Source organism: Spirosoma flavum, from assembly GCF_042686045.1.
GTDB classification, from domain to species: Bacteria; Bacteroidota; Bacteroidia; order Cytophagales; family Spirosomataceae; genus Spirosoma; species Spirosoma flavum.
Genome location: NZ_JBHUOM010000001.1, coordinates 1038088 through 1095758, shown reverse-complemented (window position 1 = coordinate 1095758; position 57671 = coordinate 1038088). Strand labels below are relative to the sequence as shown.

Annotated in this window: 46 protein-coding genes (2 of these 46 only partly in view); 26 read left to right on the top strand and 20 right to left on the bottom strand. The window is 47.0% G+C overall.

What is annotated here, in order from left to right; translation table 11 throughout:
• Positions 1 to 597: the 3' portion of a serine hydrolase domain-containing protein gene (locus ACFS25_RS04425; RefSeq protein WP_381497196.1), read on the top strand. 513 nt of this gene lie to the left of the window's left edge; the window shows 597 of its 1110 coding nt (coding positions 514–1110); its start codon lies off the left edge, out of view; it ends in the stop codon at positions 595 to 597.
• Positions 598 to 727: 130 nt separating this feature from the next.
• On the opposite strand, the gene ACFS25_RS04420 is transcribed toward ACFS25_RS04425, so the two are convergent.
• Complete coding sequence (locus tag ACFS25_RS04420) at positions 728 to 3733, bottom strand: DPP IV N-terminal domain-containing protein (protein ID WP_381497195.1); 3006 nt, start codon at positions 3731 to 3733, stop codon at positions 728 to 730.
• Positions 3734 to 4437: 704 nt separating this feature from the next.
• Here ACFS25_RS04420 and ACFS25_RS04415 point away from each other — a divergent pair.
• The 4 genes from ACFS25_RS04415 (at position 4438) to ACFS25_RS04400 (ending at position 9257) form a co-directional block, all read left to right on the top strand.
• The gene (locus ACFS25_RS04415) at positions 4438 to 6327 is read left to right on the top strand and encodes a CocE/NonD family hydrolase (protein WP_381497194.1); all 1890 of its coding nucleotides are present in this window, start codon (positions 4438 to 4440) and stop codon (positions 6325 to 6327) included.
• Between the two features lie 19 nt (positions 6328 to 6346).
• Positions 6347 to 7411 carry a purine nucleoside permease gene (locus ACFS25_RS04410; RefSeq protein WP_381497193.1) on the top strand — a complete coding sequence of 355 codons (1065 nt, stop codon included), beginning with the start codon at positions 6347 to 6349 and terminating at the stop codon, positions 7409 to 7411.
• A gap of 57 nt (positions 7412 to 7468) precedes the next feature.
• Entirely contained in the window at positions 7469 to 8218 is a 750-nt protein-coding gene (gene bla, locus ACFS25_RS04405) for a subclass B1 metallo-beta-lactamase (protein WP_381497192.1), read from the top strand.
• A gap of 109 nt (positions 8219 to 8327) precedes the next feature.
• Positions 8328 to 9257 (top strand): nucleoside hydrolase, encoded by a 930-nt coding sequence (locus ACFS25_RS04400; RefSeq protein WP_381497191.1) that lies wholly within the window; start codon positions 8328 to 8330, stop codon positions 9255 to 9257.
• Positions 9258 to 9372: 115 nt separating this feature from the next.
• On the opposite strand, the gene ACFS25_RS04395 is transcribed toward ACFS25_RS04400, so the two are convergent.
• From ACFS25_RS04395 to ACFS25_RS04375, 5 genes are all read right to left on the bottom strand, one after another.
• Positions 9373 to 10452: a hypothetical protein gene (locus tag ACFS25_RS04395; RefSeq protein WP_381497190.1), complete on the bottom strand. Its 1080-nt coding sequence runs from the start codon at positions 10450 to 10452 to the stop codon at positions 9373 to 9375.
• A gap of 136 nt (positions 10453 to 10588) precedes the next feature.
• Positions 10589 to 13471 carry a M14 family zinc carboxypeptidase gene (locus ACFS25_RS04390; RefSeq protein WP_381497189.1) on the bottom strand — a complete coding sequence of 961 codons (2883 nt, stop codon included), beginning with the start codon at positions 13469 to 13471 and terminating at the stop codon, positions 10589 to 10591.
• 125 nt (positions 13472 to 13596) lie between these two features.
• The gene (locus ACFS25_RS04385) at positions 13597 to 15735 is read right to left on the bottom strand and encodes a S9 family peptidase (protein ID WP_381497188.1); all 2139 of its coding nucleotides are present in this window, start codon (positions 15733 to 15735) and stop codon (positions 13597 to 13599) included.
• A 137-nt stretch (positions 15736 to 15872) separates the two neighbouring features.
• The gene (locus tag ACFS25_RS04380) at positions 15873 to 16190 is read right to left on the bottom strand and encodes a 2Fe-2S iron-sulfur cluster-binding protein (RefSeq protein WP_381497187.1); all 318 of its coding nucleotides are present in this window, start codon (positions 16188 to 16190) and stop codon (positions 15873 to 15875) included.
• A gap of 1 nt (position 16191) precedes the next feature.
• Entirely contained in the window at positions 16192 to 17196 is a 1005-nt protein-coding gene (locus ACFS25_RS04375) for an NAD(P)/FAD-dependent oxidoreductase (protein ID WP_381497186.1), read from the bottom strand.
• A 427-nt stretch (positions 17197 to 17623) separates the two neighbouring features.
• Here ACFS25_RS04375 and ACFS25_RS04370 point away from each other — a divergent pair, with 427 nt between their 5' ends.
• Positions 17624 to 18160, top strand: coding sequence for a pyridoxamine 5'-phosphate oxidase family protein (locus ACFS25_RS04370; protein ID WP_381497185.1), 537 nt, complete (start codon positions 17624 to 17626; stop codon positions 18158 to 18160).
• 191 nt (positions 18161 to 18351) lie between these two features.
• Here ACFS25_RS04370 and ACFS25_RS04365 read toward each other — a convergent pair whose 3' ends face one another.
• Both ACFS25_RS04365 and ACFS25_RS04360 read right to left on the bottom strand, forming a co-directional pair.
• Positions 18352 to 19578 (bottom strand): ABC transporter permease, encoded by a 1227-nt coding sequence (locus ACFS25_RS04365; protein ID WP_381497184.1) that lies wholly within the window; start codon positions 19576 to 19578, stop codon positions 18352 to 18354.
• Between the two features lie 161 nt (positions 19579 to 19739).
• Complete coding sequence (locus tag ACFS25_RS04360; RefSeq protein WP_381497183.1) at positions 19740 to 20090, bottom strand: MmcQ/YjbR family DNA-binding protein; 351 nt, start codon at positions 20088 to 20090, stop codon at positions 19740 to 19742.
• Between the two features lie 500 nt (positions 20091 to 20590).
• Between ACFS25_RS04360 and ACFS25_RS04355 the strand changes: the two genes are divergently transcribed.
• From ACFS25_RS04355 to ACFS25_RS04335, 5 genes are all read left to right on the top strand, one after another.
• Positions 20591 to 21208: a YbhB/YbcL family Raf kinase inhibitor-like protein gene (locus ACFS25_RS04355; protein WP_381497182.1), complete on the top strand. Its 618-nt coding sequence runs from the start codon at positions 20591 to 20593 to the stop codon at positions 21206 to 21208.
• 139 nt (positions 21209 to 21347) lie between these two features.
• Positions 21348 to 22145, top strand: a complete 798-nt coding sequence (locus ACFS25_RS04350; protein WP_381497181.1) for a HipA family kinase — start codon at positions 21348 to 21350, stop codon at positions 22143 to 22145.
• On the top strand, positions 22123 to 22506 hold the full coding sequence (locus ACFS25_RS04345; protein ID WP_381497180.1) for a DUF3037 domain-containing protein: 384 nt from the start codon (positions 22123 to 22125) through the stop codon (positions 22504 to 22506). Before ACFS25_RS04350 ends, ACFS25_RS04345 begins: the two co-directional genes overlap by 23 nt.
• 24 nt (positions 22507 to 22530) lie before the next feature.
• Positions 22531 to 23835, top strand: coding sequence for a serine hydrolase (locus ACFS25_RS04340; protein ID WP_381497179.1), 1305 nt, complete (start codon positions 22531 to 22533; stop codon positions 23833 to 23835).
• An 83-nt stretch (positions 23836 to 23918) separates the two neighbouring features.
• Positions 23919 to 25238 (top strand): serine hydrolase domain-containing protein, encoded by a 1320-nt coding sequence (locus ACFS25_RS04335; protein ID WP_381497178.1) that lies wholly within the window; start codon positions 23919 to 23921, stop codon positions 25236 to 25238.
• A gap of 20 nt (positions 25239 to 25258) precedes the next feature.
• On the opposite strand, the gene ACFS25_RS04330 is transcribed toward ACFS25_RS04335, so the two are convergent.
• Positions 25259 to 25699 carry a WapI family immunity protein gene (locus ACFS25_RS04330; protein WP_381497177.1) on the bottom strand — a complete coding sequence of 147 codons (441 nt, stop codon included), beginning with the start codon at positions 25697 to 25699 and terminating at the stop codon, positions 25259 to 25261.
• A 308-nt stretch (positions 25700 to 26007) separates the two neighbouring features.
• Here ACFS25_RS04330 and ACFS25_RS04325 point away from each other — a divergent pair, with 308 nt between their 5' ends.
• The 4 genes from ACFS25_RS04325 (at position 26008) to nspC (ending at position 30411) form a co-directional block, all read left to right on the top strand.
• Entirely contained in the window at positions 26008 to 27225 is a 1218-nt protein-coding gene (locus tag ACFS25_RS04325) for a saccharopine dehydrogenase family protein (RefSeq protein WP_381497176.1), read from the top strand.
• Positions 27226 to 27307: 82 nt separating this feature from the next.
• A complete protein-coding gene (locus ACFS25_RS04320; RefSeq protein ID WP_381497175.1) occupies positions 27308 to 28090 on the top strand; it encodes a hypothetical protein in 783 nt (260 codons plus the stop codon).
• Between the two features lie 200 nt (positions 28091 to 28290).
• On the top strand, positions 28291 to 29121 hold the full coding sequence (locus tag ACFS25_RS04315; RefSeq protein WP_381497174.1) for an energy transducer TonB: 831 nt from the start codon (positions 28291 to 28293) through the stop codon (positions 29119 to 29121).
• Between the two features lie 129 nt (positions 29122 to 29250).
• A complete protein-coding gene (gene nspC, locus ACFS25_RS04310) occupies positions 29251 to 30411 on the top strand; it encodes a carboxynorspermidine decarboxylase (RefSeq protein ID WP_381497173.1) in 1161 nt (386 codons plus the stop codon).
• Between the two features lie 141 nt (positions 30412 to 30552).
• On the opposite strand, the gene ACFS25_RS04305 is transcribed toward nspC, so the two are convergent.
• Together ACFS25_RS04305 and ACFS25_RS04300 are read right to left on the bottom strand one after the other, a co-directional pair.
• A complete protein-coding gene (locus tag ACFS25_RS04305) occupies positions 30553 to 31533 on the bottom strand; it encodes a UDP-glucuronic acid decarboxylase family protein (protein WP_381497172.1) in 981 nt (326 codons plus the stop codon).
• An 88-nt stretch (positions 31534 to 31621) separates the two neighbouring features.
• Positions 31622 to 32953: a UDP-glucose dehydrogenase family protein gene (locus ACFS25_RS04300; protein ID WP_381497171.1), complete on the bottom strand. Its 1332-nt coding sequence runs from the start codon at positions 32951 to 32953 to the stop codon at positions 31622 to 31624.
• A 364-nt stretch (positions 32954 to 33317) separates the two neighbouring features.
• On the opposite strand from ACFS25_RS04300, the gene ACFS25_RS04295 reads away from it, so the two are divergent.
• On the top strand, positions 33318 to 34460 hold the full coding sequence (locus tag ACFS25_RS04295; protein WP_381497170.1) for an acyl-CoA dehydrogenase family protein: 1143 nt from the start codon (positions 33318 to 33320) through the stop codon (positions 34458 to 34460).
• A 78-nt stretch (positions 34461 to 34538) separates the two neighbouring features.
• On the opposite strand, the gene ACFS25_RS04290 is transcribed toward ACFS25_RS04295, so the two are convergent.
• Positions 34539 to 34781, bottom strand: a complete 243-nt coding sequence (locus ACFS25_RS04290) for a GlsB/YeaQ/YmgE family stress response membrane protein (RefSeq protein ID WP_381497169.1) — start codon at positions 34779 to 34781, stop codon at positions 34539 to 34541.
• Positions 34782 to 34851: 70 nt separating this feature from the next.
• The gene (pgeF, locus tag ACFS25_RS04285) at positions 34852 to 35598 is read right to left on the bottom strand and encodes a peptidoglycan editing factor PgeF (RefSeq protein WP_381497168.1); all 747 of its coding nucleotides are present in this window, start codon (positions 35596 to 35598) and stop codon (positions 34852 to 34854) included.
• Positions 35599 to 35834: 236 nt separating this feature from the next.
• Between pgeF and ACFS25_RS04280 the strand changes: the two genes are divergently transcribed.
• From ACFS25_RS04280 to ACFS25_RS04265, 4 genes are all read left to right on the top strand, one after another.
• On the top strand, positions 35835 to 36242 hold the full coding sequence (locus ACFS25_RS04280; protein ID WP_381497167.1) for a hypothetical protein: 408 nt from the start codon (positions 35835 to 35837) through the stop codon (positions 36240 to 36242).
• A gap of 169 nt (positions 36243 to 36411) precedes the next feature.
• On the top strand, positions 36412 to 38085 hold the full coding sequence (locus ACFS25_RS04275; RefSeq protein ID WP_381497166.1) for a putative maltokinase: 1674 nt from the start codon (positions 36412 to 36414) through the stop codon (positions 38083 to 38085).
• A 256-nt stretch (positions 38086 to 38341) separates the two neighbouring features.
• Positions 38342 to 40354: a 1,4-alpha-glucan branching protein GlgB gene (gene glgB / locus ACFS25_RS04270; RefSeq protein WP_381497165.1), complete on the top strand. Its 2013-nt coding sequence runs from the start codon at positions 38342 to 38344 to the stop codon at positions 40352 to 40354.
• Positions 40355 to 40509: 155 nt separating this feature from the next.
• Positions 40510 to 41283: a hypothetical protein gene (locus ACFS25_RS04265; RefSeq protein ID WP_381497164.1), complete on the top strand. Its 774-nt coding sequence runs from the start codon at positions 40510 to 40512 to the stop codon at positions 41281 to 41283.
• A 139-nt stretch (positions 41284 to 41422) separates the two neighbouring features.
• Here ACFS25_RS04265 and ACFS25_RS04260 read toward each other — a convergent pair whose 3' ends face one another.
• Positions 41423 to 42385, bottom strand: a complete 963-nt coding sequence (locus tag ACFS25_RS04260; RefSeq protein ID WP_381497163.1) for an alpha-E domain-containing protein — start codon at positions 42383 to 42385, stop codon at positions 41423 to 41425.
• A 249-nt stretch (positions 42386 to 42634) separates the two neighbouring features.
• Between ACFS25_RS04260 and ACFS25_RS04255 the strand changes: the two genes are divergently transcribed.
• Both ACFS25_RS04255 and ACFS25_RS04250 read left to right on the top strand, forming a co-directional pair.
• Complete coding sequence (locus ACFS25_RS04255) at positions 42635 to 43408, top strand: NIPSNAP family protein (RefSeq protein WP_381497162.1); 774 nt, start codon at positions 42635 to 42637, stop codon at positions 43406 to 43408.
• Positions 43409 to 43462: 54 nt separating this feature from the next.
• On the top strand, positions 43463 to 44857 hold the full coding sequence (locus ACFS25_RS04250) for a Gfo/Idh/MocA family protein (protein WP_381497161.1): 1395 nt from the start codon (positions 43463 to 43465) through the stop codon (positions 44855 to 44857).
• A 45-nt stretch (positions 44858 to 44902) separates the two neighbouring features.
• Here ACFS25_RS04250 and ACFS25_RS04245 read toward each other — a convergent pair whose 3' ends face one another.
• The 3 genes from ACFS25_RS04245 to ACFS25_RS04235 form a co-directional block, all read right to left on the bottom strand.
• Complete coding sequence (locus ACFS25_RS04245; RefSeq protein ID WP_381497160.1) at positions 44903 to 46117, bottom strand: OmpA family protein; 1215 nt, start codon at positions 46115 to 46117, stop codon at positions 44903 to 44905.
• Between the two features lie 73 nt (positions 46118 to 46190).
• Positions 46191 to 46799 carry a hypothetical protein gene (locus ACFS25_RS04240; protein WP_381497159.1) on the bottom strand — a complete coding sequence of 203 codons (609 nt, stop codon included), beginning with the start codon at positions 46797 to 46799 and terminating at the stop codon, positions 46191 to 46193.
• 618 nt (positions 46800 to 47417) lie between these two features.
• Positions 47418 to 49268 (bottom strand): ABC transporter ATP-binding protein, encoded by a 1851-nt coding sequence (locus ACFS25_RS04235; RefSeq protein ID WP_381497158.1) that lies wholly within the window; start codon positions 49266 to 49268, stop codon positions 47418 to 47420.
• Positions 49269 to 49576: 308 nt separating this feature from the next.
• Between ACFS25_RS04235 and ACFS25_RS04230 the strand changes: the two genes are divergently transcribed.
• The 3 genes from ACFS25_RS04230 to ACFS25_RS04220 all read left to right on the top strand — a co-directional run bounded on the left by ACFS25_RS04230 (position 49577) and on the right by ACFS25_RS04220 (position 53486).
• On the top strand, positions 49577 to 50527 hold the full coding sequence (locus ACFS25_RS04230) for a thioredoxin family protein (protein WP_381497157.1): 951 nt from the start codon (positions 49577 to 49579) through the stop codon (positions 50525 to 50527).
• Between the two features lie 215 nt (positions 50528 to 50742).
• Positions 50743 to 51279, top strand: coding sequence for a low affinity iron permease family protein (locus tag ACFS25_RS04225; RefSeq protein ID WP_381497156.1), 537 nt, complete (start codon positions 50743 to 50745; stop codon positions 51277 to 51279).
• A gap of 170 nt (positions 51280 to 51449) precedes the next feature.
• Positions 51450 to 53486, top strand: coding sequence for a PAS domain-containing sensor histidine kinase (locus tag ACFS25_RS04220; RefSeq protein WP_381497155.1), 2037 nt, complete (start codon positions 51450 to 51452; stop codon positions 53484 to 53486).
• On the opposite strand, the gene ACFS25_RS04215 is transcribed toward ACFS25_RS04220, so the two are convergent.
• From ACFS25_RS04215 to ACFS25_RS04205, 3 genes are read right to left on the bottom strand one after another with little or no spacing between them, the layout of a single operon-like run.
• Positions 53464 to 54057: a biliverdin-producing heme oxygenase gene (locus ACFS25_RS04215; RefSeq protein ID WP_381497154.1), complete on the bottom strand. Its 594-nt coding sequence runs from the start codon at positions 54055 to 54057 to the stop codon at positions 53464 to 53466. The two genes, ACFS25_RS04220 and ACFS25_RS04215, sit on opposite strands and share 23 nt — an antisense overlap.
• Positions 54054 to 54485: a response regulator gene (locus ACFS25_RS04210; RefSeq protein ID WP_381497153.1), complete on the bottom strand. Its 432-nt coding sequence runs from the start codon at positions 54483 to 54485 to the stop codon at positions 54054 to 54056. The genes ACFS25_RS04215 and ACFS25_RS04210 overlap by 4 nt, the downstream gene beginning before the upstream one ends.
• Positions 54486 to 54492: 7 nt before the next feature.
• Positions 54493 to 56733 carry an ATP-binding protein gene (locus ACFS25_RS04205; protein WP_381497152.1) on the bottom strand — a complete coding sequence of 747 codons (2241 nt, stop codon included), beginning with the start codon at positions 56731 to 56733 and terminating at the stop codon, positions 54493 to 54495.
• Between the two features lie 246 nt (positions 56734 to 56979).
• Here ACFS25_RS04205 and rbsK point away from each other — a divergent pair, with 246 nt between their 5' ends.
• A protein-coding gene (rbsK, locus tag ACFS25_RS04200) for a ribokinase (RefSeq protein ID WP_381497151.1) crosses the window boundary here: on the top strand, positions 56980 to 57671 show its 5' portion. 235 nt of this gene lie beyond the right edge of the window; the window shows 692 of its 927 coding nt (coding positions 1–692); it begins with the start codon at positions 56980 to 56982; the stop codon falls past the right edge of the window.

Genomic DNA, 57671 nt, shown 5'->3' with positions numbered 1-57671 from the left:
TTTCCGATTGGCACAAAGTGGCAGTATTGCAACGTTGGTTATTTTGCGCTGGCCGACATTATCCGTAAAGTGTCGGGTCAACCCTGGGATGCATTTCTGAAACAACGGGTTTTCACTCCGACAGGGATGACCAACACCCGAACCACTACCCCTAGTGAGATTGTGCCAAACCGGGTAGACGGCTACACCTGGGAGGAAGATCACCTTCAGCGCGCACTGGCTTACCTCGCCTTGCGGCCCAGTGGTGCCTTTTTGTCGACGGTACTGGATTTGGCAAAATGGGATGCCGCGTTGTACACCACCAAAATTTTGACGAAAGATAGTCAGAAACAGATGATGACGCCTTTTGTGCTCAAAGATGGTACTCCCTACCCGTATGGGCTAGGTTGGCGGGTTGATACGCTGCAGAGTTTTCAGTGGGTTCACCACGGCGGCTCGCTACCCGGCTTTCGAACGGAGTATACCCGTTTCCCACAGGCGGGCCTTTCTATAATTGTCCTGACAAATGGCGAGACAGCAAATCCCGAAAGCATAGCGAAGGAAGTAGCTATGCTTTATCTGCGTTCAGCAGCGGAAAAACCGGTTAGCGAAAAATAAACTCAATAGGTTAGTTCGCATTCTCACAGACTACGGAATTAGTTATTACTTCGTTAGTCTAAAACACAAAGCGCCCAAGACCACGTGGTCTTGGGCGCTTTGTGCATCTAATGATTCACCCTAAACTGCGCTATTTAAGTAACTCAGCCAGTGGCCAGACATTCCCGTTTTTGATTGTATAGCGCACGTTCATCGTGTCCCGGATTTTGTTCAGCGGGTCACCGTCAACGGCAATCAAATCGGCGAGTTTACCAACTTCTATACTGCCAACATCTTTACCAACACCAGCCGCTTCTGCCGACCAAAGTGTAGCGGCCCGAAGTGTCTGGAAGGGAGTAACGCCCCCTTCGACCCAGTTCTGTAATTCCACCTGCAAACTCAATCCATAGGGAATCAGTGGAGAGTCAGTACCGGGTGTCATTCGGGCACCTGCGTCTAGGAATTTCTTCACATTTTGAGCCAACGTTTTAAAGTTTTCTACAGCACCGGGCATCATACGACGCATGGTTTGTAGTTGCGCCATCAAATTATTTCGGTAGGTTTCGTTGTAAAAATGAGTGAACGGCTTGTAGCTGAGTAAACTTGTATCACGCTGCGTTTGATAAGAAAATCCACCTTGCAAGCTCGTTGTAGGCGTCATGTTCATACCCGACTTAGCAACCAGAGCCAAGACATCGCCATAAATATGATTGGTCGAGGTGAGTTTCAGGGAGAAACCCCGGCGACTTGTAGCCGACGAATGTTCAACGCCATCAATATCGTATTTCACCGCCGGATACAGCTCATGCGATGTTACCGGAATACCAATCTGGTGAGCCAGTTCGGCGGCTAGTTGCTGTAAACGGTCTGGCAATCGAACATAGCATTTCAACAGATCGTAATCTAGCCGTTTTGCCCGGTCAAGTTCCATACGCAGTTGAGACTCACTTCGGATACTGGTCGCCAGTCCATAATAAAGCCGATACCCTTCATTTAGTGTACCGGTATAAAAAGAACGCGGCCCCACTCGAACACCGGCATCCCAGGCTTCCCGCCGTTCGAGTGCATCATATGGATCGGCCCCCGTTTCACGAATGCTGGTGATGCCATGACTCAGCCAAATACGACCCTGTTTTTCGCCCGACAAAATGCTCTGGTGGGTGTGCATTTCCCAAAGACCGGGCATAACGGTAAGTTTAGACGCATCGACTAGTTTTCCTTTTCGCCCGGCCTGATGCGGTTCGATAGCCCGGATTCGGGTGCCTTCCAGAATAATATCTACGTTCTCACGATACGTATTTGTTTTGCCGTCGAAGAGTTTTCCGGCATGAATAATCGTCGGCTCAGTGGGCAATTTGACCTGATATGTAAAGTCGAGCGGAATACTTGTGATTCGATTTGTGGCAATATCCAGTTGCTTGAGCGAATCAATAGCCAGATAAACCAGCGTTTTTGAATCGGCAGTCCAGCTCATGTTGTCAGCTAGTACTTTTGTGCGCTGAATAGGCGGAGCGGTTTGTTTACCTTCCGGCGTGACAGGCAATGTCCATAAAAAGCCATCGAGTACATACGCCATCCATCGGCCATCGGGCGACCAGCTAGGGCCACTACGTCCCCGAAAACTAAGGGTCTGACCGGCTGAATCCGGTTTCATTTCAAGCCCGGCCCCTCCACCCTGACTCGGAATGATAAGAAACTGATTTAAGCCTTCCCGAAAGCGGCTGGAATACACATCCAGCGCCGAGACCGCAATTTGTTTGCCGTCGGGAGACCAGCTTGGCACACCGGGACCAAAAAGCGGGTCATACACTTTTTTGGGTGTCGAAAAAGGCTGATCTTCTGAGGCTGGCATATCTATCGTATGCAACACGCTACGCCCAAAGGCCGCCCGATCGAGCAGAAAGTAAGCAATGCGTTTGCCATCGGGCGAAAAAATTGGCGTGGTAACCTCCTCCGACCCGTTAGTCATCTGGCGATCCTGACCGGTCTTTAAATCTCTTACCCACAAATTAATACTCCCCGAACGGTCGGACGAAAATACGATGTATCGCCCATCAGGAGAAAAACAGGGGTCAGCTTCTATGAACGCGTCGTCGGTTAACTTTTTAGGTGTCGGTGTGCCAATATCCAACCAATACAAATCGCCCACTGCCGTAAAAACGATTGCTTTTCCATCGGGCGAAACCACCGGTGCGCGAATACCTTTCACGGGTCGGGGATTCGGATTGTCGAGCAGATACGTTTTTCGGGTATATGGCTTACGGTTAAGCGATAACGTAGCCTGCCACGCTACTTTTTTGGTTTGAGAGAAGTCGGCATTTTTCCATTTAATAGCTCCGTCGGCGGTGTACCAGATAGAACCATCGGCTGCCACCGAAGGGCGAAATGGAAAGACATCTTCCTGAGTTGCCGAAATTACGGTAGGCTCAATCCCTGCTTTTATCGCTTTGACAACCAACGAGGTAGCCCCACTAGCAGTCGTTTGCAAAATCAGCGATGCGCCGTCTTTTGTCCAGGCCGGTGCACCCAGCGTTGCCGTTGTTTTCCAGATTAATGTTTCTTTACCGCCTTCCCAAACGTACAGTCCTGAGACATCGGGTCGGGTGGCGATGTATGCAATTCGCTTACCATCGGGCGAATACGATGGTGTGTATTCGTTGCCCGTATTGTCCGTAATTTGCTTCAGTTCCTGTGTTTTCAACGTTAGCTCCCATACGTTATAATTACCGCCCTGATCCGACGAAAAAACAAGCCGGTTACCATCAGGCGAATAATTTGGTTCGCGATAATCGAACTCGCCTGTCGTGTGTTTTTGCAAGTCCGATCCATCAGGTTTAATACTGTAAATATGGAAAGTCCCATCACGAAACGACGAGTAGGCAATCCGTTTCCCATCGGGCGACCATGTTGGTTGGTGGGCACCATCACGAAAATCAGTCAATGCGCGGGCTACTCCGCCTTTAGCCGGTAACAGCCATATAGTGCCTTGTAAATCAATCGCTACCGATTGACCATCGGGCGAGAGGGCTACCCCCATGTTAGTCCCTTCCGAAACAGTGATATGTAGCGAGTCGGACTGGGCCAGTGTTCGAGCAACGCTAACTCCCAGCATACCGAAAAGCAATATGAATCGAATAAGTACAAAATGGAGTTTCATAAAAATTGACTGGTTAAGGATTAAATAATAAAAGAGGCAATTGTAATTTTTACTAACAGAAGCGCTATGTTTAACAGAAGGAATTACGGCTAAAATTTTGAGTTTCTATTTTCAGTTTAATTCAAAAAGTCTTACGTTTTCAACTTAAACTACATGACTTCTCGCTAGTATAATCCAACTATTTAATAAGAAATTCACAAAAATTAAGTGGCAGTTTTTAGTGTGTAATTTTTACACTAAAAATCATGAATTTATGAAGCAAACTTGCTGATTAACAAGACTCAACAGAAGATGTGCGGGGTACCGACAACAATATAATTAATACATTTTATAACCCAATAGCACACTTCTTAAGACTATATTATTAATAGACTTGATGAGAGACTTCAAAAGATAAATTCCTCTTTATATCAAACCAGAAAATTTATACTTTATCTATATTTAGTTATTTTATAAATATTAATAAATCAGTCAACTCGATAAATATATGATCACTTTACAGCAAAAATTTGCAAGTAAAATCTCGTCTGAAAATCCGCAAAAATTTATTTCGATTTATCTAGTCAACCTTATTGTGTTGGTAGTATTTTTTTGTTTCTCTCTATTACTTAGACACACAGCGTCAGTTTTGAGAAACGAACGCCATATGTAAGCGAATTAGACGCTATTTTGCACCGAAAAAGAACTTCATTCCAGCATATCCTTTGAAAACGTTCCTCACCCTTCTGCTGCTGATTCCAGCTCTGGCTGTCGCTCAAACGGTTCCGCCTGCCAATCCGTATCCGTTTACGCCCTCGCAGGATTCAGCCTATGTGCGTGAAAATTATCAAAAATCTGAATTTATGGTGCCCATGCGGGATGGCACGAAGCTATTCACGCAGGTATATGCGCCTAAAGATCAGTCGGTGAAGCATCCAATGCTCATCCAGCGCACGCCATATAGTTGCGCTCCTTATGGAACAGATCGCTTTCGTCGGCGTGTTGGGCCAAATGCGTTTATGTTACGCGATAGCTACATCGTTGTCTATCAAGACGTTCGTGGGCGTTGGGCCTCGGAAGGGACGTTTGTAGAAATGACTCCGCATGTGGATATCAAAAAAGGGACCGCTGATCACGACGAAGCATCTGATACCTACGACACAATTGACTGGCTATTAAAAAACTTACCCGCTAATAATGGCAACGTGGGTCAATGGGGCATCAGCTATCCCGGTTTCTTCACGTCGGCAGGGTCAGTATCGGGGCACCCGGCCTTGAAAGCGTCTTCGCCACAAGCGCCAATGGCCGACCTCTGGCGCGATGATGCGTTTCATAATGGGGCATTTATGATTGCGGCCAACTTTGGATTCTACGCATTTTTTCAGGAGCACAAACAACCGACCAAGCAAAATCCACCGTCGCTGTTTGATATCAATGACCCCGATGGTTATCATTACTACCTGAATATGGGGCCGACAGCAAATTCGGAGAGTCAATATTATAAGGGTCGGAATAAATATTACCACGAGAATTTCGAGCATCCCGATTATGACGAGCACTGGAAAAAACGCAACATTCTGCCCCACCTCAAAGGCATCAAACATGCCGTAATGGTCGTTGGTGGCTGGTATGATGAGCAGGATTTATTCGGAACGTTCAATACGTATAAAGCCATCGAAAAACAGAATCCTGGTATCCAGAACATATTTGTGGTAGGTCCCTGGGTACATGGTGGCTGGGCGGGTCCGTCGGGCCAAACGCTGGCCGACCAGGATTTCGGCTCCAAAACATCACCGTATTATCAGGAAAATATCGAAGCCAAATTTTTCAAGCATTACCTTTTCAATGAAACAACCCCGGTAGCTCTGCCCGAAGCAACGTTATTTGAAACGGGCACGAACCGCTGGCGTAGCTTTGATACGTATCCGCCAAAGGGAATGGTGCAAAAACAGTTGTATTTAGGGGGCAGTGGCAAGCTCAGTTTCACCCCATCGGCAACGGGAGCCGCCTTCTCCGAATTCCTATCTGACCCCGCCCATCCGGTTCCATTTTCCAGCAAGATTAACGACGGTTTCTCGGCTGATTATATGGTCGAAGATCAACGGTTTGCGTCGGTGCGTCCTGATGTGCTGACGTTCCAAACCGATACGCTTACGGATGATCTGACATTGGCCGGACCAATTCTGGCGCAACTTACGGTATCGACCACGGGCACCGATGCCGATTGGATGGTGAAAGTGATTGACGTATATCCGCCCAATGCGCCACAAAACCCGCTGAAGAAAGATGTAGTTTACGGCGATTATCAACAACTGATTCGCAGTGAGATCATTCGCGGACGCTATCGCAACAACATCAGTAAACCCGAACCCTTTAAGCCTAACCAGCCAACCCAGGTTTCGGTAGAGCTACAGGATGTGCTGCATACATTCAAAAAAGGCCACCGGTTGATGGTGCAGGTGCAAAGTTCATGCTTTCCCTGGGCAGACCGAAATCCACAAACGTTTGTGCCAATTTTCAGCGCCAAAGAAGCTGATTTTCAGAAGGCAACCCACCGCGTTTATCATGGCAAGCCGGGTGTCAGTTTTCTAAAAGTTGGTGTACTGGCACCCTAACCCACTTATATTCAAACGAATGAAAAAATCAATAGCAATTATCTTGCTACTGCTCGCCAGCGTCCCCGTATATGCTCAATCGCCCAAACCTATTCCGGTTCGGGTAGTCATTATCACCATGTTTGAGATTGGAGCTGACACGGGCGACCGGCCAGGCGAGTTCCAATATTGGGTCGAACGGTTGCCGTTGGCACAAACAATTCCGTTCCCCCAGGGCTACCGCAATCTCCGTTATAATCCAGAAAAGCAGGTGCTGGGTATTTGCACAGGTATGGGAACGGCTCGTTCGGCGGCCTCCATTATGGCATTGGGTATGGACCCCCGATTTGATTTGTCGCACGCGTATTGGCTCGTGGCGGGTATTGCGGGCATCGATCCACAGGATGGTAGTGCCGGTTCGGCAGCCTGGGCCGAATGGCTGGTCGATGGTGATCTGGCTCACGAAATTGACTCGCGCGAAATCCCCAAGGATTGGTCAACGGGTTATTTACCATTACGCCGAACAAAACCTTATGAAGAACCTGCCCAGGATAATGATTTTACCGTTTCCATTCATTTGAATTCGGGTCTGGTAAACTGGGCGTATGCATTGACGAAAGACATCCGGCTGGATGATACTGAAACGCTTCGAAAGATGCGGGCTGGTTACAGTGATTACCCAAAAGCACAGGAACCTCCTCGTGTGATGATGGGCGACCATTTAGCTGCGATGACCTTCTGGCATGGCAAATACCTCAACGATTGGGCCAACCAATGGGTCAAATACTGGACACAGGGAAAAGGTAATTTTGTGACATCGGCCATGGAGGATACCGGAACCGGTCAGTCGTTGCAATGGCTGAGTGCCGCAGGGAAAGCCAACGTTAACCGGTATTTGGTCTTACGAACCGCCAGCAATTATACCATGCAACCCTCTGGCGTTACAGCCGCAGAAAACCTAACCAATGGTGGAAAAGCCATAGGCGAACGCTATACAGCTTATATTCCGGCGTTAGAAGCGGCTTATAAAACGGGCATAGTAGTTGTGGATCAATTGATTAACAACTGGAAAGTCTATAAGAACAAAACACCGGCCGACAAGTGAACAATAATTTTTATCAGCGCTTGTTTTATCCTGAAATCACCGATTCAACGCTAATCTATGCGTAATCTACTTGCATTTTTACTGTTCCTTCTTCTCCGGAATTTTGCGCAAGCGCAATCTTCACCGACGCCTAAACTTACCGTTACGCCCCTCAACGATCAGGTTTCCGTCCATACGACCTATGGTATGTATGGCAAAATGCCCTTTCCATCTAATGGGTTGATTATTAAAACCAAAGACGGCATTGTCCTGATTGACACAGGTTGGGACAGCGATACTAACACCGATAATACCAGACAATTACTCCAATGGGTTTCCGATAATCTGCACCAGCCTGTTCGGCTTTGCATCGTCACACACGCCCACGAAGATAAAATGGGCGGGATTAGTGAGCTCCGAAAAGCAGGCGTCCGGGTCATTAGTACGCCGTTGACTGCCCGGAAATCGGTTAAGCTCGGCTTCGAATCGCCCGAAGGAATTTTATCAAATGATACGACCTTTTCAATCGGTCAAGAGCCCATTCGCTGCTTCTTTCCCGGCCAGGGGCATACCAGCGACAACATCGTAGTATGGCTACCCAATCAGCAAATATTGTATGGTGGCTGTCTGATAAAAAGTGTAGCCGCCTTCGGAATGGGTAACCTCGCCGATGCCAACCTGGCTGAGTGGGCGGTTACTATTCGGAACGTGATGAGCCAGTTTGGTACTGCCCGAATTGTCGTACCCGGCCATCAGGATTGGGGCGACACAAAATCGCTGGAACACACTTTAACGTTGCTGGAAAAGCACAAAGCAGCCCAAAAGTGAATTGTCTCGCCATGACCTCACAGACTGAGTCTACAGGGCTTATAAAACAAAAAAACATACCTGTTCATAAGTATTATAAAAATCTGCCGGTCCGCCGGTGCGAGTCCATATGGCCAAACTTCTTTTAATGGACCACGATGGGGCGATTGATGATTTGCTGTCTCAGTTGCTCGTCTTGACAATGCCCGATGTAGACTTGATCGGAATCACCGTTACGCCCGCCGATTGTTATATTGAACCTGCCCTCGAATCTACATATAAGCTGCTCCAGTTAGTAGGTAAAGAAACCATCCCACTGGGGCGAGGTGACTACTACGGCGTCAACGCTTTCCCGAACGAATGGCGGGCGCGCCCTGAGATCATTAATGCCTTGCCACTGCTGATAAATCTTCCGCAAGCACCTGACCCATATACGTATCAGAGCGCAGCCGATTTGATCGTTGACAAGCTATCCTCTGCCAGCGATAAAGTAACGATTTTGCTAACCGGACCATGTTCAAATCTTGTTCTGGCTTTAGAGAAAGCACCGGAATTAAAAGATAAAATAGCCGAAGTTGTTTGGATGGCCGGGGCCTTTAGAGTTCACGGAAACGTTCAAACGTTTCAACACGATGGCACTGCCGAATGGAATGTATTCTGGGACCCGATAAGCGCACAGAAGCTGGTTTCGTTTGAGCTGCCGTTAACATTAATTCCGTTGGATGTGACCAATCATGCTCCAGTTACGAAGGTATTCCTGTCAACATTAGCGACGCAAATTGACTATAAACTATCCAATCTTGCAGGCCAGTTGTGGGCGTTGACAATTGACACAATTCCAAGCTACCATTACACGTATTTTATGTGGGACATCCTGGCTACTAGCTATTTAGCCATGCCCGATCAGTTCACAACCGAAATCGTAAAAGCGAACGTCAGCACCCGCCCGCCCAACGCCGGACAAACGTATCTGGATGAAGCAGGCTATACGCTAAAAATAGCAACCAACGTCAATACGGCCTATTTTTATGATTACCTCCTGGCACAGTTTAAGCAATAACTCAAAGTTTACTTTCCCACAGTCTATGTCCCCACGGACTGAACACACGAAAGCAATGAACAGAAAAAACGGCCTGTGAGGACACAGGCCGTGGGAAAAAACATTATCAACTCACTTAAATTAGTTTTTTCAACTTCAGCGTTAGGGCGGTCTGCTTATAGTTTCCCTGCATAGTCAAGGTACTGTCGTTCAGCAGTTGGTAATTCAGGCGAAGCGAATCACTCGGCGCTCCGTTTTCTTTTGGAAAGCCAACACTGACAATTTTGGCCGTTTCATCTATTTTATAGGTACCATGTAAATCCTGTTTCTGAAACTTGTCAGGGTTATACTTGAACAAACAACCGTATCGCCATTCGAAATAAATCTTCGACCAGGCGGAGTCCTGACTAGCTATTGGGGAGACCAATTTATCGTTTCTGGTCATCGCTTCTACTTGCCACACGCCATTGATTTTTGTTTTCGGCTGAAATGATTCCTTCAACGAACTGATCCGCCAAAATGCCACACCAATCACCAAAACCCGAAGGATGTTCAATAAGATGCTCTTCCTGTTAAAGCTAATTTTTTCCTGATAGGACAGAAAAACGGCCTTCAGTTTGTCGTAATCCAAGGCCAACAGGAAAAACAACAGGAACGTATACTGCAACGCATTGTAATAGGCCAACGGAGAAATTTCATAGAAATGGTCAATTAAATCAATATTGACCATCACTGGCAACAAGACGAAAACCCCGATCAGCCGGGTATATCGAAATAAGAGAAGAATGCAACCAACGATTTGTGTCCAGCCCAGAATATAAGCCATCGTTTGCGAGTAGCCGTAATAAGTCCACGTTAGCCAGAACCCGCTAAGATCTTTAATGGGCGTTTCCAAGACATAATTAGGGGGTTGAAATTGGGTTTTCAAAATTTTGGCCGCGCCATAACCCGTAATGGAATAGGCTACATAAAAGGCAACAATGATCTGAAGCGGTTTATGTAACTGATCGCCTTTCCCGCTGCGTTGCCAACCATAGGCCAGCAGGAAACTTACGACCAGCATAGCCGCCAGAAGTGGCAACGATTTAGCCCAATCATTAACCACTTTGAATTGCCACATTGACACGTCTTCCAAGGATTGGGTTAGACCAAAAATGACAACGATCAGGCAAAGAACTTCAAAAAACTTAAGCCAGAAACTACGGGTAGTAAACATAGAGCTACGGATAAGTTTCGGTACCGAAAAGGTCGTCATGGATAGAGTAGTAGCTATTCACAGACGACCTTTTCGATACAGAAATTGTCAAATACAGACTAAACTAATGTAGGTTTCCTAATCAATCAAAGGCGTTTTAGTCTTCACCACCGGTTTTCGTTGCCGGTTGAGTCGTCGTTTCAGCCGTGGCCGGGCTAGCTGGCGTGTCTAAATGATTCCAGTTAATGAGCACGTTCCAGAGTAAGGGCGCATCATGATGATTCAGGTAGCGGTGCAGCGGATCGAAAGTGAATGCAATTAGGCGGCCTGAACCCACCGGAACGTTGAAAATGCCGCCATGCCCAATAATCGTCTGCTCATTGCGAACCATACCCGAAAGCACATACGGGTCTTCCTTTTTCGGTGTTGACGCCTTCTCTTTCGCAGGTTTCTTGTCAGGCATTCCCATAATCGCCCCTTTATATTCTTCTTCGTCTTTAAGCAATTTGGTGCCGTATTGCATCAGCATCATGTCGCGATTAAATTTCTTTGTTTGAAGAAGAGGTGAATTTCCTCGGAAAATTGAAAACGTCTCCGGGAAACCATACATGATTGGGCTCTCGGGTTTCCGGTTTTTCACTTGTACCACCGAACCCGGATGGAACAGCGTTGGCGCACTGACGGCTTCCAGATCGAGGGTAATACCCGTTTCGGCAATCATCTTCGATGAGTTATCCAACGTAACGAGCACGCCACCCGCTTCCACAAATTTTTTCAGGTTTTCAACCCCGGCAAAGCCCGGTCCGCCAGTAATGTCATTAGTAGCATCGGGGAATCCGTGTGATGGAAATTCAGCGGTTTTAGTATACGGTAACGGGCCAAATTTTGAATCTATTTCGTGGATAAATGTAGTTGCCGAACCGTATATCCGGGGAATGAGTATCACGTCGAATCTCTTTCGAAGTTCGCCCGCTTTCAGATGGTCTTTGTTGATGGATGTGTAGGGAATACCACGCTGCTCGAATGTGTAACGTGCCCAACCTTCATCTTGGGTATAGAGCCAGCTATGATAAATAGCCACGCGCGGCAAACTGACTTCGTGCTGGCGCAACGGCACGCCAGCGCCCGTCAAATCACCCTTTGTGGCCTGCAAATCGAGACCAAACTGCGTCGCTAGTTTTTTGGATTGATCGGTGGTTAAACCCTTGAATACCACGGCACCGGCTGCCAACGTGTCTTTACTCCCGGAAATGGTAGTTTTCGTATCCAGTACAATAGCTTTGGCCTGTTTCCCTTGTGTTTTCATCCAGAGAAGTGCGGGCAGTACGTTGTTCTGGCCTTTATAATTCAGTACGTAATCGGTGCCTTCACCATTGATATTGCCAGCATATTTCACATCGTCTCTAATCATTTTCAGATCGCTGGTTACGTAGTTGATGCTGTCTTCGGCTTTCACATCAACGCCATATAGATAACCCAATGTCCAGGCAATATCATCGTATGGTGGAAATTTAGCTTCTTTGGGATAGTTCTGCTTGGTCAGCAGCGATACCGCCAGATTGCGATACGGCTGGTTTAGCAACACCACATAATCGCCCTGATTTTTACCAGATTCAGCTTTATGAACCTCAATAGCCTGCGCCCGAAGCTGATTAACGAGGTAAACCGCCATCGCCGGGTCACGCTGGTTTTTCGGAATAACAAAAGCGCGTGGTGTTTCTTCGGTGCCTTTTCGGATATTATTTAGCCCTTTCTGGTAAAAATTCTTTAGCAGCATCCTACTATTCGTCGCTCCATACGTCAGCGATGCCAGCACGCCAGCCTCCATGTAGTTGATATTGTTCCGGTATGACCAATACACTTTTTCAGTAGCCGGATCAGGCCGGTACCACTCTTTCGCTGTAACGGGATCACCCGCATATTTATCTTCCGACAAATCGCGTAGATACGTATTAGCCCCTGAATTGCCGAATGTCTCATAAAAACGTCCAACCGCATTGTGATTATTAGAGATCCAAAGCGCATAACCAGGATACCAGCCATCGTAAAATGCCCATGTAAACACACCTGGCAACCCCTGCGCAGCCAACGATGCCATATCATGATTGGCCATAGTCTGCCATTCGCCAATGGTTATCGGGTCGATGGTTTCGTTATAAGGACCTGTTCCGGTTGAGATGTATAATAGCGGTACGGACTCGTGCAAATCGAGGCTGGCGGTAGGGTGCCACTCGTAAAATATTTTATACATGGCTTTGGTCAGCGACTGCGATATCTGCAAACCATCCCGGTTGTTGTCATGAAAAACGTATTTTCCCCAATACGGTGGCGAGTCCGGGAAACCATCATCATACACTTTCCGGGCCTTGAAATAACGGTAGTACCAATCGACCTGCTTATCCCAGCCGTCGGGCTCCGACACTGGGTTAATAATGACAATGATGTTGTCGCGAATGGTTTTTATCTCTGGTGTCTGACTGGTAACCAGCCGATAGGCCAGTTCCATCAGCATCTCCGGCGAACCCATTTCCGGCGAATGCAGACCGCCGTTCAAGTAATACACCAATTTGGTATCGCCCAGAATTTTCTCAATATCCTGCGTACCAACTTTACGCGGATCGGCCAGCAGGGCGAGTTGTTTTTTGTAGTGATCGAGCCGTTTCATAGATTCCTCGCTGCCAATAGCAACCAACTGAATCGGGCGACCTTCTTCGGTCGTGCTCACTTGCTGGATCGTGATGTTTGGCGACGATTCCATCAATTTCTTATAGTATGCGTAAATCTCGGGCGTACGGTGAATAATGCCCGGCGTCCCGATAATCTGTCCGAAATGGGTACGTGGTGAAGGCACTTTCGGATCATTAGGAAGGTTCAACACCGAAGCGGGCAAGAATCGTTTATCAGTCGTATACTCCTTGATTTTCTCGTTATACGTCTCGTCAATGTTCGGCGCTCCGGTTGACTGCGCTCGAAGTGATATACTGCCGAGCATTAGCCCGGCAAGAAGTACGCTAAGTCGTTTACTAATAAACGTTTGCATAAGAAGAGTTTTGATTAAAAAGAGGTATTGGTTAAGAATTAATTGTTGATGGCGGGAGCCACCGATGCAGACGTTCCCGCCATCAAACAGTGTGGTGTCAGTTTTAGGAAACTGACACCACACTGTTACTGCTTCGGTTTCAGCAGTTTCCGCTTGAAATAGTCAGCGGTAGCGGCTCCCATTTTCAGGGCGTTGGTGTGTTTCATCCAATGGTGCGTATCATCGACAATAACGAGGGTTTCCATTGGAATGCCTTTTGCGTCAAGGCGTCGAACCAAGTCGGTACTCTGGTTGAACCGTACATTGCGGTCGTCGTCCCCATGAATAATAAGTACGGGCGATGTCCAGCTACTTACCGACGAAACCGGCGACGATTCCCATACGACTTTAGCAGCTTTTTCAGCATCGGGAATCTTTTCAAATCGGTCGGTCTGGGTAATACCATATCGCTGCTGACTCCAATCATGGACACCGTGAATATCGACGCCAGCCGCAAAGAGTTTCGAGTCACGAGCCAAAGCTAGCGCGGTGAGGTAACCACCGTAGGAGCCACCATAAATTCCAATTCTGGCCGCATCGACCTGCGGCTGCTCCGTTAACCATACAGCCGCTGCACGAACATCCTGATATTCTGACGCACCGGCTGCACCACCATTGGCGGGCTGGTGGAAATCATAGCCGTAGCCAATGCCTAACCGATAATTCACCGATAATACCACAAAACCCTGACTAGCCAGATATTGGTTAAGCGCGTATGAATTGGCGTAATAATCCGAATAATTCCAGCCCAGCAACATTTGACGGGGAGGCCCGCCATGCACGTAGATGAGTGCCGGGCTGCGTTCAGCGGATTTCTTCGAAGATCCACCTGCTGGCTCAAAAAGCTGACCATGTATGGTCATGCCATCCGGCGATTTAAAAGTAACTTGTTTGGGGGTAACTAACTGGTTTTGAGGGAAACTGGCGGGCACTAAATTCTGAGCGAGAAGTTTTGGCGTGCCTTTTGTAAACGCCATTACAGTGGGCAGCGGAGGCCGTTGGGCCGTGGCACTAATCATCGCAACAGTCATTCCATCGCCCGTTACGACCGGCGTCCATTCGAGACCGGTACCGGGTGTAAGCACTTCCATTTCGGCCTTATCGACGGGTACCCGTACCACATGCCGACGGTCGATATCTAACTTATCAGGACCCGTATTTCCACTGAACAAAAGCCATTTTCGATCATGACTCAGCGAGATGTGCTCAGCCATAAATGGAGCAGGGGTCAGTAACAACGGCGTTCCACCAGACGATGCAATAGAATACAAATGAGGCCAGCCATCCTGATACGACATGAAGACAATTCGCTCGTTGGCGGCCCAGTTTAAATTAAAACCTCCATGCGTATTCGGTACTGAACCAGCCAGCGTTTTAGGTGCCTGCCAGATTTGTGACGCTGTACCCGACGCAGCATCGGCAGTCCAGATGGACCAGGGGCGATGTTTGCGCGTCAGCAAAGAGTCAGGTGCGCCACCGGAACCGGGTGTACGAACAAACACAAGTCGTTTTCCATCGGGCGACCAGCGCGGTGAATCGTCCTGCGAGAAAGAGGGAGCAATCCAGATAATTGGCGTTGTTTCATTGGTGAAAACACCGACAAAGGCGTGGTCTTTCCGATCACAAACAAAGGCCATTTTCGACCCATCGGGCGACCATTTAATGGAGCTATTTGTGCCGCGTGCGTTAAACAGGGCTTTAGCAGCCGATGAACCATCAGCCGGTGAAATCCAAACCTGACCGCCTTTAATAAACGCAATCCGGTCGCTTTTTGGGGAAATAACGGGTATATCACCCTCGGCGATTGCTTTCGCTTCACCACCCGTGAAGGGAATACTCCAAACCTGTACTTTGGGCGACACGGGCGATGAGGTTGTGTTGACGGGTAATTCATCATCCCAGTTGGCACCGTGATCGCCACCACGCACGAAAACCACCCATTTCCCGTCATCGGAAATCGACAGACTGGTAATTTCCTGCCCGTCGTCTTCTGTGTACTTTGTGAGTTTGCGAGGTGTAAAGTCCGGGCCTTCGGCTACGTACACATTACGTTTACCCTGTTCGTCGAATGCCCACGCAATACGCGACCCCTGCGCCGAACTGGTCAACTCCGTTGGAAACGGGTAGCTTTTCACCGATTCCAGTGAGAATGTCTGGGCAAGTAAAGGAATCGTTTGGGCAATGAAGAGGCCCATTGCCAGGCAGAAGAAGGTAAACTTTTTCATGGACTGAAGAAGGAAGAATAATATGCTTGAATGAGCCGATTGGCAAATAGACTCAAACTAAGCATATTATTTCCTATTTCAGTTAATTGAAGAAATAAAATTCTACAAATCAGCCCTATTCTACCATAAGTCTACTCTTACGCTGAACCTTTTATCCTAAAAACAGCGCCCTCCAATGTTTCATTTACACGGATTTGGCAAGCCAATCGGCTATCAGATTCGGCATCGGGTAAGGTGTCCAGCATATCTAATTCAGTGTCCTGCGCTGACGGCAATGACTCGAATCCAGCCAGAACTTGCACATGACAGGTTGCGCAGAGGGCCATTCCTCCGCAAGTCGCCAGAATGTTGTAGTCGGACGCTTTCAGCACTTCCATAAGGCTTAGCGTAATTCCTTCCGGTATTTCTATCGGCTCCCGCTCACCGTTGCGATCTTCTATGGTAAACTGAATCATATCAGAAAGTGGGAATACCGTTGACGGTCGTGTATTTAAAGCTCAATTTCTGGTCGGGATATACGTACCGGAACGCACTCTGACACATGAGCGCGGCTTCGTGAAAGCCACATAAAATCAGTTTCAGCTTACCCGGATAGGTGTTTATATCGCCAATGGCGTAAATCCGTTCGATATTGGTCGAGTAATCTGTCGTGTTGACGTGGATAGCCGATTTATCGATGGTAAGTCCCCACTCGGCGATGGGTCCCAGTTTGGGCGTCAAACCAAAAAGTGGAATCAGATGATCGGCAGCGAGCGTCGTCACTGTTTTATCTTTCGCGGTAATATTGACTTCCTGCAAATGTCCGTTCCCATTGATACTGGTGATGGTCGATTGCAGCACAAGATTAACACGACCTTGACTAGCCAAACTGAATACTTTTTCTGCCGAATCGGGTGCACCACGGAACGTATCGCTACGGTGAACCAGTGTAACTTCACTGGCAATATCAGCGAGGAAAACCGTCCAGTCGAGAGCCGAGTCGCCACCACCGGCGAGTACTACTCGACGGTCGCGTAACTGTTCGGGATTCTTCACCATGTAGGCAACACCCTTGCCTTCAAATCGCTCCAGATTTATAATATCGGGCTTACGCGGTTCAAAACACCCAAGTCCACCAGCAATGACCAACACCTGGCAGTGTACAGCCGTGCCTTCGTTCGTTGTGACTATATAGGAACCATCGCTTTGCCTGTCTACCATCTCGACGCGCTCACCCAGCGTAAAACCGGGATTGAACGGGGCAATCTGCTCCATCAGGTTGTCGACCAGAACCTGCGCGTTGATGGCCGGATAACCGGGAATGTCATAAATTGGCTTCTGTGGATATATCTCCGAAAGTTGCCCACCAACCTGCGGCAACGCATCAATCAGGTGGCAGCGCATTTTCAGTAAACCAGCTTCAAAAACGGCGAACAGGCCCACCGGACCGGCGCCAATCAGGCAAATATCTGTTGTTATCATTTGGTTGAAAAGCAACCATGCCACACGTTGACTTGTGGCACGGCTACAGCGTCATAATACACCACAAAGGTAGGGCTGACCTATGGCCGGAGTAAATGATAAATTGGAATGATGGATAAGCAAACGGAATACAAAGAAATACACTCACGCCTGTTGCCAGATTACAGTGTATTCACGAAGCCTGCCCTGCCACGACGGTTCGCTTAGTTACACAAGCAAGGTATCAAACCGGTTGCTGGAAAGTTTTTTAACAATTCACCAAATCCAATATGTTTAATAAAATCATTTATCACCGAATGAACAGTTGTTGAAACCTGACCGTAGGCTAAGAAAATATAGCATCTATAATGCGTTCAAAGAGGGTTAGTCCAGTTTTTTGTTGATCGTCTAAGGAATGAAATAATGATTCATTGATCAACAAAACGGTATGGATAGCATCAATCAACAGCAACCCGAAGAAAATCACAAAGACCTGGCCGGTATTGAAGCTGGGAAGAAAATTAAAGAACTGGTTGGCAAAAGCAACACGTGTTATTTCTGCACGAAGATTACGACCGGAGAACCGCTGAAAACGAGGCCCATGTCGGTGCAGAAGGTTGACGAAGAAGGCAGCTTTTGGTTTTTAAGCGCTGACGACAGCCATAAAAATGCGGAGATACAGACCGATAGCCAGGTTCATCTCTTGTTCCAGGGTTCGGACTATTCCGACTTTCTGAGTGTATATGGGTCGGCCACTATATCTAAAGATAAAGCTCTCATCAAAGAACTTTGGGAGCCTATCTTAAAAACGTGGTTTACCGAAGGTGTTGACGATCCGCGCATTACGGTCATAAAAGTAGACTCGCAGGAAGGTTATTACTGGGACAATAAACACGGTAATGCGGTGGCGTTTGTAAAGATGGCCGCAGGTGCTATTTTGGGTAAAACGCTGGATGATTCTATTGAAGGTAAGTTAGTAGTATAAAGAATCTGTCTGGCGCGAGTCTGTGATTCGCGCCAGACAGATTCTTTATAATGCCAAAACCTGACCGAAAACTAAAATCATATGGAGATAAAGGCTGTAAATCAGTATATTTCTGTAGATAAAACGGCCTGCTGTTATATATATACTTTTTAGCGACCGATCAGCGCAGAAACTTATCAGACCTTAATAACTTACTCGCGCCGAATCGCTTCGACGGGGTCAAGGCGAGCGGCTCGCATGGCAGGATAGGTTCCAAAAATGACCCCTATCAGCATCGCAACCACCAGAATGATGGTAAACGTATTCCAGGTATACGCCATCTGAAAAGGAATATCGGTGAGCGCTTTCACAATTGGGACAAACGCAAGCGTACTTAACAACCCCAGTGCAAGGCCGAGCAAACTGCCAAAGGTTGAAATGGTGATGGATTCAGATAGAAATTGCCATAAAATATCCCGCTTTTTCGCGCCGAGGGCCTTACGAATGCCAATTTCAACCGTCCGCTCCGTTACTGAAATCAACAATACATTCATAACACCAATCCCGCCAACCAGCACCGAAATACCCACAATCATACCCATAATCAGGCGAAATAGAAGAAAGCCTTTCGCTATCTGATTGACACGCTGCTCGTTGGTAATAATTGAAAAATCGGCCAGTTTGGTTTTCATGTTGGCTGTTAACCAGTTCTCAATCTGTTTTTTAAGTTCAGGAACTTCTTCTACGTTCTCGGCTTCAATTATGCCCATAGGCGGATTAGCTTTTAGAGCACTATCTGAAAATAGGGTAACGGGCATCAGCAACTGACCAACCTTAGCATCTTTGTCGGCCGAAACTCCGATCACTGTCAATACGTTACCCTTATACACAATGTGCTGATTGATAGCCGTTTGCTCCGGCTTCTTACCCACTAATTGCTTAGCCAGCCGTTGATTGATAAAGGCAACATTGCCTCTGTTTTTCAGATCAGATTCCGTAAAAGCGGTGCCATACAATAGCTGTATATCTGGATGAAGCGGCAGGCTGGTTCCGGTAACAATCGTGCCGATAGACTGGTGGTTTGCCTTCATCGTGATTTCATCGGTGTGTCGGCTATAGAGATAGCCCGTTGCTGGCTTGGTCAGGGCCGACCGCATTTTCAGGAAGGCATCGTACTCTAAATAGGCATAATCCTGTTTCCGCACGCTCACCTCATTTACTGATTTGTAGAGATTGGGTTGTATCAGAATGGCTTTCAATGAGGTAGTTTTCGTGATTTGCTCACGGGCATATTGCTCCATGCCGTCGATCAGCGAAAGCATAGCCACCAATGCTGCCACCCCAATCACAATACCCAGTATCGACAAAACGGTATGAAAAAAGCGGGTACGAATGTTTTGTAGGGCATTCGCAAACGAAAGTAATATTTTCTTGCCCATGACTGGTTTATTGATGACGAGTACTGGTTAGCGGTAGCGGAGAAGGCACAAGGTAGAACACTTTACCAACTGAATGGAAGGCTTATGTGATAAGCGGATTGGTTACCCACTTACGTTGATTTTTCTGCCCTACGTGCATTTTAGTCATGCCTTAAATGCCATTACTCATCCCGGTTTTGTTTTACAAGGATTGACAATTTTTTAGGGGCTACCTCGCAATAGGCCATTGTCAATGCATCTACGAGCGTCTCTTCAGGGACTTTAAGCAAGTTGATGAGTGTCCAGCCTTGTTTGCCCCACTTGTTCGGAACAGGAAAAATAATGGAGGTATCAAATGACGAAAAAACGTTCTGGTCTATTTCGGATAGTTTAACACAAACCCGATTATGTGGCCCGTTGTAGGTTGCAAAAACCTTTTTCCCTACTTTGAACGAAGGCTTTTCAAAATGAGGTTGTTCACTCGTTTCGGGAAACGATAGGGCTATTTGTCTAATCAGATCCAAGTCAATCATTTTCAAATTTGTTAGTAACTAGTAGTTTGTCAATTTAAACCTGTAAGCCAATTTGTAAACGTGCCCGCCTTTGCGAATTGTTGAGAGTATATTACTCCCTCATTCCGTGCCATTACTTCATCCTGTTGTTTGAATTGCAACCGTGTCCGACTTACTTTGGGCAAGCAGTATCGTTGTGAAAAGTGCCATTGCCAGAGTCAGGGCAATTTTCGCAAAAGAACTTGTATTCATAATATTTAGCTTTAGATTGAAGGAATCTAGACCCTACAGAATGGCTTATGCAGTACGTTTCTTTCTTTATTTACAGGTCGTGTATAGGTCATATTGCTAAAAATACACTTATTCAATACTATAACACTGAATCTATTTCTGAAACTGACCACCCTTCGACAAAGATTGTACATCTGTTAATCAGTAGGTTATAGGCGATAATTAGCTAAAGCTTTTTTCACCAATGCATATAGTAGTACCTCAGATTTAAACCAAACGTTAAACCTAAAATGAAACGATTATTCATTGCTTTTACGCTGCTGGCCAGTACGATTTCATTGACTTTCGCTCAACAACCGACCTCTACAACAGCAACAGCTCCCGCAGTTCCGCCAATGCGGTTAACAACTACAGCCTTCTCAGATGGTGGAATTATCCCTATCAAGTTTACCCAGGCCGCTCCTGGAGCGGCACCGGGGGGCGGTACATCGCCAGAGTTAAGCTGGACCAACGTGCCAGCAGGTACGCAGAGTTTCGTGCTCCACATGCATGATGTCGATGTGAGTCGCAACAAATCTACGGATGATAATCTACATTGGCTGGTCTGGAACATTCCGGGTACTCTTACAGGGTTGCCCGAAGGTATTCCTGGCGGTGCCCAACTGGCAGATGGCAGTTACCAGGTAAATTTACTCACGCCGTCTTATCGCGGTCCGGGTGCTGCGGCTTCGGGACCCTTGCATCATTACGTATTTGAAATTTATGCTTTAGATACGAAACTCGATGTAAAGCCCAGTACAGAAGGAGCAGAAAAAGGCTTAGAAACGCGTTCGAATGTATTAAAAGCACTACAGGGGCATGTATTGGGAAAAGCCGCGTATGTAGGTTTGTTCAAGCGTCCGCAGTAAATTGATTTACAAACGTAGCAGTTCTTACGTTTCGGTTATCACAAAGGTCTGTGACGTTACAGACATGCCAGTTCCTTCCGACGTAGCGCTACATCCCACTCGGTGTAGCGCCGAATGCCTACATTTTGACTAACAACTTGTGAGTTATAGCCAACCTCAACTTAGAACTGTTGCTGTGACGCGCTACGCCAAACCGTTGCGTGAAGGCGGTTCGTTGCCTGCCCTTGTGGAGGCCGATGATGATTTTCTTTACGTACTGAAGTTTCGCGGGGCGGGTCAGGGTGCAAAAGCCCTTATTGCTGAACTTGTCGCTGGTGAAATCGCCCGTGCCCTTGGGCTTCGGATACCGGAGATCGTGTTTGCTACGCTCGATTCTGCCTTTGGCCGCACCGAACCGGATGAAGAAATTCAGGACTTGCTGCGGGCCAGCGAAGGACTTAACCTCGGACTTCATTACCTGTCCGGCTCTATTACGTTCGATCCACTGGTTACGACTGTCGCGGCCAAACTAGCCTCGCAAATTGTTTGGCTCGATTGTCTGGTGACGAATGTGGATCGTACAGCGCGCAATACGAATATGCTTATCTGGCATAAAGAATTATGGCTGATTGACCACGGCGCAGCACTCTATTTTCATCACTCCTGGGACAATTGGGAGGAACAAAGCCGGCGGCCCTTCGTGCAGGTCAAAGACCACGTATTGCTACCACAAGCCACCGAACTTAATGCCGTCGACGCCGAGTTTCGTACTATTCTTACCCCAGAACGCATCCAGTCAATTGTCTCATTAATTCCTGACGAATGGCTGACGAACGAGTCAACGTTGGAGTCGGCTGATGAGCAGCGACAGGTGTACGTCCAGTTTTTAGAGGCTCGACTTGCCTCATCAGAAATTTTTATCAAAGAAGCGCAGTATGCCAGAAAAGCACTTGTTTGAGTATGCCGTTATCCGCGTTATGCCGCGCGTCGAACGCGAAGAGTTTCTTAACGTCGGCGTCATTCTCTATTGCTCCGCGCAAGGTTTTTTGCAAACGATGTTTGAGTTGCCTCAGGAACGGCTTCGCGCTTTTTCGGGTGAGTTAGATATGCGGGAACTGGACGAACGCCTTCGCGCCTTCAAGCGTATTTGTGCGGGTCGCCGAGAAGGGGGCACGATTGGTCAATTACCAATAGCTTCGCGTTTTCGCTGGCTCACGGCCACGCGTAGTACCGTCGTGCAGGTATCGCCTGTTCATCCTGGGTTGTGTGTAAATGCCGAAGAAACACTCGCGCGGCTCTTTGCTCAACTAGTTCAGTAACAAAGCTTTTTCCTCTTCGTCACCATGTGCTCATTTACAAAGCATCTACTTGGAATTCTATTGATCTGTGTCTTCGCAACGTCTGGCTACGGTCAGGCCCGAACGCATGCACTCCTGACGAAGTTATTCTCAACTAACGCCAATTCCATATTTCAGCAGGTCATAAAGCATCCTGAAACCTATCGACTGCAAATTATTTACACGCAGATAAACCGGGATAAAAACAATACGCCTTCGTTCAAGAATTATTATTTTCGGGTCGATAGTACAGAGTTTTTCAGTCCGGCTTCCACCGTAAAATTACCACTCGCCTTACTGTCTCTGGAAAAATTAAATACGCTGAAAATCCCGAACGTGACTAAGTTCACGGCTATGCAATTTGACAGTGCCTACAGCGGTCAAACCAACGAATGGCGGGACAACACCGCCCAAAGCGGTTACCCTTCCATTGCTCAATTTATTAGAAAAGCTTTTTTGGTGAGTGATAACGATGCCTACAGTCGTATGTATGAATTTCTCGGCCAAGGCTCGATCACTCGTTCATTACACGCTAAAGGGTATTTAGATACGCGAATTACGCATCGATTTGTCAGGATGACATCCGAAGAAAACCGCCATACAAATCCTATTCGGTTTATTCAGGAAGACGGGAAAGTAATCTATGCGCAACCAGCAGCTTATAATGCAGACCCGTTCGATTTCAGTCGAATTGCCAAACTTGGCAAGGGTTATTACACCGGGAAAGACAGCTTGGTAAATGAGCCATTTAATTTTACGGAGCGTAACAAAATGCCGCTCGAAACTTTCCAGCAAATTCTTCAATCGGTACTGTTTCCTCTCTCCGTTCCGGCGAAGCAACGGTTTACGTTGACGAAAGACGATTACGCATTTCTGTATCAATACCTGTCGCAATTTCCCGGCGAAACTAATTATCCCAAATACGACGCGAAGCAGTATTACGACAGTTATGTGAAATTCTTTTTCATGGATAGTTTGCACCACCAGATGCCCGAAGGTGTGCGGGTTTTTAATAAGGTAGGCTGGGCCTATGGCTTTTTGACGGATGCATCTTATGTGGCCGATTTCAAGAACAAAATCGAATATATGCTAACCGCTACGGTTTACGTGAATAGCGATGGAATATTGAACGACGATAAATATGAATTCGAAAGCGTAGGAAACCCCTTCATGTACCAACTTGGCCAAACAATATATCAGTACGAGTTGAAACGCAAGCGGAATTATAGACCCGACTTAAGCACCTTTAAGATACCTTACGAAAAGCGCCGAAATGATGATCGACCGGTCGTTAAGGATGTTGCTAATTAAGCCGGTAACCAGCTTATGGTCTTTGGTGTAGAATTCGCGTTATTTACCCAAAACAAACGCCTTAATCTCAACCCATTCATTGCATGAATTTCCCCATCTCTCTAGTCCGGGCAATTGTGTTATTGGGCTTTATTGCCAGCTCACTTTATGCACAAACAGGCACCAAACAATCTCCCCCATTATTGGCCGCAGCAGCTCCCGAAACAGTAGGTTTCTATCCCGAACGGCTCAACCGAATCGACGGTGTTATTCAATCATACATCGACAAAAAGGCATTTCCGGGCGTAGCCGCGATTGTGGTGCGAAACGGTAAAATCGTGTATTACAAAGCGTTTGGCTCTGCCGATCTCGAAACTAACAAACCATTAGCGAAGGATGCCATTTTTCGGATTGCTTCTATGACCAAAGCTATTACGTCGCTGGCGGTGATGATGCTTCATGAAGAAGGCAAAATCATGCTCGACGATCCAATTAGCAAATACATTCCTGAGTTTACCAAGCCTGTAGTACTCGACAAATTCAACAGCAAAGACAGCACGTACACCACTATACCTGCCAAGCGTGAAATTACCATTCGGCATTTACTCAGCCACATGTCGGGCCTCAATTATAATGTCATTGCGAGCGATGCCCAAATGCGGGCGATATATACCAAAGCGGGTATTATCGATGCCTTCACTACCCAAAATATCAAGATTGGGGATGTTGTTAAGAAGTTGGCAAAACTACCACTCAATCACCAACCCGGCGAAAAATGGACGTATGGGTTGAGTATTGACGTTTTAGGCTATTTGGTAGAAGTAGTGTCGGGAACGCCACTGGATCAATTTTTCCAGAAACACATTTTCGAGCCACTGGGCATGAAAGACACATATTTCTATTTACCAGACGCTAAAAAAGACCGCTTGGTGGCGTTGTATTCTGAAGACAAAAATAAAAACTTAGTAAAAACTGCCACTTTAGGAAGCCTGCCAACCGATCCTGATTTCCCAATTGTTGGTGCGAAAGCTTATTTTTCCGGAGGTGGTGGATTATCAAGTACAGCTTACGATTACGCCGTATTTCTGCAAATGCTCCTGAACGATGGCGTGTATAACGGCAAACGATTTTTGAGCCGCAAAAGCGTAGATTTATTTACCAACGCCAACCAAACCGGCACCTTGTTTCCCGACCCCAATGGCTATTTTAGCCTGGGCTTTTCTGTCGTCAACGAAAAAGGGCACGCGCAAGACCTAAGCAGTATTGGCACATTTTCGTGGGGTGGTGCATTTAGTACGGATTACTTTGCCGATCCCAAAGAAAAAATTTGTGCCGTAATTATGAAGCAAATGTGGGGAACAACTTACGGCAGCGAACTTGACAAGAAGTTCAATCTGATGATCTATCAGGCTTTAGACAACTAATAGAAACACCCTGTTGTTGTCTACCGTTCAGGATAGGTGTCAACCTGGCCCGACAGTTCCTGAATAGCTTCCTGTAATTGATTCCGACTTAGGAGAATATCCATCTCCACCGGAAAATCAGGGTACGTATGCCAGGCAGGAGTCAAGTTGTGTCCCAATTGAATTTGCAGACGATACTTATCGTCGGGCAGGGCTTTAGCATCCAGACTTAAGCCTGGCTCCGAGAACGTCAAGGCAACGTGATTAGTCGCTTTATTCCAAAGTGAGCGTAGCCCACTCAATAACCGTTTAACTTCCCACGTGTGTAATCGTGCCGATTGTATATCCGTTTTTTGTCCCCAGAGTGTCGAAAATCGGCACTGAAGTCGATTACGGTCACGCCAGTTTGACGTTGTTTTGCCATACCCCAAAATTGCTAATTCAAAGGAGTCTGGTGAATCAGAAGAAGATACAAATTTCATAATATGTATAGTTAGGGAGGCTACTTAATGTCTACTTAACAAATATACTAAATATATTGTTGCGGTTTTTTCCAGCCAAACCAATTTGTTTGACCGGAAATAGACTATCCTATCCAACGGGAAATTTCATCAACTGAGTAACTTCCGGGCACACTAACTTACCAGCTTAGTCACTTTCCTTATCTTTATGCCCGAAAGGATTAGATTGCTGGCTGAACTATTTTGCAGGCCATGTCTTAAAGATGTAGTGTATAAAAAAGTTCAGCCAGCAATCTTAACAGAACACACAAACTAATCATTTTAGATAGATGGCAAACGTGCTCATTATTGGAGCCGGTGGAGTTGGTAGCGTTGTGGCACACAAATGCGCCATGAACAGCAATGTCTTCACAACAATTATGCTGGCTAGCCGCACGAAGGCAAAGTGCGACCGTATTGCAGCCGAGATTCAGGAGATGCACGGCGTGACGCTTCAGACAGCTCAGGTAGATGCTGATGTAGTGCCTGAGATGGTTGCTCTGATCCGGTCATTTAATCCAGTGCTGGTCATTAATGTAGCTCTCCCCTACCAGGACTTACCTATCATGGATGCCTGTCTGGAAGCCGGTGTTCATTATATGGACACCGCCAACTATGAGCCCAAAGACGTCGCCAAGTTTGAGTATAGCTGGCAATGGGCCTACAAAGAACGCTTTGCACAAGCCGGTCTGATGGCACTTCTGGGATGCGGTTTTGATCCGGGTGCGACGCAGGTATTTACCGCTTATGCCAACAAGCATTACTTCGACCGGATGGATTATTTAGACATCATAGACTGTAATGCGGGAAATCATGGTAAAGCATTTGCAACGAACTTCAACCCGGAAATCAACATTCGGGAAATAACCCAACCCGGTCGTTACTGGGAAAATGGCGAGTGGATTGAGATCCCAGCCATGAGTATTCACAAACCCATTGACTATCCTGAAATTGGTCCGCGTGAATCGTATGTTCTTTATCACGAAGAACTGGAATCATTAGTCAAGAATTTTCCGACACTAAAGCGGGCGCGATTCTGGATGACTTTTGGACTGGCTTATTTGACCCATCTTGAAGTGCTTCAAAACGTGGGTATGACGCGCATCGACCCAATCAAGTTTCAGGGAATGGATGTTATTCCGCTCGAATTTCTGAAAGCAGTGCTACCCGCTCCCGAATCGCTCGGCGAGAATTATACGGGTCAAACCAGCATTGGCTGCCAGATTAAGGGTGTAAAAAACGGTGAAGAGCAAACGTGTTTTATCTGGAATAACTGCGACCATGCCGAAACCTATCGGGAAGTGCGCGGCCAAGCCGTTAGCTATACAACGGGTGTTCCGGCCATGATTGGTGCCATGCTTATGCTGACAGGTGTTTGGATGAAACCCGGTGTCTGGAATTGTGAAGAACTGGACCCAGACCCGTTTATTGAACAGATGAATAAACAGGGGTTACCCGTGCAGGAGCGAGTGAATGTACCGCTGCCGCACGAATATCCAACGGCTTAATATACTTCGCTAAAGTAAGAATCCCGCTGATGTAATAAGGCGGGATTTTTCGTTATTTAGCCGAGTAAAAACCCTAAGCCTCATGATTACGAAATCTTTTCTCCTGACCACCTTATTCACCGTGTCGGTCCTGAGTGTATATGCTCAAACCCGTGATTCGACTAAAACGAACCCCATTCGGCAAGCCAACCCCAACGACCGCCGAAACGGTTATGAAACGTATCAAAGTACGAGTCAGATTGTTGGTACAGGGCCAAATGGAATGGTAAATACAATTGACCATCGTTACGAAGGGTTGCGTGGTACACCTTACTTTTTGTCAGACTGGACCAAAGGGCAAGTTGAGATGACCGCTGGGCAAAATTATACCAACGTGCCGCTCAAATTCAATGCCTACCAGCAACAATTGGTATTGCTTCGTACATGGGCTGGTGGCGATTCCATTGTTGTCAGTAGCGATCAGGTTAAGCGATTCACCTTACAAAACAAGGATGGGCAGCCATATGTGTTTGAGCGATTGCCGATGGCCAAAACTAACGATCAAACCCTTAAAGACGGGTATTTCCTGGTATTATACGAAGGCAAAACCGTTCTGCTCAAGCGGATAGCTAAAACATTTAAACAGGCTGACTACAAAAATCCCTACTCAGGCGATGTGCGTTACGATGCCTTCAGAGATGCTTTTTCCTATTATCTGCTCAAACCCGACCAGACATTAACCAAAGTTAAACTCTCGGATAAATCATTCATCGACGCACTCAGCGACCACAAAGAGGATTTAAAAACGTTTGTGAAGCAGGAAAAGCTGTATTTCAGAACAGACAATGACGCTATCATGCTCGTAAAAAAATACGATAGCCTGTAACTAAAGTCTACAACTGTTAAATCATGCTTAGTAATCAGCCTTGGTAGGTGTGGGGAATTGGCCAGTTAGGAGGATAGCACCCTGATCAGCACTTATAAAACACGTTGGCATAGGCGGTATAAAGTTAGAGTCAGTGTGGGATTATGTGGAATTTGGTACGTGTAGACATCCATGTGACACAAACCAAATCGCGCAACGCCATGCCTACCTCCAACGCGTCTGAAATCGTCGCTTTAACCTACGACGACATCATTTTTCAAGCCCGTAACCGGGCCTATGGCGCCTTTGTCCTTCGCAAACAGTACCGCCCAACTCTTAGTCGCGCTTTAGGCTTAGGGATTGGTTTATTCGTGGGTATACTGGCAGCTCCTACACTCTACGCAAGAATTTGGCCGGCAGAATCCCTGAATAGCAAGCAGTCAATGACTGAGGTGACCCTGACAAAACTTGCTGACCCACCTACCGAACTACCAATTCCCCTACCACCCGTCGAACAACCTCCGGCGGTTAACACAGTGCGAAATCTACCACTCGTTGTCCTGCCCGAAGCCGATGTGGTGGACGATAATTTACCGCCCACTATCGAGCAATTGAAGGATGCGACATCAAGCACCGAAACTGCCGAAGGAGCGGGCGATATAGACGTTATAGCGGCTCCCGAAGCAACGGTTCCAACGGCAGTCGAAAAAGCGGTTGAGGCCGAGTCTAAAACCGAAGCTCCTTTTACCATTGTCGAGCAACAGCCAGAATACCCCGGTGGACTAGATGCCTTACGAACTTTCTTGAGCAAGAATTTAAATTACCCAAAAGTAGCTGCTTCGGCTGGTGTTTCGGGTCGGGTATATGTCAGCTTTGTAGTCAACACAGATGGCAGCTTAACCGATTTACACGTACTAAAAGGTATTGGGTTTGGGTGCGATGAAGAAGCCATACGCGTCATGCAAAAGATGCCCCACTGGCGATCCGGAAAACAATCGGGCCGGGCCGTTCGGGTAAAGTACAATTTACCAATCTCATTTACGCTGGAATAAACGCTGTATAAAAACAATAAATAAATTTCTTCTAATGGCAGTACAAACTGCGCGTCACTTATATGTTGGCCGTGTGTTTTGTCAGGAACTCTCCAAGCGCAGAGCGCATTAGTTTTATACCTTTACGGCATGAATACGACTCTGCTGCAACATCTCAACCAATCCGGCGAAACAGATATTCCGTCGCCTTGCTTTGTCCTGGAAGAAGCCAAACTTCGCCGAAATCTTGAACTCATTGATGCTGTGCAACGTGCGGCTGGCGTAACTATTATTCTGGCACTAAAAGGCTTTTCGATGTATAGCGCGTTTCCATTAGTGCGCGAGTATCTAAGCGGGGCCACGGCCAGTTCGCTCAACGAAATCAAACTTGTTAATGAATACATGGGTGTGCAGGCTCATGCCTACATACCGGCCTATCAGGACGCCAGTTTCGATGAAGTCGTTAGCCGAAGTAGTCACCTGACATTCAATTCATGGAGTCAGTGGGAACGCTTCAAAGACCGGGTAGCCGGAAAGCCCGTTTCCTGTGGCATTCGCGTTAATCCGCAGTACTCGGAAGTAGCAACGGATATGTACAATCCCTGCGTGCCTGGCTCGCGGCTTGGTGCCACCCTCGACCAGTTGCCCGATCAGTTACCGGAAGGTCTGGAGGGAATTCATTTTCATACGCTTTGCGAGAATGATTCTTTCACCCTCGAACGAACCCTTGCCGCGCTCGAAAGTCGATTTGACAGTTTGCTCCATCAGGCCAAATGGGTCAACTTCGGCGGAGGGCATTTGATAACCCGCGAAGGCTACGACACCAATCATCTCATTGGCTTGTTAATTGCCTTTCGACAGAAATATAATGTGGACATAATTCTGGAACCCGGTTCGGCTATTGCCTGGCAAACAGGAATTCTAACATCAACGGTGCTCGACGTTTTCAATAGCCAGGGCGTTCAGGTGGCTATTTTAGATACGTCTTTCGCGGCTCACATGCCCGACACACTTGAGATGCCCTACAAGCCACGCATTATCGGGTCTTATCACGAACCCGTTGCGGGGAAGCCAACCTATCGATTGGGCGGTATGACCTGCCTTGCTGGCGACTTTATGGGCGACTATTCGTTCGATGAGCCGCTCAATGTTGGCGACAAAGTCGTGTTCGACGATATGATTCATTACACGATGGTAAAAACAACAACCTTCAACGGGGTCAATTTGCCATCTATAGGCGTCTGGAAAGAGAACGAGTCATTCAATCTTACAAAAACCTTCGGGTACGAAAGCTTTAAAGACCGATTGTAATACCACGTTAACCGGCACTACAACAAAAAACCTGCATACGATATCGTGTGCAGGTTTTCATTAGACAGCTAAAAATAACCGCCTGAGGCAGTTATAATAAAGTAAAGCTACGATGGTTTTCGATAATGAAAACTAGTTCGTTTAGTTTTTCAAGAACTCACGGTGATAAGCCGCCTTGTATAATTCTTCTTCAGGTAAGCTCTTAAAATACTCATACGTAATTCTAAGTCCTTCGGCCCGGGATACTTTTGGTTCCCAATCTAAAATCGCTTTTGCCTTCGTGATATCAGGCTGGCGTTGCTTGGGATCATCTACGGGCAAATCTTTAAGTACCAGTTTCTGCGTTGTTCCCGTAAGTTTAATAATTTCTTCGCCGAACTCCTTAATCGTAATTTCCGACGGGTTGCCAATGTTTACCGGATAGGCATAATCGCTTAACAAAAGACGATAAATACCTTCAACCAAATCATCGACGTAACAGAACGCACGTGTCTGGCTACCGTCCCCAAAAACGGTCAGGTCTTCACCCCGTAATGCCTGCCCAATGAAAGCGGGTAATACACGGCCATCATTCAGCCGCATCCGGGGACCATATGTATTGAAAATTCGGACAATACGGGTTTCAAGTCCGTGATAGGTGTGGTAAGCCATCGTTATAGCTTCCTGAAACCGCTTGGCTTCGTCATACACACCGCGTGGCCCAATCGGGTTTACATTACCCCAATATTCTTCAGGTTGTGGATGAACAGTTGGATCGCCGTAAATTTCTGATGTGGAAGCGATTAATACCCGCGCACCTTTTACCCGTGCCAAACCCAAACAATTGTGGATACCTAACGAACCCACTTTCAGCGTCTGAATTGGAATTTTCAGGTAATCTATTGGGCTGGCGGGTGAAGCAAAATGCAGGATGTAATCCAGTTCGCCCGCTACATGGATGAACTTGGAAACATCGTGATGATAAAACTCAAAATTTGGCAGGTGGAATAGATGTTCAATATTGCGAATATCACCCGTAATAAGGTTGTCCATCGCAATTACATGATACCCTTCCTTAATAAACCGATCGCAAAGGTGCGACCCTAAAAAGCCGGCTCCGCCGGTAATAAGTACACGTTTCATAAAGTGATTGAAAAATAAGTAAACACAGAACTATCAAGTGCACGTCGTATTTCTATAGCGTTTCTGGTAGTTCCATGTTTAAACTAATTTAAACTTTCTGTTCAACTGGAGCCAGAATTGGCTCACGGCCTACCGAATAATACGTATAGTTCTGCTCAATCATTTGATCGAGTTCATATACATTACGGCCATCGAAAATTACTTTATTTTTCAACAACAAATTCATTTTATCGAAATCGGGCGTGCGGAACAGGGGCCACTCAGTAATAATAACGAGTGCGTCGGCATCGTCCAGGGCAGCATACTGTGTATGCGCGTACGTAACGGCATTCCCAATCTGCTCGCGCACATTGTCCATAGCCTCAGGGTCATAAACAGTCACTTTTGCGCCCGCGTCAATTAATGCCTTTATATTATCTAAAGCGGGTGCTTCACGAATATCGTCGGTATAAGGCTTGAATGCCAATCCCCAAACCGCTATCGTTTTACCTTTCAAGTCACCCCCGAAATGCTTCAGAATCCAGGGCATGAGTTTCGTTTTCTGCTCGTAGTTTACTTCCATTACGGATTTCAACACTTTGAAATCATAATCGAAATCTTCAGCCGTTTTGGCCAGAGCCTGAACATCTTTCGGAAAACAGCTACCACCATAGCCAATACCGGCAAATAGGAACCGTTTGCCAATGCGACTATCAGTACCAATTCCCCGGCGAATATCATCAACGTTAGCACCCGCCCGTTCACACAAGTTAGCGATTTCGTTCATAAATGTGATTTTAGTAGCTAAAAACGCGTTGGCAGCATATTTGGTCATTTCTGCCGAGCGCTCATCCATGAAAATAACGGGGTTACCCTGGCGCACCAATGGTGCGTATAAGCGGTTCATCACACCCTTTGCCCGGTCCGATTTTGTGCCGATAACAACACGGTCGGGTTTCATGAAATCTTCTACAGCGACACCCTCACGCAGAAATTCGGGGTTCGATACTACGTCGAAATCAACTTTAGCGTTGTCAGCAATATGAGCGTGCACTTTTTCGGCAGTGCCCACCGGTACTGTACTTTTATCAACAATAACAGCGTACTGACTCAGAATTGGGCCGAGGTCGCTGGCTACTTTCAGAATATATTTCAGATCGGCTGAGCCGTTTTCGCCCGGAGGAGTTGGCAAGGCCAGAAAAATAACTTCAGCGCCCCTAATTCCTTCTTCCAGGTTAGTTGTAAACGTTAATCGGCCTTCTTCAACGTTCCGGTGAAACAAGGTCTCAAGACCTGGTTCATATATGGGAACGATGCCATTGTTAAGTTTTTCAACTTTCCGTACGTCAATATCGACGCAAGTGACCTGATTACCCGTTTCCGCAAAGCACGTACCCGTAACAAGTCCTACATATCCGGTTCCAACGACTGCTAATTTCATATATTTTTATTAGATAAAATTTCACAATAACTTATAAAGGCTTACAAAAAAGCTTGATTCTACAAAAATAGGAGTTTTTCAATAATCACCCATATATCATGAATAATAGTGACTTAACGGTTAGCAACCTGATAAGTGAGAAGCACTTTATATATGAATGTTTTTCAACTTGGCAGAATGATACCAATACCGGTATACAGTATCTCTCTAGTTACAAATATAAAACAATTGATTAATAAAAAACTTATTTATACCTATTTTAAAGCAGAAAAGAAGGTATCGAAGAAGCAATAAAAAAACGTTTGACTTATTCTGGAATTTCCTTAAATTTCTATTCGGTCACTATACTAAGTGGCCTTCCGTTATGACAAACGAAATTGTAGAAAATCAAGAATTAATAGCCCAATCCGTTCGTGACTTGAGCGAACGACTTATTCGACCTAATATTCGCCATTGGGATGACACTCAATATTTTCCAGCCGAATTGTTTCGACAACTGGGCGCACAAGGGCTAATGGGTATGCTGGTGCCCGTTGAATACGGTGGATCTGGCCTTGGATATCAGGAGTATGTAACGGCCATTGTCGAACTCTCCCGTGTAGATGGCTCTATCGGATTGTCTATGGCAGCTCATAACTCACTCTGTACCAATCATATTCTTTTATTCGGCAACGAAAACCAAAAACAAACCTATCTACCCCGACTAGCTACTGGTGAATGGCTTGGCGCCTGGGGACTGACCGAGCCTAATACGGGGTCTGATGCAGGTAATATGCAAACTACAGCCATCCGCAATGACCGTGGCGACTGGGTATTAAACGGTGCGAAAAATTTTATTACACACGGCAAAAGCGGGCATGTAGCCGTTGTGATTGCCCGCACCGGGGAGCCAAACACACAACGTAATGCTACAGCCTTTGTCGTTGACCGTAACACACCCGGTTTTTCTGGCGGGCGAAAGGAAGATAAACTTGGGATGCGGGCGTCGGAAACCACTGAGATGCTATTTCAGGATTGTTGTATTCCCGACAGCCAACGCCTTGGCGACGTAGGAGACGGCTTTGTACAGTCGTTGAAAGTGCTGGATGGGGGTCGTATTTCAATTGCTGCCTTGAGCCTCGGTATTGCCTATGGTGCTTATGATGCAGCTCTAGCCTACGCGAAAGAACGCGAACAGTTTGGGAAACCTATTGCTTCGTTTCAGGGAATTAGTTTTAAGCTGGCGGATATGGCTACAGCTATTGAAGCAGCAAAACTGTTAACCTATCAGGCCGCCACTCTAAAAGATGCCGGAAAATCCGTAACGAAAGAATCGGCAATGGCGAAGTTATTTGCCTCTGAAACGGCTGTGAGCGTAGCTAATGAAGCTGTGCAGATATTCGGTGGTTACGGCTATACGAAAGATTTTCCTGTCGAAAAATTTTACCGAGATGCTAAGCTCTGTACCATCGGTGAAGGGACGAGCGAGATTCAGAAAGTTGTAATTTCGAGACAGTTATTAAAATAAAAAGGGCGAGGGGAAGAACAAGAGAACAGCAGTATGCAATTCTTTTATTCTTCCCCTCGCCCTTTTTATTTTATTTATTTATACAGTACTGCTGCGACCCTTAATGAGGGCTGCGATGCCAAGAATAATAACGGCACCAACGAAGGCTGTCAGAATTTGGTCGATTACACCGCCATCACGGCCAAAAATCCAGCCGCCAACAAATCCTCCGGCAATACCGAGCAGAATTTCAGCAAACAGCGAAAACGAAAATCGTTTGAAAACGAGGTCGGCCAGCCAACCGGCTACCGCACCTACAAGAATTGATACTAAGATTCCCATGACGTTCGTGTATTGAGTAAATAGATGTATGATAGAAACAGATACATAACGGCATTCAACAAAATATTGTTTAAGTTTTTAGGCCTATAACCGTCAGCATACGTCCTGTTTGTCCTTTCTCAGCCCGGTAGGAAAAGAAATCATCGTTGTTCAAAACGGTCGAAAAGGGTGATACGCCAATCTGCACAGCCGGAGTACCAAAATCAACCAGTAAGTGCGTGTTGGCGGCTTTCAAATTAATATAACTTTTGCCACTGGCAGAGTCAGCGCGTTTAAACTCCGGCGCAAACTGTTCGGCTACTTCCGGTCCAACCTCAAAGGCACATTCATCAATACAGGTTCCGATATAAGCAAAACATTGCTCTGGCAACGTACCAAACCGCTGTTGCATGGCAGTCAACGTTTTGGTAACAATACCCCCGACAGTTCCACGCCAGCCTGCATGAATAGCCGCAATGGCTCGGTTATGCGGATCATAAATCAGAATTGGTACGCAGTCGGCAATAGTTACGCCGATGAGCAAGCCTATCTGGTCAGTAATAAGCGCGTCGTACCCGTTGAACCGCCCCGGTTCGGTAGCGTATAAAACGTCGGTGCCGTGAACCTGATGTGAAGACGCAAACTTCTGATTAGCAGCCCCAATGGCCGCAAAGAACCGCCGTCGGTTCTCGTCAACATTAACCACATCGTCGGCGGTATTGATCCCCAGATTAAGTGAGGCAAACGGAACGGGGCTAACGCCCCCATGCCGGGTACTTTCGGCGGCAATCAGGTTCGTAAAATGAGAAAATATAGGTGGACTGTTGTACAGAGACATCGTATTAAGAACCTTTTGACTGGGGTATTGGTAGCAAAGCGAACAAAATTGCGACCTAAATACCATCAATCCTACAGACCGTTTGCTCAGCCGGCCTGTATTTCACACCACTCATCCAGTCGAATAACCGTTCCAGTAGTTTGCATTACATAGTACCAACCATAGCCTATATCTTTGTTTCACCAATCGGGAATAACCCGACTAGATTTTAAACTCAAAAACAAGAACATAACATCATGAAAACCCTCATCAAATCACTCGCTTTAGCCTTTTCATTGGGTATTGTTACCTCTGCTGCTTCTTTCGCCAACGTCACTGAAGTTAATCCTATCGGTCGCACATCGGCGGTAGCCTCTTATAAAACCGGCATTTATTCTACAGTGACTGGCAAACTAAATATTGCCCTTGACAAAACAACCGATGGACGTGTAGACATTCAGATGAAGGGTACAGATGGCAAAGTACTTTACACTAAACATCTTGGCAAAAACGAACATGGCTGCCGGGTTAGCTTGAACCTGAACGATCTGGAAGACGGCGTTTATACCCTGGAAATTACAAATGGTATCGAGACGACAACGCAAAATGTGACTGTCGCTACCAAACAACCCACTACACCAAGCCGCATCATTGCCATAAATTAATCATCTTCCACCATTCACACCGTAAAAGCCGCTCCCGCTAAAGCCGGGGGCGGCTTTTTATTGCTGTTTACCATACCGTCGGCCAACATCGGCCAGTTAATTTTGTTGTATATTCAAGAAACTTTTGACTTGTACTATGTGCCTTCGTTAAGGCACTCGCTTTTTGTTTATGCTCACTACGCAATCCCTACACTTATCTACTACCTGGCTTAACGCGGGTTCAGACGATCAGTTCTGGACAACTTTGGCGCAAACCCTACTACCGCCATATGTTAACACCTGTCGTTGGTTTGCGGGCAAGGCACGGCAACAAACCGGTTTTTCGGTAAGAACAGTACACACAGTGCCCTTGGCAGACGGCGATGTGGCTTACCTGCTGATTTTGGAAACTACCTACGCCGATGGCATTCCAGAAAGTTACCTTTTGCCGCTATCTTTCCTTGCCGATCATTCGGCTCATACGTTACAGTTTCAGGTGGCTGATGTTCCCGATAAAGGGTGCATTGGTGATGTGGTATCCGGCAAACAGACGGGGCTTTTAATTGATGCTATTTACGACGAACGATTTCGGCAAGCCTTATTTTCAGCTATCTGCCAGAGTCAGACACTACCACAAACGGACGGCATTTTGACGTTTCACCGGGGAAAGGGACTGGACGAAGGCGACAACCAGCTTTCTTCACAAGTGTTGCCCGTCGATTCGAGTAATTCAGCCATGACGTTCGGTGATAAATATTTCCTCAAACTCTACCGGAAGTTATTTCATGAAACTAACCCGGAGGTAGATATGGTGGCATTTCTGACTGATGAAAGCAACTTCGCCCATATTCCGGCTTTCGGTGGCAGCATTGTCTGGCAAGGTGACCAGCGACCCGACATTACGTTAGGTATGGTGCAACGAATGGTGCCAAATGATAAGGACTCGTGGATGCAAACCGGCGACTACCTGAACGATTTTTTGTACGGTGTACCGCAGCGAATGTTTGCCATTCGGGAAGACGTATTCGATAAAGTTGAGTTGCTGGGTCAACGAACGGGCGAAATGCACTGTGCTCTTTATAAACCCGCCCGCCCCGGTGTGTCGGTTGACGCGGCTTTTACCCCCGAACCATTCACCAACGACTACCGCGACTTTATGATCAGACGTCTTGAGGACTTGCTCGAACGTCGGTATGCCTTACTAATTGATAACTATACAAAGCTTGATTTACAGGCGCAGCGGCTGGCCTGGGTATTTATGGAGGCTAAGGAAATGATTGAGACCTTCATTGCCGACTTCCGCACCCGCCCACTCGACTCGCTACGCATCCGAATCCACGGCGATTACCACCTCGGTCAAGTACTGGCTACGGAGAGCGATTTTGTGATAATCGACTTCGAAGGCGAGCCAGAGAGCAGCATTGCCGAAAGAAAAATCAAGCATTCACCCCTCAAAGATGTGGCGGGTATGATTCGGTCCTATCACTATGCTGTTTCGGCCAAGTTGTTTAACTCCGCCGAAACCGACGACCTTGATCCTGATCACCTGCAACGTGTCTCAGACCGTTGGTTCTATCTTATCCGGGATACATTTGTTGATGCTTACCTGGACGTATTTGGCGCACCACACCCGCTGTTTAAAAACAACAGTGAAATCAACTTCTTACTCTTGATTTACCTGCTCGAAAAAGCGGTCTACGAATTAGGTTACGAAATTAGTTATCGACCCTCGTGGGTAAAAATTCCACTAAAAGGTATTATCGATGTAGTACGCGAGATCGAAAAAATCCGATTGAGCGATGGCGACACCGTTTCTGATGTGCCAATGCTGCAAACTGGCCTGTTGCAAACAAAACGTAGTTAATTTACGCCTAAGCTGTACGCATCAGGGTGCGTCAATAACGTCACAATTTGCTCTCAGGTCCGTTCGTAATAATAAGAATCGCCCAAAAATTACAACGTCAGAAACATCAGGCCCTAATGCTGTTGATGCTCTTTTGACACTGGGCGCAGCCGACTGGCCGATAAATTGAGAATGCATTTCGTGCGAAACAGCAAGGAAATTTTCTAACTTTCCGCTCCTGAATACGTTCAACAACGTATCTATTTAGTTCCAACCAATGGCAAAACGAAAAACCACTACACCTTTGGCCGAAACCGAACAAACGGTGCAGCCTACTCCTTCCCAACAAGCTACGAGCCACCCCACTCCGTCGGATAAGCCGACTACTCAGGATGGGGATTACTCCCGCTTCTCCGACTTTGATATCCATTTGTTCCGGGGTGGAAAACACCAAAAACTCTACGAAAAATTTGGCTCTCACGTGGTTGAGCACAACGGTGTCACGGGTACGTATTTCGCGGTATGGGCACCCTCGGCGCGGTATGTTGCCGTAATCGGAAATTTCAACGGCTGGGATAAAGGCAATCACTCAATGAAGGTGCGATGGGATTCGTCGGGCATCTGGGAAACGTTTATCCCGAACATTGGCCGGGGTGAAACGTATAAATATTTTATTATTCACGAAGGCGGACGCGAACTGGAAAAAGGAGATCCTTACGCCCATTGGTGGGAAGTGCCGCCCAAAACAGCTTCGGTGGTGTGGGATACATACCACGAGTGGCAAGACCAGGAATGGATGGCCAATCGCAAGGCAAAAAACTCCCTCAATGCGCCATTTTCCGTTTATGAAATGCACATCTCCTCCTGGCGACGAGATCCCGGCAACCCTGACCGCGAATTGAGTTATGGCGAAATTGCCGATGCGCTGGTTCCTTACATACAGGATATGGGCTTCACGCACGTCGAGTTTATGCCTATAATGCAATATCCTTACGCACCGTCGTGGGGCTATCAGATTACAGGTTATTATGCCCCCAGTAGCCGTTTTGGTACGCCACAAGAATTTATGCAGCTCATTGAAAGGCTGCACCAGGCAGGCATTGGCGTACTGCTGGACTGGGTTCCCTCCCATTTTCCGGGCGACGCCCACGGATTATACGAGTTCGATGGGTCACATTTGTACGAGTATCCCGATATGCGCAGGGGCTATCACCCTGATTGGAAAAGTTACATTTTCAACTATAGCCGACCAGAAGTACGCTCATTTTTATTGAGTAATGCTATGTTCTGGCTCGACCGCTGTCATGCTGATGGACTGCGTGTGGATGCCGTAGCATCAATGCTTTATCTGGATTATTCACGTAATGCAGGCGAGTGGGAGCCGAATATTTTCGGCGGGCGTGAAAACCTGGAAGCTGTTTCGCTCTTCAAGGAAATTAACGAAGCCATATATAAAGAATTTCCTGATGTACAGACTATTGCAGAGGAATCAACGGCCTTTCCGGGTGTTTCCCGGCCAGTTTATACCGGCGGATTGGGCTTTGGCATGAAATGGATGATGGGCTGGATGAACGATACGCTCCGCTATTTCGAACGCGATTCTGCTTTTCGCAAATTTCACCAGGACGAATTGACATTCAGCACAGTTTATGCGTTCACAGAAAACTTCATGCTGCCCCTCTCGCACGATGAAGTTGTGTATGGCAAACACTCGCTGGTGGGTAAAATGCCCGGCGACGAATGGCAGCGGTTTGCGAACCTTCGACTGTTATTCTCGTATATGTTTACTCACTCCGGTACCAAACTGCTATTTATGGGTGGTGAATTTGGCCAAACGTCGGAGTGGAAATTCGATGGCAGTTTAGACTGGCATTTGCTCGAATTCGCGCCACACAAAGGAATGGCAGCCTGTGTGAAAGCTCTGAACACGCTTTACACAAAAGAACCGGCTATGTATGAGCGCAGCTTCACGGCTGATGGGTTTGAGTGGATTGATACCACCGATCGCGAAAACAGCGTGGTCACCTATATCCGCAAAGGCAACCACGAGAAAGACACGTTATTAGTTGTCCTCAACATGACACCCATTCCGCGGTCCGACTACCGTATTGGAGTACCATCGGCAGGTTCGTACAAAGAGATTTTCAACAGCGATGCCGTTGAGTTTTTCGGGAGTGGCATTACCAATGCATCACCAGTTGCCAGCGACAATGAAATGTGGCATGGACGAAATCAGTCAATCAGACTAAATGTGCCACCCTTGGGCGCCATAGTACTCAAAATGGTTTAGGTAGAGGAGTGTGAGAGGCAGGTAGAATACAGGTAGGTAAACAACAACTACTAACGACGTGTATTCTATCTGCCTCCCCGCCCAATTCATAAACATACTATACCTACTCCACTTACTTAATTATCTTTGCTGCTGCAACCGTCCTGAATTAATTGATGAAGCAAGCAATTAGTGCGTTACTAACGTTACTTTCCCTTCACAGTTTAGCGCAATCGCCAGTATCAGCTCGTCTTAGCAGCGGTTACGATGTGGGCATGGCCTACTCAAAAAACAACTACAATCCATCTGCCACTTACTACCAACTAATCAATATTGGTGAACGTAAAATCGTCTCGCTTGGCTGGACAGCACGATTAGGGGCCTTTTACGGAGACAATCTCAATTATTATACCGCCCCGGCTCGCTTAACCCGCGGCAAAAGTGGATTTAATGCGCTCTCAGGCCCTTTGGTTACAGATAACATCGACACAATTCGCTACGATTATGTGACTATGACTTCGTTTAATGTCGGTTTTCGGGCGCAGATTAAGTTGGGTCTTGTGGAATTGGGCGTGAGTGCCGACCTGCTGGGGCTAACCTTTGGTAAGTCACGAATGGGTCGTTACAAGTCCTCAACCGGTCAATTCGCAGTCCGTTCAGTTACAGGAGCGGATTCGACTACTGCCTATTTCCAGGGAGCGAACACCTTCCAAAAATCTCGGCCCGGTTTCCTGAATGTGCGATTACTTGGCGATAACGACATCGGTACCTTATCAACGGAAGTCTACGCCCGAGCTCACATCGCTCAACGATTTAGTGTTAAACTTGGCTATCAATGGCTCACTACGGAGATGACTGTTACCAACCGCGATGTCATTGCTGACAATAATCGCTTCCGCAACCGGGTTGGCATGGCGTATCTGGCCGTAACGTTTCCAGTCTTCCAGTAAGTATCTGATAGACTACTGGTTAACTGATACAAACTTTATTCACTCGTTACAAACTACCTGTAAATCAATTCTCGATCAGGCAAAAAAACAGCCTCAATCTCCTAAAGGGGATTGAGGCTGTTTTTAGATAACCACCCAATTATACTTCCAGTGGTTTCAAATCAAAATATGTCTGAAAAATGGTACTTCCGATTTCGTTGGTACGCGTTTGAAAATTATCGAGATACTGGTGCAGACCCGTTTTGAAGATATCGGCGGTTTCGGTGAACTCGATATCTGTACGCAGTTTAGAAAGCGTCCGTTCAGCTGAATTACCAAAGCCGTGTGTGATGTTGTTACCCGAAATTTCGTAGAGCGACAACTCGGCCTGCCGAATGCAATGCGCAACCGAACGCGGAAACATCTTATCTAGTATCAAAAATTCAACAATACTCGATGGCGTCAGCGACCGATATTGCTGGCGATGCATATTGTAAGCGCTAACCGACTTTAGCACGGCCGACCAAATCATTAAGTCGATGGTGGAGCCTACCGCATCTATCTCCGGTAATAACGTGAAATATTTAACATCCAGAAAACGAGATGTTTTATCAGCCCGTTCCAGAAATCGTCCCAGCCGCCCAAAATGCCACGCTTCGTTGCGCGTAATGGTCGCATCGATAATGCCGTAGAAAAGCTGAGTGCTATTGCGAATTTCCGTGAAAAAATTCTGTGTCTGAATCTCTTCCCATTGCTGCTTAGGCGACGTGTCGCGCACCATCAGATAAAACTGATTTAAATGCTCCCACATTTCCTTCGAGATGGCTTCGCGGATAGTACGGGCATTCTCCCGGGCATTGCTCAGACAGGCTACAATTGAGTTCGGATTGCGCTTATCGAAAGTCATAAATTGAATGACATTCTCACGCGTTGGTTGCTTATAATATTTTGTAAACAGATCATGATCAGCCGTTGCAATGAGCAGCGGCTCCCACTGTTGGTTTACATTGGGCGGCAAATCGAGGGCCAGATTAAAGTTCACACTCATGAAACGGGCATAATTTTCGGCCCGCTCAATGTATCGATGCATCCAGTAAACAGAATTAGCAACGCGACTCAGCATAACGTATAAAGTTGGGATAAAACGGTGGATGACCAACAAAAATAGACCTTTTTGACTACTTAGCAATAAAATAGGTTCAATTAGAGCGTCAATGCAGAACAATTACCTATTAAGAATATACTTTATCATTTAGGTAATTTTGGATCAAACGTTGTATAAAGTCCCTTTAGTGATAAATAATGAGATTAGAAAAACGCACTTGAACACTTCTATACGTAGAACGGTTTATTGGTTCACTTCTACAATATTATGATAGACAAACTACATTCGCTACTCGCGTTTAGCCTGATCCTCAGTACAGCCGCTTTTGCAACCGCCAATCCGGGACCATCCAAGGTCGACTCTAAATTCTACGAAGTTAGAATTTACCACCCAACACCAGGCAAATACGCTGAGATCGTGGACCGTTTTCGGCAGTATACGACCAAGATTTTCGAGAAACACGGCATGGAAAACATTGGTTATTGGACACCTACCGACACGTCTCGCAAAGAACTAATTTACATTCTGGCGTACCCTAGCCGGGAGGCTCGCGATGCATCATGGAAAGCATTCGGCAGTGATCCCGAGTGGAAAGCAGTTGTTGCTAAAACAGAAGCTAACGGTAAACTAGTTGACCATGTGGATCAAATTTTCATGACTGAGTCCGACATATCACCCAAGATTAAAGTGGGACAAAAATCGCCTGAACGGACGTTTGAGTTACGGACCTACACACCGGCACCTGACAAGCTTCCCAATCTATTAACCCGCTTCCGCGATCATACCATCAAGCTATTCAGTAAACATGGCATGACGAATATTGGGTATTGGGTTACGGAGGAAAAAGATCAGACAGTTCAGCCCAAGCTAGTTTACATTCTGGCGCATCCTAGCGAAGCAGAGGGAAAGCAACACTTCGAAGAATTCCGCAAAGACCCTAAATGGGTTGTAGCTAAAGCAGAATCGGAGAAAGGTGGTCCCCTAACCACTAAAGTGGAGTCGGTATATATGAAACCAACGGATTATTCGCCAATTAAATAAGTTAAACAAACAACCCGTTTTCACAATCGGTTTCTGACGTAAACAAACAACGTTATGAAACCGATTGATCGTTTTGTTACCAGCTTACTCGAAAATCCGGGAATGTCGTCCTTGTCCCGTCAGGATTTCTTCCAACTAACGGGTCGTAGTTTGGCGGTCGGTGCTTTAGGTAGCGCGTTTGCTTCGTGCGAAAAAAAGCCCGAAGCAAACAATGCTGCTTCGTCAATAGCCAGCACACCCAGCGGACCAGCGCCAAAATTACCTGCTACCTCACCACCGGCTGATGTACCCACTGATGTCAGTAAGCCAATTGAGTTGGAGCAGATTAAAGCCAAGACCGAGCAACAGGAAGGCCCCACTCCCACTCCATTGTCTGAGGATCAGCGCGTGGGTTACGCCCTTGTTGGTCTCGGTCACTTAACGCTTAATCAGATTTTACCGGCGTTCGGTGCGTCTAAAAAATCAAAAGTAGTGGCTTTAGTGAGCGGCAGCCCCGAAAAAATGCAGAAGGTAGCCGCTCAGTATGGAGTCAAAAAAGAGAGTTGCTATAGCTACACCGACTACGACAAATTGCGGGATAACAAAGAGGTACAGGCCATTTACATTGTTTTACCGAACGGCATGCATGCCGAATACACCGTTCGGGGAGCGCAGGCGGGTAAGCATATCTTGTGCGAAAAGCCAATGGCCAATTCAGCGGAGGAATGCCAGGCGATGATTGACGCGTGCAAAAAAGCTGACCGTAAATTAATGATTGCCTATCGGATTCAATATGAGCCACACAACAGAATGGTGCGCGAAATGGTCCAGAAAGGGCAGTTTGGCAAGGTGAAAAGTATTGTAGCCACAAACGGTCAGAACTCCGATAACCCCGATCACTGGCGGTTCAAGAAAGCTCTGGCTGGTGGTGGCTCACTCCCCGATGTTGGTTTATATTGTCTAAATACAATCCGGTATGTTCTGGGCGAAGAGCCAACCGAAGTTATGGGTTATGTACACAGCACGCCCAATGACCCACGGTTTAAGGAAGTAGAAGAACAGGTCAACTGGCTGATGAAATTTCCGAGCGGAGTACAAACTAGTTGCTCTACCAGTTACGGTCATCACGACGATAAGAATTATAAAGTGCTGGCCGACACAGGCTGGATAAAAATGGATCCGGCTTTTCCATATACCGGCTTACAACTGGAAACAAGTCAGGCACAGGGAACTGAAAACCAGATTATTCAGCACAAGATTTCTGATAAAGATCAATTTGCCGCTGAATTAGACCATTTTTCGGAATGTGTAATGGAGAATAAAACGCCGTTTACGCCGGGTGAAGAAGGGCTTCAGGATCAGAAAATCATGGAAGCCATCTATCAATCGGCACGCGAAGGAAAACCAGTGAAGTTGGCATTAGTGGATAAGAAAGACGCTTTCCGAGGGCCACAACCAAAGCAAGCTTAATAATATTTTGATTGGGATGCTTAACACATCCCAATCAAAAAAAAATCACAGCACGACAAACTCAACCCGTCGATTTTTCTTGCGGTTCTCTTCGTTGTTGTTTGGAGCAACGGGATCGATTGGCCCACGACCAACGGCTTTCAGGCGACTTTTGACAATACCTTTACCCGCCAGATAGTCAATAATCGACTGGCATCGGTCGCGGGAGAGTTTCGTGTTTAAGTCAAAATCGCCCTGATTATCGGTATGACCACGAATTTCAATTTGTACGGATGGGTTTTCTACTAGTACTTCATACAACTGGTCGAGTTCGGGGTACGATTGCGGGCGTAGAACAGGGCTGCTTTGATCGAAGTAAATGTTGCTTAACTGAATAGGCTTGCCTTTTTCGATTTGCTTGAATGGTTTGGCGGTTACCGTTGATACCGATGCAGCATTTGTAGTAATCGGCGCAGTAGGAGCCGTCGGCACAACAGGTTTTACTTTAGGAACCTCACTTGCCGCTACGGCTGCCGTTCGGGAAGGTGGCTTCGTTTCGGCAGGTGGATGTTTGGCTAAAATGAACCGCGCTTCGTTTTGTATGCTGTCCAGCTTTATTGACTTTGCAAAGTTTGCATACCCTTCGGCTGTACTGCTCAACAGATAGGTTCCTTTGGCGGGAAGGTGTATTTTAGATAGACCTGTGGTTGCATCAGGTGTAAGTGTAACCGATGTTATACCGGCAGCCTTGCCACTGAGTGTAAAACGGGCATCCGGAATAATCTTATCTGTCTGCCTATCAACTGCCCAAATGGTTAGATTAATGCCGGTTCGGTCTAATTCAGCATCAAATTCATAGCGGTTGCCCTGGGGTGACAGGGCAATGGTCATGTTGCGTTTGACAGACGAATAGCCAGCGGCACTAACCTCCATGAATACCTCATCCGGGCTAGTGAAAGTACGTTCGAGTTGGCCGTTAGGTAAAGCAAACTGCTCTGTTTTACCCGTAGCTCGTGACCTGATTACTACGACAGCCGATGGGAGTGGCTTACTGATTTCTCCTGCAAACGCTTTGATTGTTAAAACACTGGGTTTCGTTTTCCGACCAGAATCAGCCCGACTAAGCGGCACTATGGTAGGCAGTTTGCGGTCCCACGTTTCAGTTGTAATCGAACATACATCAAGGTCGCTATGACTAATAAATACATCATCAAATAGCCCATGCCATGCTGTCGCCAGTATTGCCAGTCCAATGTAGCGAAGCAAGAGCCACTTATTCATTCGTGAAGGGGACATCCTATTTTGCAGGTCATTATCTGAAAACCGGATACACCATTTATACTACTCAGTATGCTTAATGATGAGCCGTGGTTGAGACCGGCGGATTAATCATAATGTGTGCCCGGTGGGTGCCAGGGTCCATAATCCAGGGCATACCGGGTGATTCAGGCTTCAGGGGTAGACCGGTACTTTCGGCGGTAGCGTAGGGAATATACACGACATAGCGCAGGTAACCGTCCTTCACGTCGCCGGTAGCTAAATCGTAGTTCTCATCTTTAGCTGTATAAGAAAACAACGTTGATGGATGGGTTGGCATGGTCAATTTTTTATCCTTTACCTCCTGCTCACGCGTAGTCAGAATCTCAGCCGGTTTCTTTCCTGCCTGTTTTAGTACCCGACCGCGTTCCATAAACGGGTCTAAATCGCGGTGGTAGCACGACACGCTCAATCCTTTCTGAGCCGGGTCGTCGGCCAGGCAGATGAGTTCATTAGTACCCTTTCGTAACACGATAAACTGATTTTTGTCTGAATAGCCATATACAGTCGCACCATCGCGTTTGTCAGCGGGTGCTGCCAGCACAGCGGTTTTGATCTGAATGTCGGACGAGGGTACGATGGGCGTCTGCGCCAGCGTTGACGCTAACAGCCCCTGTAGGGCAATGAAGGCCGCAATTGTTTTCATGATTGGTAGAAGGTTATAAGCTTAATATAATGGCACGAGGCTCCAGCCTCGTGCCATCAACCATCGCAATGACCGAGGTCATTTTCGACAAAGTACTTGCAAGCTTTTCCGGCAGAAGTTGATTGACTACTTGTATAGCAATTATACTTTCTGGCGCGTAACTTCTAAAGATGAATCACTGGATGAGTGCGTGAAACGTTTCTTCCAAAATTTGATCGGGCGTATGTACCTCCCGTCAAATTTCACAAATGCTATCTTGGTAGCCTCCCCAAAGGGCAAGCCGCTGGACCTGGCAAAACGGTTTGATGGATCAGCGAAAGTGGAACCCTACAGTTTGTTTTAACAACAATCCGTAATGAGGTCGGCACTGATTTTTAAGCATTTAGTCCCGCTTAGCTTTCTTCTCTCTCTTCTCCTCTTTCTTTTCCTTCGGAGTTTTCACGGGTTCCTTCTTCGTGGTTTTCTTTGCATTCTGACTCTTTGCCATAGTGGTTTTGTTTAGAAGTAGTTCTTTAGTTTCAACTCAGGTAAAGATAAATGATATTTCCGGAAATGATCAATCCGGTATATCAACCAGTGGCGATATTGCAGAAGCCGTTTTTAGCCAGGTCTTGAAACTTACTGATAGCCTCTGGCCTGCAAACCAAACAACTCGGCATAACGACCATCTTTCTCAAGTAGTTCGTAGTGACTTCCTATTTCGTGAAGGGTTCCGTTTTCTAAAACTAAAATCCGGTCGGCCATGCGAACGGTACTAAACCGGTGCGAAATAATCACCGACGATTTACCGTCCGTCAGTTTACCAAAACGCTGGAACACCTCATATTCGGCACGCGCATCAAGGGCAGCAGTGGGTTCGTCAAGGATTATTAACTGAGCATCACGCATGTAAGCCCGACCAAGCGCGACTTTTTGCCATTCGCCCCCCGACAATTCAACCCCTTTACCAAACGAACGACCTAGTTGCTGATCGTAGCCTCCGGCAAGTTTAGCAATTACGGTATCAGCCAAGCTCTGTTGTGCCGACGTCTCAATGCGTGTCTGGTTATTTCTTTCGTCGATATCACCAACGGCAATATTCACTCCCGCCGACATTTTGAAACGGGTATAGTCTTGGAAAATGACGCCAATGTTGTGTCGGAGTTCCATCAGATCGTACTCACGAAGGTCGTAGCCGTCAAGCAGAATTCGTCCTTCAGCGGGATCATAGAGACGGGCCAGCAGTTTAACAAGGGTAGTTTTCCCTGCGCCGTTTTCACCGACAAGGGCCAATTTCTCCCCAGCCTGAAGCGTAAAGGATAGATTACGCAACGCCCACCGTTCGGAATTGGTGTACTTAAAGCCAACATTCTCGAACACAAAACCTTCCCGAATTGGATTTGGGAACGGGCGAGTTACGCTAGGCGAGTGGATGAGCGGTTTAATAGCGAAGTAGTCGAACAAGTCCTGCAAATAAATAGCTTCCTGAGTCAGACTGCTGAACTGAAGCAGGATACCTTCCAACGAACCGCGTACCTGTCGGAATGATCCAGCCAAAAACGTCAGGTCACCCAGCGAAATTTGACTGTTTACGGCCCGCATCACAATCCAGACGTAAGCACCGTAGTAGCCTGCGGTACCAAGGGCCGTAAGAATCGTTCCCCACCCGGCCCGACTGATGGTCAGCGCCCGGTTTTTTAAATAATATTCCCACGACAATGACCGAAACCGGTCGATTAGGAAATCAGACAAACCGAAAATTTTAACTTCTTTAGCCGTTTCGTCGCTGGCACCTATAAAGCGTAGATAGTCGAGTTCTCGTCGTTCGGGTGTCCACGAGCGCGAAAGAGAATAACTGCGCTGATTGAAGTAATTATCGCCGATAAATGATGGCGTGACGGCTACCAGAATCAGCAGTAACAACCAGGGGTTATAAACGGCCAGACCAGCCGCCAGAAAGCCTACCGAAATCAGTTCCTGCACCTGCCCGAACACGCCGGAAAGCAGTACCGTCCGGCCACTGGTTTGGCGTCGGGCGCGTTCGAGTTTGTCATAAAACGTCGCATCTTCAAACTGTTCCAGATCAAGTGTAGCCGCGTGTTCCATCAGCCGAACGGAGGTCTGGTTGGCAAACAAATCGCCCAGTAAACTATCCATAAGTGCCACCGCCCGGCCCAGTGCCGTTGACAGAATAGCTAGCCCAAATTCAACCCCGACAAGCCACCAGATATGGTTGGTATCGTGAGTGTCAATGTGTTTGGAAAGATCAACAACCTGATCAATAATGAGTTTACCAACGTAGAGCGTAGCCGCCGGAATAGCCGCCCGAATGAGCCGCAAAGCCGCATTGCCGAGAAATAAACCCGGTGAGGCTTCCCAGACTAATCTAAAAAACGCGGGCAGGTTACCGAGGGCTGCGAACCGTTCGCGCCAGCTTACTTGTTCCTTAGTATCAGTAGGTTTAGCGTGTGGAATTTCCTTTTTTGCCATATATAAAAAGACAAGCCCAACGGGGGATTAGTTCATCGAAACTTGCTTTCCGTCCCACTGGTCAAGTGTCTTAACCCGGCCATCAACTGTCGAAAAATTGTATAGGCTGGTATCGGCAAAAAAATGGTTAAGCATCGTCATGACGAAACGAATGTGACACATTTCACAAGATGTCGCGCAGATCAGGGAATAAGCATAAATTCATTATTATTAACGCAGGAGCTATATTGGCGCCTTAAACTCTTTGTTACTTCATTTTACCAAACTGATTTACGTTGATCTGTTTCGCGGTGAAGCTTACCTTCTATATGAAATCGCTCGTTTCGCGGCTGAGTCTGTTCATAGCCCTTTTTATGGGGTTTGGCACAATGGCCCAGAATGTAACTTTCTCACCCACCGAGCCAACGGGCGTTACGTTTTTTTCAGGTTCCTGGAAAGACGTATTAGCCGAGGCAAAACGCCAGAACAGACCCGTTTTTGTGGACATATATACGACCTGGTGCCCGCCCTGCAAGCGAATGGCCAACGAGGCTTTCCCTAACCTTAAAGTGGGCGCTAAATTTAATGTTCATTTTATCAACTACCAGCTCGACGCCGAAAAAGGGGAAGGTGTGCAAGTGGCGAAACAATACGGCGTATCGAGCTATCCAACAGCACTTTATATTGCTCCCAACGCGGCACTAGTTCACCGGGCGGTGGGCTATAGCGGCATTAATGGTATGATCGATCAGGCCAATACCATGCTGGCTACGCCCCAACTGCGAACAACCGTCGCCAAAGGGGATAAGGATTATGCCGCTGGTCGGCGCGACCCAGCCTTTCTGAAGAAATATGTAAAGACCCGCCAACTGCTCGAACGGCCTAGTAGTGATGTACTGGATACTTATCTCGATGCACTACCGGAGTCGGACCGCTCGACAAACGAAACGATGTTATTTGTAGCCGAAGCAATCCAATCATCTACCACAAAGGCATTTGATTACCTGATTAAAAATCGGTCAGATTTACTTGTAGCCAACGCAGAGAAACGAAGTCTTGCAACAACGGTTTCTGATGGGCTGTATCGGGCACTCGACAATGATTTCAGGCGGGCAAGTGCAACCAACGACGAGATTCTACTGGAAACGGTCATTGCCAACAGCGAACGGAACACTACTTCGGCTAATCCATTAATGATTCGAGAGGAAACACAGACTCAGGAAGCGGCCAACGACTACCGGCTAAGATTTCTTAAACGCACCCAAAACTCAATGAAATAACGGCAAATCGCTATTCTCATGGAACGAGAACCAGCCGAAATGGAAAGGAAATAAAGCCAGTGTGACGGTAATTTTTTAATACAAACGGGCTGACTCGCTTACAGTCAGCCCGTTTACTTGTGCTACCTTTCTGCCGCATTATAACGTTTTAATTTCACAAAGCACCTTAATGCGACGTTTAGTAAGTAATAATCATTTTTAACTCTTCCGACCGTATGGGTGCCCAGTCATTCACCAAATTTTTTGAGCGGTTTGCTTCCAAAGCAACGCAATCCACTGGCTCTTCTACAGCCTTCTTACTGGCGCTACTAACAATTATTCTTTGGGTCATTACCGGCCCTATTTTTGGCTACTCCGACACCTGGCAGCTAGTCATTAACACGGGTACCACGATCATTACTTTTTTAATGGTTTTCCTGATTCAGAAGTCGCAAAATAAGGACTCTCTGGCGATGCAGATTAAACTTAACGAACTGATTGCGGTGAATCAAAAGGCCAGTAATCGTTTGCTCAATGTAGAAGACCTGACCGAAGCCGAACTGCATGCACTGCATAAGTTTTTTGGCAAACTAGTTGAACGATCAAAAACGGAATCCAGCTTGTCTGAATCGCACTCGGTTGAGGAAGCCGAAGATATCCACGAAGATAAACTTGAGGCCCTGAAGCAACACCAGGCGTCCCGCCATAAGCATAAGCCAGCGACAAAACCAAATTCATCACATACCAAAAAACAGTCGGGTAGCACTCGGTAAAGCAGAACGAACACAGGCAGCAATCAAAGCTATACCCGCTATTTTGTATCGGCTTTATCCGTAATTTTGTTTATCTTACTCAACTTTCGTTTTATCCCTAAACAGACCGAAACACGACTACTTATAAAACCTGGTCCTGCGGCCCAATTTTCCTCAGATAGTATTTACGTATGAATCAGCCTCTCGCTGCTCAGCCAAGCCCTCTACTACCCGACGAAGAAGCGTTACTCCGACGTTCATATGATCAGTTACAAACTGCGCTTAGTATTGGCTTGATTGCTACTTGGTTTTGGGATATTGGAACGGATAAAGTCTACGGTGACTTAAACCTGCTTCGGTTATTCGGCTTCCATAACCACCCCATAACAACCGGGCTTCCGTTAAGTGATTTTACGGATTCTATTCACCCTGATGATCGGCCTCGGGTCATTCACCTTATTGATGAGGCTATACATTCAGGCCATATCTACGAAGCGGAGTACCGCATTACGCTCAACGGCCAAAATAGATGGGTACTGGCCAGGGGCCGGGTAACGCATGACGATCAACATCAACCCCTTACCTTATCAGGCGTGTTGATTGATGTTACAGACCGCAAACAGGTTGAACTACGTTCGCAAATAGCCGAAACCAGTTTCCGACTTTCGGTTGAGGCTGCCCGAATGGGAACCTGGGATTATAGTCCGCTTACAGGCGAAATGATCTGGTCTGACCGTACAAAAGAACTCTTTGGTCTTTTACCGGCAACACCCGTCGATTATACTGTCTTTTTGCAGGGACTGCACCCCGATGACCGCGAGTCAACTAACCAAGCTATTCAGGCTAGCCTGCAATCAGGTAACAGTAGTCAATTCGCTAGAGAATACCGAACGTTGGGTATCAATGATGGTCAACTACGCTGGATTCGATCGAGTGGGCAGGTTTTTCTTAATGAACAGGGCGTCGTTGACCGATTGATCGGGACAGTCGTAGACATAACGTTAGACAAAGAAAATGAATTTCTGCTGCAACAGCGGGTGGAAAGGCAAACACAGGCGTTGGAGCGACAGGCTCATCAATTACGAACTACGCTGGATGCATCTCTCAACAGTATTATTGGGATGACGGCTATCCGCGACGAGACCGGCAACATCATTGATTTTATGATGAATACGGCCAACGAAGCGGTGATCAAAAGCACATTCATGACGCCCGATCAACTTATTGGTCGGTCTTTATTAAGGGCGTTTCCGGGGAATTGGGAGAACGGATTTTTCGGTTTATATACGCGTGTGGTCGAAACGGGTCAGCCAGAACAAAGTATTCAGCCCTACCGTGATGAGTATGGACTTGAAGGCTGGTTCGAGGTATCGGCGGTTAAGCAGGACGATAACGGCGTGGTGGTCACGTATAACAACATTACCGAACGAAAACAGGCCGAATTAGTCGCTCAACAACAGGAAAAAAAGCTTCAGGAAGCCAATGCCGAACTCAAGCGCTCCAACGAAAGTCTTCAGCAGTTTGCTCACATTGCATCGCACGATTTACAGGAACCCCTCCGGCGCATTCAGGCGTTCAGCGACTTATTAAAAAATCAGTTTGCGGATAGCTTGTCCAACGGTGAAATGGATATAATTGGGCGAATTCAGAAGTCTGCCGGGCGTATGCAACAACTGATTAAAGACTTGCTGTTATACTCGCAACTGGCTACCAAGCGTGATGCCTATACGACCGTTTCACTTACTCAGGTGCTTGATGATGTCGTAAATGATTTGGACTTGACCATCGCAGAAAAAAAGGCAACTGTCGATGTGTCGTCACTGCCGCAAGTGTACGGCAGTGCGTCCCGACTCCGCCAGCTTTTTCAGAATCTGATTACCAATAGCCTGAAATTTTGCGTAGCTAATGTGCCGCCCGTAATCCAAATTCAGTTTCGGGCAGCCCAACCTACCGAACTCCCTCCTCATTTACAGAGCCAGTCTAGCCAATCTTTCTGGTTAATTACCGTAACCGATAATGGCATTGGGTTCGATGAACGATACAAAGATCGAATCTTCAGCCCTTTTCAACGCTTACACAATGTAACTACATATGGTGGAACGGGTATTGGACTGGCTATTTGCCAACGAGTAACAGACAGTCACGGCGGAGCAATCGACGTTAGCAGTCAAACCGGCAAGGGATCTATATTTAAGGTTTTTTTGCCTACTCTTCCTCAACCCGCATAAGCAGTTGGTTGTGCAGAAAAATAGTCTGATATAGCTTGAACGTTTGGCTGGCCGCAGCCACTACCTCGTCGGCATGGGGTGTGCCCTTTTGGGTCAGAAAATCCCCACAACTGCGCCAATAAGTACCCGTAGCAGAACCGTACCCCTGATAGAACCGGGCGTGTTCCAGCAAGGGCTGAATACTGACATTTTGCTGTAGCAACCGTCCTATAACCGTACCGCCCAGCATAGACCCTTCGCTTACATAGGCAGCGCCCAGCAACGCAACCGGCGACCAATCGGTAAACAGGTCCGGCATAGGCGCAGGCAGCGATTCATTTAAGTAGGTCAAATCGGCCACCAGCCAGGGCGTTTTCCGACGAATTTCCGGCTCATATGCCCGAAAAAAATCAGGATAAAGATCAATAGCCGCTTCCAGAGCCTGATGAAATGTTAGATGCGTATGCAGCAAATGGCTGTATTCATTTGCCGAGAGCGTACCGTTTCGCAGGGCTTCCGTATAAAAAAGTTGCTCGGTTTCCTCATGCGATGGCCGGGTTTCCTGCCGCAAACGGTCCAGTAAATTGGTCATTTATGATCAGTTCGGGAATTGTTTTCCAGCCAGAAATCACACAGGTGTGTAAGTACTGTGCCGGTTGCCTGATAACTACCAGGCTTTACAACATAAGCATTAATCCCAGCTTCGTAGGCCGACTGGATGTCTTTTGGGTTATCTGATGTACTAAACGCAACAATTGGCAGGAACCGTGTCCGTTCGATAGCCCGCGTTTGCTCAACTACCTCAAAGCCGCTTAGGCCCCCTAAATTCAGATCCATCAGCACCAACTTAGGCAGCCTTGCCTTCTGTTGCTCATAACGACCTTGCCCCGTTAGATACTCAAGGGCTTCTGAGCCACTGTTGAGAACTTTGAAGGTAATAGGCTTATTTATTTTCCGTATCAGGCGGCTAAATATGTCCGCGTCGTTCGGATTATCTTCAACATAAAGTACGTCTACCATGGGCTAGTTATACAGCAGGAGTTGTTGGAAACGAAACGAAAAATGTAGCCCCTTGGTTTGGTTCGCTATGAAACCATATTTTGCCCTGGTGCCGGGTGATGATCCGCTTAACAATTGCCAACCCAACACCAGAGCCTTCAAAGCCCCGGGCATTCTCCAACCGTTTAAACAGATCGAACATCTTACCCGCCTGCTTCATGTCGAAGCCAATACCGTTGTCCTCTATAGAATAAATAACCTCCTTATCGGTTTGAGACCCGTTTATTTGGACCAGCCCCTCCGGTGTTGGCTGAGTGTATTTAGCCGCATTGCCGAGCAAATTCGTAAATAGCTGAATGGCCATTGTAAAATCAGCCGTGATGGATGGCGTATCCCCAATTTCGATTCGCAGCGACCGGTCTTTAGTCGTTACCAGAATTTCATCCCGAATGCCCTCCAGCAATTGACGCATATCGACCGGCTGCGTATCCAGCTCAGTACGTCCCATCCGCGAATAGTACAGAATGTGACGAATCAGCTTGTGCATCCGGTCTGTTGACTCAATCACTTTCTGGAGCAAATCCTGCGCATCAGGCGCAAGATCCTGTCCATACTCTTCGATCAGAATTTCGGAGTAACACCGAATGGAGGATAAAGGCGTGCGCAAATCATGAGACACCGTGTAGCTAAAGGCGTCTAATTCCTCGTAAGCTAACTGCAATCGCTGATTGAGCAAACGAATTTCATTAGCCTGTCGGGTAACTATCTGCAAAATATCTTCCCGCAGTTTCACCACAACCGAAATTTCGGCTTCGCTCCACGATTCAGATGTGTTATGAACGAGTTCGGTCCAGGCGGCAAAACTTGTGCGGGGGCTAAGCCGCTGTGTTCCATCGGTGCCGACGGTAACGGGCTTTTCGGGGTTGCCCGCCCAGGTAACTTGCTGAATACGTTCGGGCTTGAACCAGAAAAGATATTCGTTCAACTCGCGCGACAACACAATGGTTAACAAGCCCGCGCCCACCGCCCGAAACTCTTCGGCTGGTGGATATATATTGGGTAGTTGGTCTGTTTCTAAAAACGTTTCAGTGCCGTTTGTTCTAATCCAGTCAGCCAAAGCCAAAATCTGCGTGTCGTTGGGCGTCTGACCAAGTTGATACAGTTTATTATTGAACAATAGTGCGGCTCCGGTTGCCCCCGTCACGTCGAGAGCTGTTACCGGAAGTTTCGTCAGTGCCCGCACAACGTCGTCGCTAAAAAGCAGTTGTTCGTTCAGTTGCAGGCCCGTCTGCTGGTATTGTTGCAGATTTGTTTGATCTTCTTTGTCTTTACGAAACTCCAACGCAGCCGACAGCAACTGGCTAACGAATTTGGCCGCCTGACGAGCCGGATAATCCACAAACCGGGGCGTTGAGTTATGGCATGAAATTAACCCCCACAATTCACCCCGATACAACAGCGAGATGCTCATGGACGCTTTTACGCCCATGTTTTTGAGGTATTCGATATGCACCGGCGACACTGCCCTCAACACCGAATGCGTTAAATCAAGCGGTTGGTCTTCAGGCCAGTCGGGTTGAGATAGCAAACGAGCGGGAACGCTACCGGCATTGACAATCAGTCGAACCAGATTAACTTTATACAGTTCACGGGCCTGACGCGGAATGTCTGATGCCGGATAATGTAGGCCCAGAAAAGGCTCCAGGTGGTCATCTTTTTCCTCTGCAACTACGTGCCCATGCCAGTCGGCCCCAAACCGGTACACCATCACCCGGTCGAAACCGATAATAGTCTTTACCCGCTTGGCCGTGTTTTGCAACAGTTCAGTAAGGGTTCGGCTGGCCTGTACCTCCGTTAACGCCTGTGCAATAAGTTGCTGATTAATAAATTGGTGTCGATCATCGTCGATCGGTTCCCATTCCAGTATAAGTAATTCCTGTTGTTGATGAATAATCAGATTCCAGCCCTTCCCGTTCAGGGTTAACCGGTATGGATTCAGGGTTTCCCAGGATTCGTTTCGCTGACCTACGTTCAGTAGCTCAGTTAGGGTACCTATGGGTATATCAGTGCCAGTCAGCATTGTATCAATGGACTGGCCCAGCAACTGGGCGGCTTCCACACCAACTAAATCGACAATATTATCGCTGGCGTGAACAATAGAATGGGTATCGGGATGAATGGCAATCAGGTAGCCGTGTGACTGGATGTGACCAAGAATATGAATTGGTTCACGCTCGCAGGTTGTCAGATCAATAGTTGCTGGACTCATTAACTAGTAGCTTATTGCCAAATAACGTAATCGACGAGGAAAGCAAACGAAAACACCAGACTAAGGGTCCGTAGCAATAAAGTGCAATATACGTATATATCAAGTAAATTTCGGTAAAAGTAGTACCCGTATTGAACAAGTATGTAGACAAAAGCAGTAAATATTTAGCTATGCATGCATTTTATTTGAGCAATGCCCCAGAGCCATTTGCTCAAGCGAAAAGTCTACGTTTAAATGCACCTACATATGTCTGCACGGATTTTAGTAATTGGTAGTTCAAATACAGATATGGTTGTCAAGTCAGACAGGCTACCGGCAGCGGGAGAAACTGTCATTGGCGGTACGTTTCTAATGAATCCCGGCGGCAAAGGGGCGAATCAGGCTGTTTCAGCCGCCCGCCTTGTCGAAGCCAATGCAGCACTAGCAGGCAGACAGGTAACGTTCGTGGCTAAAGTCGGCAACGATATATTTGGGCAGCAGGCTATGAGTGGTTTTCAAAATGAAGGTATTAACACGACTTATATATTGACCGATGCCGACCATCCTTCGGGTGTTGCGCTAATCAATGTAGACGCTACCGGCGAAAACTGCATTACAGTGGCCCCCGGTGCTAACGCCTACCTTCACCCAACCGAAACCGAAGCCGCGTTGCAATCGGCTGATGCAGACACACTGGTGCTGCTCCAACTCGAAATTCCACTGCCTACCGTCGAGTATGTAGTTAAGCAGGCAGCCAGTCAGGGACTACGGGTCATTTTAAATCCGGCTCCGGCGCAGGTGCTTCCCTCAACCCTATTTCCGAATTTATTCTTGATTACGCCCAACGAAACCGAAGCTGAATTGTTTACGGGGATCCGGGTAACAGACATAGCCACCGCCGAACAAGCCGCGCAGAAACTGCACGAAATGGGCGTTTCCAACGTGGTAATTACCCTCGG

Coding starts and splice junctions, on each gene's coding strand:
- ACFS25_RS04420 (WP_381497195.1), bottom strand. CDS start 3,733: ATGAAACTCCATTTTGTACTTATTCGATTCATATTGCTTTTCGGTATG.
- ACFS25_RS04410 (WP_381497193.1), top strand. CDS start 6,347: ATGAAAAAATCAATAGCAATTATCTTGCTACTGCTCGCCAGCGTCCCC.
- bla (WP_381497192.1), top strand. CDS start 7,469: ATGCGTAATCTACTTGCATTTTTACTGTTCCTTCTTCTCCGGAATTTT.
- ACFS25_RS04400 (WP_381497191.1), top strand. CDS start 8,328: ATGGCCAAACTTCTTTTAATGGACCACGATGGGGCGATTGATGATTTG.
- ACFS25_RS04395 (WP_381497190.1), bottom strand. CDS start 10,452: ATGTTTACTACCCGTAGTTTCTGGCTTAAGTTTTTTGAAGTTCTTTGC.
- ACFS25_RS04390 (WP_381497189.1), bottom strand. CDS start 13,471: ATGCAAACGTTTATTAGTAAACGACTTAGCGTACTTCTTGCCGGGCTA.
- ACFS25_RS04385 (WP_381497188.1), bottom strand. CDS start 15,735: ATGAAAAAGTTTACCTTCTTCTGCCTGGCAATGGGCCTCTTCATTGCC.
- ACFS25_RS04380 (WP_381497187.1), bottom strand. CDS start 16,190: ATGATTCAGTTTACCATAGAAGATCGCAACGGTGAGCGGGAGCCGATA.
- ACFS25_RS04375 (WP_381497186.1), bottom strand. CDS start 17,196: ATGATAACAACAGATATTTGCCTGATTGGCGCCGGTCCGGTGGGCCTG.
- ACFS25_RS04370 (WP_381497185.1), top strand. CDS start 17,624: ATGGATAGCATCAATCAACAGCAACCCGAAGAAAATCACAAAGACCTG.
- ACFS25_RS04365 (WP_381497184.1), bottom strand. CDS start 19,578: ATGGGCAAGAAAATATTACTTTCGTTTGCGAATGCCCTACAAAACATT.
- ACFS25_RS04360 (WP_381497183.1), bottom strand. CDS start 20,090: ATGATTGACTTGGATCTGATTAGACAAATAGCCCTATCGTTTCCCGAA.
- ACFS25_RS04355 (WP_381497182.1), top strand. CDS start 20,591: ATGAAACGATTATTCATTGCTTTTACGCTGCTGGCCAGTACGATTTCA.
- ACFS25_RS04345 (WP_381497180.1), top strand. CDS start 22,123: ATGCCAGAAAAGCACTTGTTTGAGTATGCCGTTATCCGCGTTATGCCG.
- ACFS25_RS04340 (WP_381497179.1), top strand. CDS start 22,531: ATGTGCTCATTTACAAAGCATCTACTTGGAATTCTATTGATCTGTGTC.
- ACFS25_RS04335 (WP_381497178.1), top strand. CDS start 23,919: ATGAATTTCCCCATCTCTCTAGTCCGGGCAATTGTGTTATTGGGCTTT.
- ACFS25_RS04330 (WP_381497177.1), bottom strand. CDS start 25,699: ATGAAATTTGTATCTTCTTCTGATTCACCAGACTCCTTTGAATTAGCA.
- ACFS25_RS04325 (WP_381497176.1), top strand. CDS start 26,008: ATGGCAAACGTGCTCATTATTGGAGCCGGTGGAGTTGGTAGCGTTGTG.
- ACFS25_RS04320 (WP_381497175.1), top strand. CDS start 27,308: ATGATTACGAAATCTTTTCTCCTGACCACCTTATTCACCGTGTCGGTC.
- ACFS25_RS04315 (WP_381497174.1), top strand. CDS start 28,291: ATGCCTACCTCCAACGCGTCTGAAATCGTCGCTTTAACCTACGACGAC.
- nspC (WP_381497173.1), top strand. CDS start 29,251: ATGAATACGACTCTGCTGCAACATCTCAACCAATCCGGCGAAACAGAT.
- ACFS25_RS04305 (WP_381497172.1), bottom strand. CDS start 31,533: ATGAAACGTGTACTTATTACCGGCGGAGCCGGCTTTTTAGGGTCGCAC.
- ACFS25_RS04300 (WP_381497171.1), bottom strand. CDS start 32,953: ATGAAATTAGCAGTCGTTGGAACCGGATATGTAGGACTTGTTACGGGT.
- ACFS25_RS04295 (WP_381497170.1), top strand. CDS start 33,318: ATGACAAACGAAATTGTAGAAAATCAAGAATTAATAGCCCAATCCGTT.
- ACFS25_RS04290 (WP_381497169.1), bottom strand. CDS start 34,781: ATGGGAATCTTAGTATCAATTCTTGTAGGTGCGGTAGCCGGTTGGCTG.
- pgeF (WP_381497168.1), bottom strand. CDS start 35,598: ATGTCTCTGTACAACAGTCCACCTATATTTTCTCATTTTACGAACCTG.
- ACFS25_RS04280 (WP_381497167.1), top strand. CDS start 35,835: ATGAAAACCCTCATCAAATCACTCGCTTTAGCCTTTTCATTGGGTATT.
- ACFS25_RS04275 (WP_381497166.1), top strand. CDS start 36,412: ATGCTCACTACGCAATCCCTACACTTATCTACTACCTGGCTTAACGCG.
- glgB (WP_381497165.1), top strand. CDS start 38,342: ATGGCAAAACGAAAAACCACTACACCTTTGGCCGAAACCGAACAAACG.
- ACFS25_RS04265 (WP_381497164.1), top strand. CDS start 40,510: ATGAAGCAAGCAATTAGTGCGTTACTAACGTTACTTTCCCTTCACAGT.
- ACFS25_RS04260 (WP_381497163.1), bottom strand. CDS start 42,385: ATGCTGAGTCGCGTTGCTAATTCTGTTTACTGGATGCATCGATACATT.
- ACFS25_RS04255 (WP_381497162.1), top strand. CDS start 42,635: ATGATAGACAAACTACATTCGCTACTCGCGTTTAGCCTGATCCTCAGT.
- ACFS25_RS04250 (WP_381497161.1), top strand. CDS start 43,463: ATGAAACCGATTGATCGTTTTGTTACCAGCTTACTCGAAAATCCGGGA.
- ACFS25_RS04245 (WP_381497160.1), bottom strand. CDS start 46,117: ATGAATAAGTGGCTCTTGCTTCGCTACATTGGACTGGCAATACTGGCG.
- ACFS25_RS04240 (WP_381497159.1), bottom strand. CDS start 46,799: ATGAAAACAATTGCGGCCTTCATTGCCCTACAGGGGCTGTTAGCGTCA.
- ACFS25_RS04235 (WP_381497158.1), bottom strand. CDS start 49,268: ATGGCAAAAAAGGAAATTCCACACGCTAAACCTACTGATACTAAGGAA.
- ACFS25_RS04230 (WP_381497157.1), top strand. CDS start 49,577: ATGAAATCGCTCGTTTCGCGGCTGAGTCTGTTCATAGCCCTTTTTATG.
- ACFS25_RS04225 (WP_381497156.1), top strand. CDS start 50,743: ATGGGTGCCCAGTCATTCACCAAATTTTTTGAGCGGTTTGCTTCCAAA.
- ACFS25_RS04220 (WP_381497155.1), top strand. CDS start 51,450: ATGAATCAGCCTCTCGCTGCTCAGCCAAGCCCTCTACTACCCGACGAA.
- ACFS25_RS04215 (WP_381497154.1), bottom strand. CDS start 54,057: ATGACCAATTTACTGGACCGTTTGCGGCAGGAAACCCGGCCATCGCAT.
- ACFS25_RS04210 (WP_381497153.1), bottom strand. CDS start 54,485: ATGGTAGACGTACTTTATGTTGAAGATAATCCGAACGACGCGGACATA.
- ACFS25_RS04205 (WP_381497152.1), bottom strand. CDS start 56,733: ATGAGTCCAGCAACTATTGATCTGACAACCTGCGAGCGTGAACCAATT.